Origin of the sequence: Escherichia sp. E1130 (assembly GCF_005781065.1) — a bacterium.
GTDB lineage: Bacteria > Pseudomonadota > Gammaproteobacteria > Enterobacterales > Enterobacteriaceae > Escherichia.
Genome location: NZ_VATL01000004.1, coordinates 1 through 57671, shown reverse-complemented (window position 1 = coordinate 57671; position 57671 = coordinate 1). Strand labels below are relative to the sequence as shown.

Annotated in this window: 55 protein-coding genes (1 of these 55 running past the window's edge); 37 read left to right on the top strand and 18 right to left on the bottom strand. The window is 52.2% G+C overall.

Features of this window, described 5'->3' with window-relative positions:
- From hrpB to fhuB, 6 genes are all read left to right on the top strand, one after another.
- On the top strand, nucleotides 1-305 hold the final stretch of the coding sequence (hrpB, locus tag FEK66_RS03095) for an ATP-dependent helicase HrpB (RefSeq protein WP_135493470.1). Its footprint begins 2125 nt before the window's first position; 305 of the gene's 2430 nt are visible here — the last part of the coding sequence; its start codon lies beyond the left edge, outside the window; its stop codon occupies nucleotides 303-305.
- A gap of 162 nt (nucleotides 306-467) precedes the next feature.
- Complete coding sequence (gene mrcB, locus FEK66_RS03090; protein ID WP_130257830.1) at nucleotides 468-2990, top strand: bifunctional glycosyl transferase/transpeptidase; 2523 nt, start codon at nucleotides 468-470, stop codon at nucleotides 2988-2990.
- 218 nt (nucleotides 2991-3208) lie between these two features.
- Nucleotides 3209-5452 (top strand): ferrichrome porin FhuA, encoded by a 2244-nt coding sequence (gene fhuA, locus FEK66_RS03085; protein WP_135406072.1) that lies wholly within the window; start codon nucleotides 3209-3211, stop codon nucleotides 5450-5452.
- A gap of 50 nt (nucleotides 5453-5502) precedes the next feature.
- Nucleotides 5503-6300 carry a Fe3+-hydroxamate ABC transporter ATP-binding protein FhuC gene (fhuC, locus tag FEK66_RS03080; RefSeq protein ID WP_096319580.1) on the top strand — a complete coding sequence of 266 codons (798 nt, stop codon included), beginning with the start codon at nucleotides 5503-5505 and terminating at the stop codon, nucleotides 6298-6300.
- Entirely contained in the window at nucleotides 6300-7190 is an 891-nt protein-coding gene (fhuD, locus tag FEK66_RS03075) for a Fe(3+)-hydroxamate ABC transporter substrate-binding protein FhuD (RefSeq protein WP_135493471.1), read from the top strand. The genes fhuC and fhuD overlap by 1 nt, the downstream gene beginning before the upstream one ends.
- Nucleotides 7187-9169 (top strand): Fe(3+)-hydroxamate ABC transporter permease FhuB, encoded by a 1983-nt coding sequence (fhuB, locus tag FEK66_RS03070; RefSeq protein ID WP_135493472.1) that lies wholly within the window; start codon nucleotides 7187-7189, stop codon nucleotides 9167-9169. Before fhuD ends, fhuB begins: the two co-directional genes overlap by 4 nt.
- A 137-nt stretch (nucleotides 9170-9306) precedes the next feature.
- On the opposite strand, the gene hemL is transcribed toward fhuB, so the two are convergent.
- Complete coding sequence (gene hemL, locus FEK66_RS03065; RefSeq protein ID WP_130205003.1) at nucleotides 9307-10587, bottom strand: glutamate-1-semialdehyde 2,1-aminomutase; 1281 nt, start codon at nucleotides 10585-10587, stop codon at nucleotides 9307-9309.
- A 161-nt stretch (nucleotides 10588-10748) separates the two neighbouring features.
- On the opposite strand from hemL, the gene FEK66_RS25860 reads away from it, so the two are divergent.
- The 4 genes from FEK66_RS25860 to erpA are packed head-to-tail and all read left to right on the top strand — an operon-like array spanning nucleotide 10749 to nucleotide 12655.
- Nucleotides 10749-10811 carry a hypothetical protein gene (locus FEK66_RS25860; protein WP_214251109.1) on the top strand — a complete coding sequence of 21 codons (63 nt, stop codon included), beginning with the start codon at nucleotides 10749-10751 and terminating at the stop codon, nucleotides 10809-10811.
- Nucleotides 10808-12229 (top strand): H(+)/Cl(-) exchange transporter ClcA, encoded by a 1422-nt coding sequence (gene clcA / locus FEK66_RS03060; protein WP_130205006.1) that lies wholly within the window; start codon nucleotides 10808-10810, stop codon nucleotides 12227-12229. Before FEK66_RS25860 ends, clcA begins: the two co-directional genes overlap by 4 nt.
- 23 nt (nucleotides 12230-12252) lie before the next feature.
- Nucleotides 12253-12318, top strand: coding sequence for a small protein YadW (gene yadW, locus FEK66_RS03055; protein WP_120795373.1), 66 nt, complete (start codon nucleotides 12253-12255; stop codon nucleotides 12316-12318).
- Complete coding sequence (erpA, locus tag FEK66_RS03050) at nucleotides 12311-12655, top strand: iron-sulfur cluster insertion protein ErpA (protein WP_001295564.1); 345 nt, start codon at nucleotides 12311-12313, stop codon at nucleotides 12653-12655. Before yadW ends, erpA begins: the two co-directional genes overlap by 8 nt.
- Before the next feature lie 46 nt (nucleotides 12656-12701).
- Here the strand turns inward: erpA and FEK66_RS03045 are convergent, their stop codons facing one another.
- From FEK66_RS03045 to mtnN, 3 genes are read right to left on the bottom strand one after another with little or no spacing between them, the layout of a single operon-like run.
- On the bottom strand, nucleotides 12702-13325 hold the full coding sequence (locus FEK66_RS03045) for a TRIC cation channel family protein (protein WP_064525034.1): 624 nt from the start codon (nucleotides 13323-13325) through the stop codon (nucleotides 12702-12704).
- A 37-nt stretch (nucleotides 13326-13362) separates the two neighbouring features.
- On the bottom strand, nucleotides 13363-14163 hold the full coding sequence (gene btuF / locus FEK66_RS03040; protein ID WP_135493474.1) for a vitamin B12 ABC transporter substrate-binding protein BtuF: 801 nt from the start codon (nucleotides 14161-14163) through the stop codon (nucleotides 13363-13365).
- Complete coding sequence (gene mtnN / locus FEK66_RS03035; RefSeq protein WP_064525028.1) at nucleotides 14156-14854, bottom strand: 5'-methylthioadenosine/S-adenosylhomocysteine nucleosidase; 699 nt, start codon at nucleotides 14852-14854, stop codon at nucleotides 14156-14158. Before mtnN ends, btuF begins: the two co-directional genes overlap by 8 nt.
- A gap of 83 nt (nucleotides 14855-14937) precedes the next feature.
- Between mtnN and dgt the strand changes: the two genes are divergently transcribed.
- The 3 genes from dgt to cdaR all read left to right on the top strand — a co-directional run bounded on the left by dgt (nucleotide 14938) and on the right by cdaR (nucleotide 19324).
- Nucleotides 14938-16455 carry a dGTPase gene (gene dgt / locus FEK66_RS03030; protein WP_130205010.1) on the top strand — a complete coding sequence of 506 codons (1518 nt, stop codon included), beginning with the start codon at nucleotides 14938-14940 and terminating at the stop codon, nucleotides 16453-16455.
- Nucleotides 16456-16584: 129 nt separating this feature from the next.
- Entirely contained in the window at nucleotides 16585-18012 is a 1428-nt protein-coding gene (gene degP / locus FEK66_RS03025; protein ID WP_130205012.1) for a serine endoprotease DegP, read from the top strand.
- 154 nt (nucleotides 18013-18166) lie between these two features.
- A complete protein-coding gene (gene cdaR, locus FEK66_RS03020) occupies nucleotides 18167-19324 on the top strand; it encodes a DNA-binding transcriptional regulator CdaR (protein ID WP_135493475.1) in 1158 nt (385 codons plus the stop codon).
- 88 nt (nucleotides 19325-19412) lie between these two features.
- Here the strand turns inward: cdaR and FEK66_RS03015 are convergent, their stop codons facing one another.
- From FEK66_RS03015 to map, 5 genes are all read right to left on the bottom strand, one after another.
- Nucleotides 19413-19799, bottom strand: a complete 387-nt coding sequence (locus FEK66_RS03015; RefSeq protein WP_000272188.1) for a DUF3461 family protein — start codon at nucleotides 19797-19799, stop codon at nucleotides 19413-19415.
- A 161-nt stretch (nucleotides 19800-19960) separates the two neighbouring features.
- Complete coding sequence (yaeI, locus tag FEK66_RS03005; protein ID WP_135493477.1) at nucleotides 19961-20773, bottom strand: phosphodiesterase YaeI; 813 nt, start codon at nucleotides 20771-20773, stop codon at nucleotides 19961-19963.
- A gap of 53 nt (nucleotides 20774-20826) precedes the next feature.
- Nucleotides 20827-21651 (bottom strand): 2,3,4,5-tetrahydropyridine-2,6-dicarboxylate N-succinyltransferase, encoded by an 825-nt coding sequence (dapD, locus tag FEK66_RS03000; RefSeq protein WP_001186656.1) that lies wholly within the window; start codon nucleotides 21649-21651, stop codon nucleotides 20827-20829.
- Nucleotides 21652-21681: 30 nt separating this feature from the next.
- A complete protein-coding gene (gene glnD, locus FEK66_RS02995) occupies nucleotides 21682-24354 on the bottom strand; it encodes a bifunctional uridylyltransferase/uridylyl-removing protein GlnD (protein WP_135493478.1) in 2673 nt (890 codons plus the stop codon).
- 179 nt (nucleotides 24355-24533) lie between these two features.
- Nucleotides 24534-25328 (bottom strand): type I methionyl aminopeptidase, encoded by a 795-nt coding sequence (gene map, locus FEK66_RS02990; RefSeq protein WP_001018190.1) that lies wholly within the window; start codon nucleotides 25326-25328, stop codon nucleotides 24534-24536.
- 367 nt (nucleotides 25329-25695) lie between these two features.
- Here map and rpsB point away from each other — a divergent pair, with 367 nt between their 5' ends.
- From rpsB to tilS, 20 genes are all read left to right on the top strand, one after another.
- Nucleotides 25696-26421 carry a 30S ribosomal protein S2 gene (rpsB, locus tag FEK66_RS02985; RefSeq protein WP_000246884.1) on the top strand — a complete coding sequence of 242 codons (726 nt, stop codon included), beginning with the start codon at nucleotides 25696-25698 and terminating at the stop codon, nucleotides 26419-26421.
- A gap of 258 nt (nucleotides 26422-26679) precedes the next feature.
- Complete coding sequence (gene tsf, locus FEK66_RS02980; RefSeq protein ID WP_000818112.1) at nucleotides 26680-27531, top strand: translation elongation factor Ts; 852 nt, start codon at nucleotides 26680-26682, stop codon at nucleotides 27529-27531.
- 146 nt (nucleotides 27532-27677) lie between these two features.
- On the top strand, nucleotides 27678-28403 hold the full coding sequence (pyrH, locus tag FEK66_RS02975) for a UMP kinase (protein WP_000224573.1): 726 nt from the start codon (nucleotides 27678-27680) through the stop codon (nucleotides 28401-28403).
- Between the two features lie 291 nt (nucleotides 28404-28694).
- Nucleotides 28695-29252, top strand: a complete 558-nt coding sequence (gene frr / locus FEK66_RS02970; protein ID WP_000622419.1) for a ribosome recycling factor — start codon at nucleotides 28695-28697, stop codon at nucleotides 29250-29252.
- 92 nt (nucleotides 29253-29344) lie between these two features.
- A complete protein-coding gene (gene ispC, locus FEK66_RS02965; protein ID WP_131161218.1) occupies nucleotides 29345-30541 on the top strand; it encodes a 1-deoxy-D-xylulose-5-phosphate reductoisomerase in 1197 nt (398 codons plus the stop codon).
- Between the two features lie 188 nt (nucleotides 30542-30729).
- Nucleotides 30730-31488 carry a (2E,6E)-farnesyl-diphosphate-specific ditrans,polycis-undecaprenyl-diphosphate synthase gene (ispU, locus tag FEK66_RS02960; RefSeq protein ID WP_112014149.1) on the top strand — a complete coding sequence of 253 codons (759 nt, stop codon included), beginning with the start codon at nucleotides 30730-30732 and terminating at the stop codon, nucleotides 31486-31488.
- Nucleotides 31489-31500: 12 nt separating this feature from the next.
- Nucleotides 31501-32358: a phosphatidate cytidylyltransferase gene (gene cdsA / locus FEK66_RS02955; RefSeq protein ID WP_138211409.1), complete on the top strand. Its 858-nt coding sequence runs from the start codon at nucleotides 31501-31503 to the stop codon at nucleotides 32356-32358.
- An 11-nt stretch (nucleotides 32359-32369) separates the two neighbouring features.
- On the top strand, nucleotides 32370-33722 hold the full coding sequence (rseP, locus tag FEK66_RS02950; RefSeq protein WP_130217326.1) for a sigma E protease regulator RseP: 1353 nt from the start codon (nucleotides 32370-32372) through the stop codon (nucleotides 33720-33722).
- 29 nt (nucleotides 33723-33751) lie between these two features.
- Nucleotides 33752-36184 (top strand): outer membrane protein assembly factor BamA, encoded by a 2433-nt coding sequence (bamA, locus tag FEK66_RS02945; protein WP_130205028.1) that lies wholly within the window; start codon nucleotides 33752-33754, stop codon nucleotides 36182-36184.
- A gap of 121 nt (nucleotides 36185-36305) precedes the next feature.
- Nucleotides 36306-36791 (top strand): molecular chaperone Skp, encoded by a 486-nt coding sequence (gene skp / locus FEK66_RS02940; RefSeq protein ID WP_000758958.1) that lies wholly within the window; start codon nucleotides 36306-36308, stop codon nucleotides 36789-36791.
- A 3-nt stretch (nucleotides 36792-36794) separates the two neighbouring features.
- A complete protein-coding gene (gene lpxD / locus FEK66_RS02935; protein ID WP_135493479.1) occupies nucleotides 36795-37820 on the top strand; it encodes a UDP-3-O-(3-hydroxymyristoyl)glucosamine N-acyltransferase in 1026 nt (341 codons plus the stop codon).
- A 104-nt stretch (nucleotides 37821-37924) separates the two neighbouring features.
- Complete coding sequence (gene fabZ / locus FEK66_RS02930; RefSeq protein WP_000210739.1) at nucleotides 37925-38380, top strand: 3-hydroxyacyl-ACP dehydratase FabZ; 456 nt, start codon at nucleotides 37925-37927, stop codon at nucleotides 38378-38380.
- A 3-nt stretch (nucleotides 38381-38383) separates the two neighbouring features.
- The gene (gene lpxA, locus FEK66_RS02925) at nucleotides 38384-39172 is read left to right on the top strand and encodes an acyl-ACP--UDP-N-acetylglucosamine O-acyltransferase (RefSeq protein ID WP_000565966.1); all 789 of its coding nucleotides are present in this window, start codon (nucleotides 38384-38386) and stop codon (nucleotides 39170-39172) included.
- Nucleotides 39172-40320, top strand: a complete 1149-nt coding sequence (gene lpxB / locus FEK66_RS02920) for a lipid-A-disaccharide synthase (protein ID WP_135493480.1) — start codon at nucleotides 39172-39174, stop codon at nucleotides 40318-40320. The genes lpxA and lpxB overlap by 1 nt, the downstream gene beginning before the upstream one ends.
- Nucleotides 40317-40913: a ribonuclease HII gene (rnhB, locus tag FEK66_RS02915; protein WP_130205032.1), complete on the top strand. Its 597-nt coding sequence runs from the start codon at nucleotides 40317-40319 to the stop codon at nucleotides 40911-40913. Before lpxB ends, rnhB begins: the two co-directional genes overlap by 4 nt.
- A 36-nt stretch (nucleotides 40914-40949) precedes the next feature.
- Nucleotides 40950-44432 carry a DNA polymerase III subunit alpha gene (dnaE, locus tag FEK66_RS02910; RefSeq protein ID WP_135493481.1) on the top strand — a complete coding sequence of 1161 codons (3483 nt, stop codon included), beginning with the start codon at nucleotides 40950-40952 and terminating at the stop codon, nucleotides 44430-44432.
- Between the two features lie 12 nt (nucleotides 44433-44444).
- Nucleotides 44445-45404: an acetyl-CoA carboxylase carboxyl transferase subunit alpha gene (gene accA / locus FEK66_RS02905; protein WP_000055746.1), complete on the top strand. Its 960-nt coding sequence runs from the start codon at nucleotides 44445-44447 to the stop codon at nucleotides 45402-45404.
- A gap of 222 nt (nucleotides 45405-45626) precedes the next feature.
- Nucleotides 45627-45881, top strand: coding sequence for a DUF4282 domain-containing protein (locus FEK66_RS02900; protein WP_130205036.1), 255 nt, complete (start codon nucleotides 45627-45629; stop codon nucleotides 45879-45881).
- A 164-nt stretch (nucleotides 45882-46045) separates the two neighbouring features.
- Nucleotides 46046-46435, top strand: coding sequence for a VOC family protein (locus tag FEK66_RS02895; RefSeq protein ID WP_130205038.1), 390 nt, complete (start codon nucleotides 46046-46048; stop codon nucleotides 46433-46435).
- Between the two features lie 64 nt (nucleotides 46436-46499).
- Nucleotides 46500-47798 (top strand): tRNA lysidine(34) synthetase TilS, encoded by a 1299-nt coding sequence (gene tilS / locus FEK66_RS02890; protein WP_135493482.1) that lies wholly within the window; start codon nucleotides 46500-46502, stop codon nucleotides 47796-47798.
- A 48-nt stretch (nucleotides 47799-47846) separates the two neighbouring features.
- Here the strand turns inward: tilS and rof are convergent, their stop codons facing one another.
- A complete protein-coding gene (rof, locus tag FEK66_RS02885) occupies nucleotides 47847-48107 on the bottom strand; it encodes a Rho-binding antiterminator (protein ID WP_000062312.1) in 261 nt (86 codons plus the stop codon).
- A complete protein-coding gene (locus tag FEK66_RS02880; RefSeq protein ID WP_000417058.1) occupies nucleotides 48094-48294 on the bottom strand; it encodes a YaeP family protein in 201 nt (66 codons plus the stop codon). The genes rof and FEK66_RS02880 overlap by 14 nt, the downstream gene beginning before the upstream one ends.
- 165 nt (nucleotides 48295-48459) lie before the next feature.
- Between FEK66_RS02880 and FEK66_RS02875 the strand changes: the two genes are divergently transcribed.
- From FEK66_RS02875 to nlpE, 3 genes are read left to right on the top strand one after another with little or no spacing between them, the layout of a single operon-like run.
- The gene (locus FEK66_RS02875; RefSeq protein ID WP_135493483.1) at nucleotides 48460-49005 is read left to right on the top strand and encodes a YaeQ family protein; all 546 of its coding nucleotides are present in this window, start codon (nucleotides 48460-48462) and stop codon (nucleotides 49003-49005) included.
- The gene (gene arfB / locus FEK66_RS02870) at nucleotides 49002-49424 is read left to right on the top strand and encodes an alternative ribosome rescue aminoacyl-tRNA hydrolase ArfB (RefSeq protein WP_130205042.1); all 423 of its coding nucleotides are present in this window, start codon (nucleotides 49002-49004) and stop codon (nucleotides 49422-49424) included. The genes FEK66_RS02875 and arfB overlap by 4 nt, the downstream gene beginning before the upstream one ends.
- A gap of 13 nt (nucleotides 49425-49437) precedes the next feature.
- On the top strand, nucleotides 49438-50148 hold the full coding sequence (nlpE, locus tag FEK66_RS02865; RefSeq protein WP_130205044.1) for an envelope stress response activation lipoprotein NlpE: 711 nt from the start codon (nucleotides 49438-49440) through the stop codon (nucleotides 50146-50148).
- 154 nt (nucleotides 50149-50302) lie between these two features.
- On the opposite strand, the gene FEK66_RS02860 is transcribed toward nlpE, so the two are convergent.
- From FEK66_RS02860 to metN, 7 genes are all read right to left on the bottom strand, one after another.
- The gene (locus tag FEK66_RS02860; RefSeq protein WP_135493484.1) at nucleotides 50303-51127 is read right to left on the bottom strand and encodes a YaeF family permuted papain-like enzyme; all 825 of its coding nucleotides are present in this window, start codon (nucleotides 51125-51127) and stop codon (nucleotides 50303-50305) included.
- A 51-nt stretch (nucleotides 51128-51178) separates the two neighbouring features.
- On the bottom strand, nucleotides 51179-52897 hold the full coding sequence (gene proS / locus FEK66_RS02855) for a proline--tRNA ligase (protein WP_001260707.1): 1719 nt from the start codon (nucleotides 52895-52897) through the stop codon (nucleotides 51179-51181).
- A gap of 110 nt (nucleotides 52898-53007) precedes the next feature.
- Nucleotides 53008-53715 (bottom strand): tRNA (N6-threonylcarbamoyladenosine(37)-N6)-methyltransferase TrmO, encoded by a 708-nt coding sequence (gene tsaA / locus FEK66_RS02850; RefSeq protein ID WP_130205048.1) that lies wholly within the window; start codon nucleotides 53713-53715, stop codon nucleotides 53008-53010.
- Nucleotides 53712-54116 carry an Rcs stress response system protein RcsF gene (gene rcsF, locus FEK66_RS02845; protein WP_001202329.1) on the bottom strand — a complete coding sequence of 135 codons (405 nt, stop codon included), beginning with the start codon at nucleotides 54114-54116 and terminating at the stop codon, nucleotides 53712-53714. Before rcsF ends, tsaA begins: the two co-directional genes overlap by 4 nt.
- Before the next feature lie 117 nt (nucleotides 54117-54233).
- Nucleotides 54234-55049 (bottom strand): methionine ABC transporter substrate-binding lipoprotein MetQ, encoded by an 816-nt coding sequence (gene metQ / locus FEK66_RS02840; protein ID WP_000874224.1) that lies wholly within the window; start codon nucleotides 55047-55049, stop codon nucleotides 54234-54236.
- 39 nt (nucleotides 55050-55088) lie between these two features.
- A complete protein-coding gene (locus FEK66_RS02835; RefSeq protein WP_001294600.1) occupies nucleotides 55089-55742 on the bottom strand; it encodes a methionine ABC transporter permease MetI in 654 nt (217 codons plus the stop codon).
- Nucleotides 55735-56766 (bottom strand): methionine ABC transporter ATP-binding protein MetN, encoded by a 1032-nt coding sequence (metN, locus tag FEK66_RS02830; protein ID WP_000593990.1) that lies wholly within the window; start codon nucleotides 56764-56766, stop codon nucleotides 55735-55737. Before metN ends, FEK66_RS02835 begins: the two co-directional genes overlap by 8 nt.
- 187 nt (nucleotides 56767-56953) lie before the next feature.
- On the opposite strand from metN, the gene gmhB reads away from it, so the two are divergent.
- Nucleotides 56954-57526 carry a D-glycero-beta-D-manno-heptose 1,7-bisphosphate 7-phosphatase gene (gmhB, locus tag FEK66_RS02825; RefSeq protein WP_130260765.1) on the top strand — a complete coding sequence of 191 codons (573 nt, stop codon included), beginning with the start codon at nucleotides 56954-56956 and terminating at the stop codon, nucleotides 57524-57526.
- Nucleotides 57527-57671 lie beyond the last annotated feature (145 nt).

Sequence of the window (57671 nt, the reverse complement as noted above, 5' to 3'; positions counted from 1 at the left end):
TGCCGACGGGAAGTCGGATCGCCATTCGTTATCATGAAGATAACCCGCCTGCGCTGGCAGTAAGAATGCAGGAGATGTTTGGCGAAGCCACCAATCCGACAATCGCCCAGGGGCGTGTGCCACTGGTGCTGGAGTTGCTTTCACCCGCCCAAAGGCCGCTGCAAATCACGCGTGATTTGGGGGCCTTCTGGAAAGGGGCGTATCGTGAGGTGCAAAAGGAGATGAAAGGGCGTTATCCCAAACACGTCTGGCCGGACGACCCGGCGAATACCGCACCAACGCGGCGGACGAAAAAGTATTCGTAAGGTTGGTAAACGGGCATAGGGGCAATGTGCGCGCTGATGCCCTCACCCCGGCCCTCTCCCACAGGGAGAGGGAGAAAAGCATTTTGAGAGATATCTTCTTCTGTATAGCAACAGAAGAACAGAAAATCGGGCTTTTGCGCCTGAATATTGCGGAGAAAAAGCATGGCCGGGAATGACCGCGAGCCAATTGGACGCAAAGGGAAACCGACGCGTCCAGTCAAACAAAAGGTAAGCCGTCGTCGTTACGAAGACGACGATGATTACGACGATTATGATGACTATGAGGACGAAGAACCGATGCCGCGCAAAGGAAAGGGCAAAGGAAAAGGGCGTAAGCCTCGTGGCAAACGCGGCTGGTTATGGCTGCTGCTAAAACTGGCTATCGTTTTTGCCGTGCTGATCGCCATTTACGGCGTTTATCTCGATCAAAAAATTCGTAGCCGTATTGATGGCAAGGTCTGGCAGTTGCCAGCGGCGGTCTATGGCCGAATGGTTAACCTTGAACCAGATATGACCATCAGCAAGAACGAGATGGTGAAACTGCTGGAGGCGACCCAGTATCGTCAGGTGTCGAAGATGACCCGTCCTGGCGAATTTACCGTGCAGGCCAACAGCATTGAAATGATCCGCCGTCCGTTTGATTTCCCGGACAGTAAAGAAGGGCAGGTGCGTGCGCGTCTGACTTTTGATGGTGATCATCTGGCGACCATCGTCAATATGGAGAACAACCGTCAGTTCGGTTTCTTCCGTCTTGATCCGCGCCTGATCACCATGATCTCCTCACCAAACGGTGAGCAGCGTCTGTTTGTGCCGCGCAGTGGTTTCCCGGACTTGCTGGTAGATACCTTGCTGGCGACAGAAGACCGTCATTTCTACGAGCATGATGGCATCAGCCTCTACTCCATTGGACGTGCGGTGCTGGCAAACCTGACCGCCGGACGCACGGTGCAGGGGGCGAGTACACTGACGCAACAGTTAGTGAAAAACCTGTTCCTCTCCAGCGAACGTTCTTACTGGCGTAAAGCGAACGAAGCCTATATGGCGTTGATCATGGATGCACGTTACAGCAAAGATCGCATTCTTGAACTGTATATGAACGAGGTGTATCTCGGTCAGAGCGGCGACAACGAAATTCGTGGCTTCCCGCTGGCGAGCCTGTACTACTTTGGTCGCCCGGTAGAAGAGTTGAGCCTTGACCAGCAGGCGCTGTTAGTTGGCATGGTGAAAGGCGCGTCGATCTACAACCCGTGGCGTAATCCGAAACTGGCGCTGGAGCGACGTAACCTGGTGCTGCGTTTGCTGCAACAACAGCAGATTATCGACGGCGAACTGTATGAAATGCTGAGTGCGCGACCGCTGGGCGTACAGCCACGCGGCGGAGTAATCTCTCCTCAGCCAGCCTTTATGCAGCTGGTGCGTCAGGAGTTGCAGGCGAAACTGGGCGATAAGGTGAAAGATCTCTCTGGTGTGAAGATCTTCACTACTTTTGACTCAGTGGCCCAGGATGCGGCAGAAAAAGCTGCCGTAGAAGGCATTCCTGCACTGAAGAAACAGCGTAAGTTGAGCGATCTGGAAACGGCGATTGTCGTCGTTGACCGCTTTAGTGGCGAAGTCCGTGCGATGGTTGGGGGGGCTGAACCGCAGTTCGCGGGCTATAACCGTGCGATGCAGGCGCGTCGTTCGATTGGTTCACTGGCAAAACCAGCGACTTACCTTACGGCGTTAAGTCAGCCGAAAATCTATCGCCTGAACACGTGGATTGCTGATGCGCCAATCGCGCTGCGTCAGCCGAACGGTCAGGTCTGGTCACCGCAGAACGATGATCGTCGCTATAGCGAAAGCGGCAGAGTGATGCTGGTGGATGCGTTGACCCGTTCGATGAACGTGCCGACGGTGAATCTGGGGATGGCGCTGGGACTGCCTGCGGTTACGGATACCTGGATCAAACTGGGCGTGCCGAAAGACCAGTTGAATCCAGTTCCGGCAATGTTGCTGGGAGCGCTGAACTTAACGCCAATCGAAGTGGCGCAGGCGTTCCAGACTATCGCCAGCGGCGGTAACCGCGCGCCGCTTTCTGCGCTGCGTTCGGTAATCGCGGAAGATGGTAAGGTGCTGTATCAGAGCTTCCCGCAGGCGGAACGCGCAGTTCCGGCGCAGGCGGCGTATCTGACGCTGTGGACCATGCAGCAAGTGGTGCAACGTGGTACAGGGCGTCAGCTTGGGGCGAAATATCCAAATCTGCATCTGGCAGGGAAAACGGGTACTACCAACAACAACGTTGATACCTGGTTTGCGGGCATTGACGGCAGCACGGTGACCATCACCTGGGTAGGCCGCGATAACAACCAGCCGACTAAGCTGTACGGTGCCAGCGGGGCGATGTCGATTTACCAGCGTTATCTGGCTAATCAGACACCAACGCCGCTGAATCTTGTACCGCCGGAAGATATCGTGGATATGGGCGTGGATTACGACGGTAACTTTGTTTGCAGCGGTGGTATGCGTACTTTGCCGGTCTGGACCAGCGATCCGCAATCGCTGTGCCAGCAGAGTGAGGTACAGCAGCAGCCGTCAGGCAATCCATTTGATCAGTCTTCACAGCCGCAACAGCAACCTGCTCAACAGCAGCAGAAAGACAGCGACGGCGTGGCAGGCTGGATCAAGGATATGTTTGGTAGTAATTAACGTCTAAGCGTGACATACCGGATGGCGAGTAGCCATCCGGTAAAATAACATCCCTCCAAAAGCATTAACCCTTTCTTTTCATCTGGTTATTTATTGACCCTTTGGTTGGATCTCTGATGGGTACTGCTTGCTATCGTCTCGCCGTTTCGAATATTATTTTATCTTTATAATAATCATTCTCGTTTACGTTATCATTCACTTTCATCAGAGATATACCAATGGCGCGTTCCAAAACTGCTCAGCCAAAACACTCGCTGCGTAAAATCGCAGTTGTAGTAGCCACAGCGGTTAGCGGCATGTCTGTTTATGCACAGGCAGCGGTTGAACCGAAAGAAGACACTATCACCGTTACCGCTGCACCTGCGCCGCAAGAAAGCGCATGGGGGCCGGCTGCAACTATTGCGGCGCGACAGTCCGCCACCGGCACCAAAACAGATACGCCGATTCAAAAAGTGCCACAGTCTATTTCTGTTGTGACCGCCGAAGAGATGGCGCTGCATCAGCCGAAGTCAGTTAAAGAGGCGCTTAGCTACACCCCTGGCGTTGCCGTGGGAACCCGTGGCGCATCCAACACTTACGATTACCTGATCATCCGTGGTTTTGCAGCTGACGGTCAAAGCCAGAACAACTATCTGAATGGCCTGAAGATGCAGGGCAACTTCTATAACGATGCGGTCATCGACCCGTATATGCTGGAGCGCGCTGAAATCATGCGTGGTCCGGTATCTGTGCTGTACGGAAAAAGCAGCCCTGGCGGCTTGCTGAATATGGTCAGCAAGCGCCCGACCACCGAACCGCTGAAAGAAATTCAGTTTAAAGCAGGGACTGATAGCCTGTTCCAGACCGGTTTTGATTTCAGCGATGCGCTGGATGATGATGGCGTTTACTCTTATCGTCTGACCGGACTTGCGCGCTCTGCCAATGCCCAGCAAAAGGGCGCGGAAGAGCAGCGTTATGCTATTGCTCCAGCGTTCACCTGGCGTCCGGACGATAAAACCAATTTCACCTTCCTTTCTTACTTCCAGAATGAACCGGAAACCGGTTATTACGGCTGGTTGCCGAAAGAAGGGACCGTCGATACGCTGCCAAACGGTAAGCGTCTGCCGACTGACTTTAACGAAGGGGCGAAGAACAACACCTATTCTCGTAATGAGAAGATGATTGGCTACAGCTTCGACCACGAATTTAACGACACCTTTACTGTGCGTCAGAACCTGCGCTTTGCTGAAAACAAAACCTCGCAAAACAGCGTTTATGGTTACGGCGTCTGCTCCGATCCGGCGAATGCTTACAGCCAGCAGTGTGCATCTTTAGCGCCAGCGGATAAAGGCCATTATCTGGCGCGTAAATACGTCGTTGATGATGAGAAGCTGCAAAACTTCTCTGTTGATACCCAGTTGCAAAGCAAATTCGCCACTGGCGATATCGACCACACCCTGCTGACCGGTGTCGACTTTATGCGTATGCGTAATGACATCAATGCCTGGTTTGGTTACGACGACTCCGTGCCACTGCTCGATCTGTACAATCCGGTGAATACAGATTTCGATTTCAATGCCAAAGATCCGGCAAACTCCGGCCCGTACCGCATTCTGAATAAGCAGAAGCAAACGGGTATTTACGTTCAGGATCAGGCGCAGTGGGATAAAGTGCTGGTCACCCTGGGCGGTCGTTACGACTGGGCGGATCAAGAATCTCTTAACCGCGTAGCGGGAACGACAGACAAGCGTGATGACAAACAGTTCACCTGGCGTGGTGGCGTTAACTACCTGTTTGATAACGGCGTAACACCGTACTTCAGCTATAGCGAATCGTTTGAACCTTCTTCACAGGTCGGGAAGGATGGTAATATTTTCGCACCGTCTAAAGGTAAGCAGTACGAAGTCGGCGTGAAATACGTACCGGAAGATCGCCCAATTGTGGTGACTGGCGCGCTGTATAATCTCACCAAAACCAACAACCTGATGGCGGATCCTGAGGGTTCCTTCTTCTCGGTTGAAGGTGGCGAGATCCGTGCGCGTGGCGTAGAGATCGAAGCAAAAGCGGCGCTGTCGGCGAGTGTTAACGTGGTCGGTTCTTATACCTATACCGACGCGGAATACACCACCGATACCACCTACAAAGGCAATACGCCTGCGCAGGTGCCAAAACACATGGCTTCTCTGTGGGCTGATTACACCTTCTTTGACGGTCCACTTTCAGGTCTGACGCTGGGTACTGGTGGTCGTTATACTGGCTCCAGCTACGGCGATCCGGCGAACTCCTTTAAAGTGGGAAGTTATACGGTCGTGGATGCGTTAGTGCGTTATGATCTGGCGCGAGTCGGTATGGCTGGCTCCAACGTAGCGCTGCATGTTAACAACCTGTTCGATCGTGAATACGTCGCCAGCTGCTTTAACACCTATGGCTGCTTCTGGGGCGCAGAACGTCAGGTCGTTGCAACCGCAACCTTCCGTTTCTAATTTTCTCTTTGGGGCACGGATTTCCGTGCCCGCTTCACAAGTTGGCTGTTATGCAGGAATACACGAATCATTCCGATACCACTTTTGCACTGCGTAATATCTCCTTTCGTGTGCCAGGGCGCACGCTTTTGCATCCGCTGTCGTTAACCTTTCCTGCCGGGAAAGTGACCGGTCTGATTGGTCACAACGGTTCTGGTAAATCCACTCTGCTCAAAATGCTTGGCCGTCATCAGCCACCGTCGGAAGGCGAAATCCTTCTTGATACCCAGCCGCTGGAAAGCTGGAGTAGCAAAGCATTCGCCCGCAAAGTGGCTTATTTGCCGCAGCAACTTCCTCCGGCAGAAGGGATGACCGTGCGTGAACTGGTGGCGATTGGTCGTTACCCGTGGCATGGTGCGCTGGGGCGCTTTGGCGCGGCAGATCGCGAAAAGGTCGAAGAGGCGATTTCGCTGGTTGGCTTAAAACCGCTGGCGCATCGGCTGGTCGATAGCCTCTCCGGCGGCGAACGTCAGCGGGCGTGGATCGCCATGCTGGTGGCGCAGGACAGCCGTTGCCTGCTGCTGGATGAACCGACCTCGGCGCTGGATATCGCCCACCAGGTTGACGTGCTGGCGCTGGTGCATCGTTTAAGTCAGGAACGTGGTCTGACGGTCATTGCTGTGCTGCACGATATCAATATGGCGGCGCGCTATTGTGATTATCTGGTCGCCCTGCGCGGTGGTGAAATGATTGCTCAGGGAACGCCTGCTGAAATTATGCGCGGCGAAACCCTCGAAATGATTTATGGCATCCCGATGGGGATTTTGCCGCATCCGGCGGGTGCTGCACCTGTGAGTTTTGTTTATTGATGAGCGGTTTACTTCTTATTTCGCGCCGCCGACTGTTAACGGCGATGGCGCTTTCTCCGTTGCTATGGCAGATGAATACCGCCCGTGCGGCGGCTATTGATCCACATCGCGTTGTGGCGCTGGAGTGGTTGCCGGTGGAATTACTGCTGGCGCTCGGCATCGTACCTTACGGTGTGGCAGACACCATTAACTATCGCCTGTGGGTCAGCGAACCGCCATTGCCAGATTCGGTGATTGACGTTGGTTTGCGTACAGAACCTAACCTTGAACTGCTGACCGAAATGAAACCGTCGTTTATGGTCTGGTCGGCGGGATATGGCCCTTCGCCAGAAATGCTGGCACGCATTGCGCCGGGACGCGGATTTAACTTCAGCGACGGCAAACAGCCGCTGGCGATGGCGCGTAAATCGCTGACGGAAATGGCGGATTTACTTAATCTACAAAGCGCAGCAGAAACGCATTTAGCGCAATATGAAGACTTTATCCGCAGCATGAAACCCCGCTTTGTGAAGCGTGGAGCGCGCCCGTTATTGCTGACGTCGCTTCTCGATCCGCGCCATATGCTGGTCTTCGGTCCAAACAGCCTGTTCCAGGAAATTCTCGATGAATACGGCATTGTGAATGCCTGGCAGGGAGAAACCAATTTCTGGGGCAGTACTACCGTCAGTATCGATCGTCTGGCGGCGTATAAAGATGTTGATGTGCTCTGTTTTGATCACGACAACAGCAAAGACATGGACGCGCTAATGGCAACCCCGCTGTGGCAGGCCATGCCGTTTGTCCGCGCCGGACGCATTCAGCGCGTACCCGCAGTCTGGTTTTATGGTGCGACGCTTTCGGCAATGCACTTTGTACGTATTCTGGATAACGCCATCGGAGGTAAAGCGTGAGTAAACGAATTGCGCTTTTCCCGGCGTTATTGCTGGCGCTGTTGGTGATTGTCGCTACGGCGCTGACCTGGATGAACTTTTCGCAGGCGCTGCCGCGTAGCCAGTGGGCGCAGGCTGCCTGGTCGCCGGATATCGATGTCATCGAGCAGATGATTTTTCACTACAGCTTGCTGCCGCGTCTGGCGATTTCGCTACTGGTGGGCGCGGGCCTGGGGCTGGTGGGCGTGCTGTTTCAGCAAGTGCTGCGTAACCCGCTGGCGGAACCGACGACGTTGGGCGTTGCTACAGGCGCGCAACTGGGGATTACCGTCACGACGCTCTGGGCGATCCCCGGCGCGATGGCGAGCCAGTTTGCTGCGCTGGCGGGCGCTTGTGTCGTTGGCTTAATCGTTTTTGGCGTCGCGTGGGGGAAACGGCTTTCGCCGGTAACGCTGATCCTCGCGGGGCTGGTGGTGAGCCTTTATTGCGGGGCAATTAATCAGCTACTGGTTATCTTCCATCACGACCAGCTGCAAAGCATGTTCCTGTGGAGCACCGGAACGCTGACGCAAACCGACTGGGGCGGCGTTGAGCGTTTATGGCCGCAGCTGCTGGGCGGCGTGATGCTGACGTTACTGCTACTTCGCCCGTTAACCCTGATGGGGCTTGATGATGGCGTGGCGCGCAATCTGGGGCTGGCCTTGTCGCTGGCGCGTCTGGCGGCACTGTCGCTGGCGATTGTCATCAGTGCGCTGCTGGTGAACGCGGTGGGGATTATCGGCTTTATCGGCTTGTTCGCGCCGCTGCTGGCAAAAATGCTGGGCGCGCGGCGTCTGCTGCCGCGACTGATGCTGGCGTCGCTGATTGGGGCGCTGATCCTCTGGCTTTCCGATCAAATCATCCTCTGGCTGACTCGCGTGTGGATGGAAGTTTCTACCGGTTCGGTCACTGCGTTGATCGGTGCGCCGCTGCTGCTGTGGCTGCTGCCGCGTTTACGCAGCATTAGTGCGCCAGATATGAAAGTGAACGATCGGGTGGCGACTGAACGTCAACACGTGCTGGCGTTTGCCCTCGCGGGCGGCGTGCTGCTGTTGATGGCTGTGGCGGTGGCGCTGTCGTTTGGTCGTGATGCGCACGGCTGGACGTGGGCGAGCGGGGCGTTGCTCGAGGATTTGATGCCCTGGCGCTGGCCGCGAATTATGGCGGCGTTGTTTGCGGGCGTCATGCTGGCGGTGGCGGGCTGTATTATTCAGCGGCTGACCGGAAACCCGATGGCAAGCCCAGAAGTGCTGGGGATTAGCTCTGGCGCGGCGTTTGGCGTGGTGTTGATGTTGTTTCTGGTACCGGGTAATGCCTTTGGCTGGCTGTTACCCGCGGGAAGTCTCGGCGCGGCGGTGACGCTGTTGATCATTATGATCGCCGCCGGACGCGGTGGATTTTCCCCACACCGCATGTTACTGGCGGGGATGGCGTTAAGCACCGCGTTCACCATGCTTTTGATGATGTTGCAGGCGAGCGGTGACCCGCGAATGGCGCAAGTGCTGACCTGGATTTCTGGTTCGACCTACAACGCGACCGATGCGCAGGTCTGGCGCACCGGAATTGTGATGGTGATTTTGCTGGCGATTACCCCGCTGTGCCGCCGCTGGCTGACCATTTTACCGCTGGGGGGTGATACCGCGCGGGCCGTGGGGATGGCGCTAACGCCGACGCGAATTGCACTGCTGATGCTAGCGGCTTGCCTGACGGCGACCGCGACAATGACCATTGGGCCGTTGAGTTTTGTCGGTTTAATGGCACCGCATATTGCGCGGATGATGGGCTTTCGACGGACGATGCCGCATATTGTGATTTCGGCGTTGGTGGGTGGGTTGCTGCTGGTGTTCGCTGACTGGTGTGGGCGGATGGCACTGTTTCCGTTCCAGATCCCGGCGGGGCTGCTGTCGACCTTTATCGGCGCGCCATACTTTATCTATTTGTTGAGAAAGCAGAGCCGTTAATTTGCCCATATAACGGCGCTGAACTGTAGGTCAGATAAGGTGCCGCATTCGACAAACAATGCCCGATGCGACGCTGACGCGTCTTATCGGGCCTACAAACGAAGGCGTTCACGCCGCATCCGGCAAACAATGTTGGATCACAACTTCGCAAACACCCGACGTGCAGCATCGATGGTGTTATTGATATCTTCCATGCTGTGCGCCACGGACATAAAGCCCGCTTCAAACGCTGACGGTGCCAGGTAAACACCTTCGTCCAGCATCATATGGAAGAAACGCTTAAAGCGTTCCACGTCACAGGACATCACATCCTGGTAGCATGTTACGGACTCGGCGTCGGTAAAGAAAATACCGAACATGCCGCCAACGTGGTTAACGACCAGCGGAATTCCCGCTTCTTCCGCCGCTTCCAGCAGACCTTCTGCCAGACGTGTTGTCAGCTCATCCAGTGTCTCGTGAACGCCCGGCTGCGCGACTTCATTCAGACAGGCGAAACCGGCGGCCATCGCAATCGGGTTACCGGAAAGCGTACCCGCCTGATACACCGGGCCAGTCGGAGCCAGCGCATCCATCACATCACGACGACCGCCGAAGGCACCTACCGGCATTCCGCCGCCGATGATTTTGCCCAGACAGGTGAGATCTGGCACCACGCCGTAATAATCCTGTGCGCCAGCTAGCGCCACGCGGAAGCCAGTCATTACTTCATCGATGATCAGCAACGCGCCAAATTCGTCGCACAGCGCGCGCAGACCTGGCAGGAACTCTGGCAGCGGTGGAACACAGTTCATATTGCCTGCCACCGGCTCGACGATAATACAGGCAATCTCTTGCGGGTACTGTTCGAACGCGGCGCGTACAGAGGCCAGATCGTTATAAGTACAAGTTAAGGTATGTTTAGCGAAATCCGCCGGAACGCCCGGTGAGTTTGGCTGCCCTAAAGTGAGCGCGCCAGAACCGGCTTTCACCAGCAGGCAGTCAGCGTGACCGTGGTAGCAACCTTCGAATTTAATGATCTTGTCACGGCCAGTAAAACCACGGGCCAGGCGGATGGCGCTCATTGTCGCTTCGGTGCCGGAGTTCACCATGCGCACCATATCCATCGTCGGCACCAGTTCGGTCACCAGTTGCGCCATTTTCACTTCCATTTCGGTCGGCGCACCAAAGCTCAGACCGCGCTCGGCGGCTTCAATCACTGCGTTACGGATCGCCGGATGATTATGGCCCAGCACCATCGGCCCCCAGGAACCGACATAATCGATATACGCTTTGCCATCAACATCATACAGATAAGCGCCGTCCGCTTTTTCGATAAACAGTGGAGTGCCGCCCACGCCAGTAAAGGCGCGAACAGGAGAGTTCACACCGCCAGGGATCAGCTCGCGCGCTGCGCTGTAAAGATTTTCAGACTTACTCATGGAGGGTTCCTGATTCGTAGAAAAAGTGAATGGCTGCTATTCTAGGTTATTCATAACAAGTTAAATACTCGTCAACAAGTTGCTTTTACTGCTGCAACTTTGACTTCGTAGAGTATAAAAGTTTTGTGCATTTGAAACATTACGCTTTGCAAAGGATTTTCATTGAATGTGCGAGTAAAATGCCGTCATCTTATTTGTATGACCAATATGTGATCATTGGATGAAAACTGATACTCCCTCTTATGAAATACCGCAGGCTGCGCGTCTGCGACGCAGACAACTCATTCGCCAGCTTCTTGAGCGTGATAAAACGCCATTAGCTATTTTGTTTATGGCGGCGGTCGTCGGTACCCTTGTCGGGCTGGCAGCGGTTGCTTTTGACAAAGGTGTCGCCTGGTTGCAGAACCAACGAATGGGCGCGCTGGTACATACTGCCGATAATTACCCACTTCTGTTAACCGTTGCTTTTCTCTGTTCGGCAGCGCTGGCGATGTTCGGTTATTTCTTGGTGCGCAAATACGCGCCGGAAGCGGGTGGTTCGGGTATCCCGGAAATTGAAGGGGCGCTGGAAGATCAACGTCCCGTTCGCTGGTGGCGTGTATTGCCAGTGAAATTCTTTGGTGGTCTGGGGACGCTGGGCGGCGGTATGGTCCTGGGGCGCGAAGGGCCAACCGTGCAGATTGGCGGTAATATTGGCCGGATGGTGCTTGATATTTTCCGCATGAAAGGTGACGAAGCTCGCCATACGTTACTGGCAACCGGTGCGGCGGCGGGTCTGGCGGCGGCTTTTAATGCGCCGCTGGCGGGTATTCTTTTTATTATTGAAGAGATGCGTCCGCAGTTTCGCTATACGCTAATTTCGATTAAAGCGGTATTTATTGGCGTCATTATGTCGACCATTATGTACCGGGTATTTAACCACGAAGTTGCACTTATTGATGTCGGTAAACTTTCTGACGCCCCGCTCAATACGCTTTGGCTTTATCTGATCCTCGGTATTATTTTTGGTATCTTCGGCCCTATTTTTAATAAATGGGTGCTGGGGATGCAGGATTTGCTGCATCGCGTGCACGGCGGCAATATTACCAAATGGGTACTGATGGGCGGTGCGATTGGCGGTTTGTGTGGGCTGCTGGGTTTTGTCGCTCCTGAAACCTCAGGCGGTGGTTTTAACCTGATTCCTATCGCCACGGCGGGGAACTTCAGCATGGGAATGCTGGTATTTATCTTTGTCGCGCGGGTCATCACCACCTTACTCTGTTTCTCTTCCGGCGCGCCGGGCGGTATTTTTGCCCCGATGCTGGCGCTGGGTACCGTGCTGGGAACCGCGTTCGGAATGGTTGCCGTTGAACTGTTTCCGCAATATCACCTTGAAGCAGGCACCTTTGCTATTGCCGGAATGGGCGCGTTACTGGCGGCATCCATTCGTGCGCCGTTAACGGGGATCATTCTGGTATTAGAGATGACAGATAACTATCAGCTCATTTTGCCAATGATTATTACCGGTCTTGGCGCAACACTATTAGCACAATTTACCGGCGGAAAACCGCTATACTCGGCGATTCTTGCGCGCACGTTGGCAAAACAGGAAGCGGAACAACTGGCGCGAGCCAAGGCCGCACCAGCCAGCGAGAATACTTGAACGAAATACCAGGGTATTAGATAATGGCGATTATTATTGGGTTAGAATTTGCCCAATTGCCGATGTCGTTTGGAGCAAAATATGAGTGATGACGTAGCACTGCCGCTGGAGTTTACCGACGCAGCAGCCAACAAAGTTAAAAGCCTGATCGCTGACGAAGATAACCCGAATCTGAAATTACGCGTGTATATCACCGGTGGCGGTTGCAGCGGCTTCCAGTATGGTTTCACCTTTGATGATCAGGTGAACGAAGGCGATATGACCATCGAAAAACAGGGCGTTGGCCTGGTCGTTGACCCAATGAGCCTGCAATATCTGGTTGGTGGTTCCGTTGATTATACTGAAGGACTGGAAGGTTCGCGTTTCATCGTGACCAACCCGAACGCGAAAAGCACCTGTGGTTGCGGTTCTTCCTTCAGCATCTAATCTGCTGTTAATGTGCCGGATAAACTATCCGGCACATCTGCTCTCTTTAACGCCCATTCTCATCCAGCGCAAACGTCGGCAGTTTAAGATGCCAACGGATAGCTGCCAGTCGAATCAATAGCGTTACCACCATCCCCATCATACTGGCCGTTTCTAACGGGACGGAAAACGTATAATAAGCCGTAGCGTGGACAATACCGCCGATAATACAGGCTGTAGCGTAGATTTCTGTACGTAAAATCATGGGGATTTCGCGCGCCAGTACATCGCGAATGATCCCGCCGCCGACGCCCGTAATAACGCCCATACATACCGCAATCAATGGACCCGCATCCGCATTAAAGGCTTTGTTGACGCCAATGCCAACAAAGACTGCCAACCCAACAGCATCCAGCACCGGCAGCATCCATTTCGGCAAGCGTCTTGGCTGGCGTACCAGGACGATCGTCAGCATGCTGGTTACCATTGCAACGACCAGATCGGTGGGATCTTTCACCCAAAATACCGGACCGTGATCCAGCGCCATGTCGCGAATGGTTCCACCGCCTACCGCGGTAACCACGCCTAATACCAGGACGCCAAAAGGGTCCATACGCAATTTTCCGGCAAGTAAAACGCCGGAGATGGCAAATACCGCTGTGCCGACTATATCCAGCCAATAGACGAGCATTGTTCAATCCCCACTGAGCACCTGAAAAGGTCAGGCGCTAATCCACTTGTGAAAGCGCATTACAGAGTTGTTGTGCAGCGAGGATAATACGTGGGCTTGCACGTTCAAACCAGTCACTTGTGAGAGGAATAATGGGAATTTTGAGCTGTTCACCCCAGTATTGCTCGATTTTAGGAGTTTGGTCCGATCCGCCAGTGATGACAATTGCCTGTGGCGCGCGTGCTAATACCTGTTCGCGGCTAACCTGCGGCCAGGGAACATGGCTGTTTTTAAAGATGTTTTCTCCACCGCAAACTTCCAGTACCTGGTTCTGAATCGACTCTTTTCCGCTGGTGAACGGCGGATTAATGCCGAATTGTAAGAAAACACGTTTTTTAGGCTTATCGGCGAATTTAGCTTTGAGTTGCGCATACTGTTCCAGCAAGGTTTGCGCGGCTTTCTCGGCCTTGTCAGGTTGCGGGCTCCACGGGGCCAGTTGACGTAACGCATCGGCAATTTGTTCAATGCTTGTCGCATCGACCCACATCACTTTTATTCCCAGCGAAGCAAGCTGGTCAACTTGCCGCTCGGCGTTACCCCCGCGCCAGGCTATGACCAGATCGGGTTTTAGCGCCACAATACGTTCCAGATTCATCCCTTGCCAGGTGGAAACCTGCTCTATTTTTTGTGCTTCTGGCGGATAGTCGGAATAACTGCTGACCGCTACCGGCGTGATCCCGGCGGCAAATGCGAGTTCGGTGTTAGCGGGGGAAAGTGTGATGACACGCGGCGCGGCGTTGAGCCACAGTGGCGCAAGAAAAGACAGGGCGACCAGCGCCCTGAAGAGTGACTTAGCCATGAGCCAGTTTCTGCACCAGTGACTCAACCATCAGGCTGGACTGTTTGGCAGCAACGGCCAGGAACTCGTCGAAGCTAAGGTGAGACTGTTGATCGGCGACGTCAGAGATGGCGCGCACCACCACAAACGGGACGTTAAAATTGTGGCAAACGTGAGCGATAGCCGTCGCTTCCATTTCTACTGCAATGGCCTGCGGGAAATTGTGGCGGATTTTCGCCAGACCAACAGAGCCGTTGATGAAAGCGTCGCCGCTAACAATCAGGCCACGTACAGCGTTAAGATTCAGTTCGGCAATGCAGGACTCGGCGGCAGCGATCAGTTTATCGTCAGCTTTGAAGCCTGCAGGGCAGCCAGGCAGTTGACCGTATTCATAGCCAAACGCCGTGACATCCGCGTCGTGATAACGTGCTTCGTCCGAGACAACGATATCGCCCACTTTCAGCGTTGGCGCCAGGCCACCCGCGGAACCGGTGTTAATAATCACATCAGGCTTGCAGTGTTCCAGCAGCAGAGTTGCACCCAGCGCCGCTGCGACTTTACCAATGCCTGATTTCAGAAGCGCAACCTCGGTTCCGTTCAGTTGGCCGGTATAGATTTCGCAACCGCCCAGGCTGATAGTTTGACGGTTTTCGATTTTGTCACGCAGCAGCGTAACTTCTTCTTCCATTGCACCAATGATGCCGATTTTCATAGATTTACTCGCGATAAGCTCGATTTGAAGGCATAGTTTATCATGCGCTTGAGGGGAAGCGTATTTCTCACGCGGGAGAGGACATGGCACAGATTGATTTCCGAAATAAAATAAACTGGCATCGTCGTTATCGTTCACCGCAGGGCGTTAAAACTGAACATGAGATCCTGCGGATCTTCGAGAGCGATCGCGGGCGTATTATCAACTCCCCAGCGATTCGCCGTCTGCAACAAAAGACCCAGGTCTTCCCACTTGAGCGCAATGCTGCCGTGCGCACGCGTCTTACCCATTCTATGGAAGTTCAGCAGGTGGGGCGTTATATCGCTAAAGAGATTTTAAGCCGCCTGAAAGAGCTTAAATTGCTGGAGGCTTACGGTCTGGACGAGTTGACCGGGCCGTTTGAAAGCATTGTCGAAATGTCGTGTCTGATGCATGACATAGGAAATCCGCCGTTTGGTCATTTTGGCGAGGCAGCTATTAATGACTGGTTCCGTCAGCGTTTGTACCCGGCGGATGCCGAAAGCCAGCCATTAACCGACGATCGCTGTAGCGTGGCGGCGTTGCGATTGAGGGAAGGGGAGGAGTCACTTAACGACCTGCGGCGAAAAATTCGTCAGGACTTATGTCATTTTGAAGGTAACGCACAGGGTATTCGTCTGGTGCATACATTGATGCGGATGAATCTTACCTGGGCTCAGGTCGGCGGTATTTTAAAATATACCCGTCCGGCGTGGTGGCGCGGCGAAACGCCCGAGACTCACGATTATTTAATGAAAAAGCCGGGCTACTACCTTTCTGAAGAATTCTATATTGCGCGTTTACGTAAAGAACTTAATTTAGCACTTTACAGTCGCTTCCCATTAACGTGGATTATGGAAGCTGCCGACGATATATCTTATTGTGTGGCTGACCTTGAAGATGCGGTAGAAAAAAGAATATTTACCGTTGAACAGCTTTATCATCATCTGCATGAAGCGTGGGGCCAGCATGAGAACGGTTCTCTGTTTGCGCAGGTGGTAGAAAATGCCTGGGAAAAGTCGCGCTCAAATAGCTTAAGTCGTAGCACGGAAGATCAGTTTTTTATGTATTTACGCGTAAATACCTTAAATAAACTGGTGCCGTATGCGGCACAACGATTTATTGATAACTTACCTGCAATTTTTGCCGGAACCTTTAATCATGCACTGTTAGAGGATGCCAGCGAATGTAGCCAGTTGCTGAAGTTATATAAAAATGTCGCTGTAAAACATGTGTTTAGCCATCCAGATGTCGAGCAGCTTGAATTGCAGGGCTACCGGGTGATTAGCGGTTTATTAGAGATATATCGACCGTTGTTAAACATGTCGTTATCAGACTTTACCGAACTTGTTGAAAAAGAACGTGTGAAACGTTTCCCTATTGAAACGCGTTTATTCCATAAGCTCTCAACGCGTCATCGGTTGGCCTATGTTGAGGCTGTCAGTAAATTATCGTCAGATTCACCTGAGTTTCCGCTATGGGAATATTATTACCGCTGCCGGCTGTTACAGGATTATATCAGCGGTATGACAGACCTTTATGCGTGGGATGAATACCGCCGTCTGATGGCCGTAGAACAATAACCAGGCTTTTGTAAAGACGGACAATAAATTTTTACTTTTTGCAGAAACTTTAGTTCGGAACTTCGCGCTATAAAACGAATCTGAAGAACACAGCAATTTTGCGTTATCTGTTAATCGAGACTGAAATACATGAAAAAAACCACATTAGCACTGAGTGCACTGGCTCTGAGTTTAGGTTTGGCGTTATCTCCGCTCTCTGCAACGGCGGCTGAGACTTCTTCAGCAACGACAGCCCAGCAGATGCCAAGCCTTGCACCGATGCTCGAAAAGGTGATGCCTTCAGTGGTCAGCATTAACGTAGAAGGTAGCACAACCGTTAATACGCCGCGTATGCCGCGTAATTTCCAGCAGTTCTTCGGTGATGATTCCCCGTTCTGCCAGGAAGGTTCTCCGTTCCAGAGCTCCCCGTTCTGTCAGGGTGGTGGACAAGGTGGTAACGGCGGTGGCCAGCAACAAAAATTCATGGCGCTGGGGTCTGGCGTCATCATTGATGCCGATAAAGGCTATGTCGTGACTAACAACCACGTTGTCGATAATGCGACGGTCATTAAAGTTCAACTGAGCGATGGCCGTAAGTTCGACGCGAAGATGGTCGGCAAAGATCCGCGCTCTGATATCGCGCTGATCCAGATCCAGAACCCGAAAAACCTGACCGCGATTAAGATGGCGGATTCCGATGCGTTGCGCGTGGGTGATTACACCGTCGCTATCGGTAACCCGTTTGGTCTGGGCGAGACGGTAACTTCCGGTATCGTCTCTGCACTGGGGCGTAGCGGTCTGAACGCCGAAAACTACGAAAACTTCATCCAGACGGACGCAGCAATCAACCGGGGTAACTCCGGTGGTGCGCTGGTTAACCTGAACGGTGAACTGATCGGTATCAACACCGCGATCCTTGCACCGGATGGCGGTAACATCGGTATCGGTTTTGCTATCCCGAGCAACATGGTGAAAAACCTGACCTCGCAGATGGTGGAATACGGCCAGGTGAAACGCGGTGAGTTGGGCATTATGGGGACCGAGCTGAACTCTGAGCTGGCGAAAGCAATGAAAGTTGACGCTCAGCGTGGCGCTTTCGTAAGCCAGGTTCTGCCGAACTCTTCTGCTGCAAAAGCGGGTATTAAAGCGGGTGATGTGATCACCTCACTGAACGGTAAGCCGATCAGCAGCTTTGCCGCGCTGCGTGCTCAGGTGGGTACTATGCCGGTGGGCAGCAAACTGACCCTGGGCTTGCTGCGCGATGGTAAGCAGGTCAACGTGAATCTGGAACTGCAGCAGAGCAGCCAGAATCAGGTTGATTCCAGCTCTATCTTCAACGGCATTGAAGGCGCTGAAATGAGCAACAAAGGCAAAGATCAGGGCGTGGTCGTGAACAACGTGAAAACCGGTACTCCGGCTGCGCAGATTGGCCTGAAAAAAGGTGATGTGATTATTGGCGCGAACCAGCAGACAGTGAAAAACATCGCTGAACTGCGTAAAGTTCTCGACAGCAAGCCGTCAGTGCTGGCGCTGAACATTCAGCGCGGCGATAGCACCATCTACCTGTTAATGCAGTAATCTCCCTCAACCCCTTCCTGCAAACGGGAAGGGGTTCTCTTTTCAATTTGTGACCCCCTCCACAACTCCATATTTCTCTGTCGTCCTTTGTGCATTTGCACAATGCTGTGCGTTGCGTACTTCCTTATGCTAAACCGTGCATAACGGAGGGCTTATGGCTGGCTGGCATCTTGATACCAAAATGGCGCAGGATATCGTGGCGCGTACCATGCGCATCATCGATACCAATATCAACGTAATGGATGCTCGCGGGCGAATTATCGGCAGCGGCGATCGTGAGCGTATTGGTGAATTGCACGAAGGTGCATTACTGGTACTGTCGCAAGGGCGGGTGGTCGATATCGATGATGCGGTAGCGCGCCATCTGCACGGTGTACGTCAGGGGATTAACCTGCCGTTACGGCTGGAAGGCGAGATTGTCGGCGTTATCGGCCTGACCGGTGAACCGGAGCATTTGCGCAAATATGGTGAACTGGTCTGTATGACGGCGGAGATGATGCTGGAACAGTCGCGGTTGATGCACCTGCTGGCGCAGGATAGCCGACTGCGTGAAGAGTTAGTCATGCATCTGATTCAGGCTGAAGAAAATACGCCAGCGTTAACCGAATGGGCGCAACGACTGGGTATCGATCTCAATCAACCCCGCGTGGTGGCCATTGTCGAGGTCGATAGCGGCCAGCTTGGCGTGGACAGCGCGATGGCGGAACTACAGCAACTGCAAAATGCACTCACCACGCCGGAACGCAACAATCTGGTGGCGATAGTCTCGCTAACCGAAATGGTGGTGCTGAAACCGGCATTGAATACGTTTGGGCGCTGGGATGCTGAGGACCATCGTAAGCGAGTAGAGCAACTTATTACTCGTATGAAGGAGTACGGTCAGTTGCGTTTTCGCGTGTCACTGGGCAATTATTTTACCGGCGCTGGCAGTATTGCGCGTTCTTATCGTACGGCGAAAACAACGATGGTAGTGGGTAAACAGCGGATGCCAGAAAGTCGCTGCTATTTTTATCAGGATCTGATGCTGCCAGTATTACTCGACAGTTTACGTGGCGACTGGCAAGCCAACGAACTGGCGCGTCCTCTGGCACGGCTAAAAGCGATGGATAATAATGGCTTGCTGCGGCGGACGCTGGCAGCGTGGTTTCGCCATAATGTGCAGCCGCTGGCAACGTCAAAGGCGCTGTTTATCCATCGCAATACTCTGGAGTATAGGCTTAATCGTATATCGGAACTGACCGGGCTGGATTTGGGCAATTTTGATGACAGGTTGCTGCTGTATGTTGCGTTGCAACTGGATGAAAAGCGGTAGGTTACGCGTTAAGGTCGAGGCGGCGCTGGCTTGTTCCCCTCACCCCGAAGGGAAGAGGGGATTGCCCGAGCTAACTGTCTGTTCGGGATTATTTACGCGTCAGTTTTTCCAGATCGGCTTCAATCTCGCTGATCTTATTGGTTACTACTGACTCCAGGTGACGTAAGTCGTCGAGGATCTTACGTTTAAGATCAACTTCGCTGCGGTCACGCTGGCAGATTTGATCAAGCTCATCAATGATATAACGCAGATTCGGGCTGATCTCCTGCACTTCTTTATAACCCTGACCCACACCATCGGCGACGACCGTTTTGCGCTGGCGCGGATATTTAAACTTCACGCTCTTAGCGAAAAACTCGCCTTTGTCTTTCTGAAAATAGATTTTCAGAATATCGTTGTTGGCTTCCTGCCGGAGGCTGTAACGATCAATTTCTTCAGGATTGGTAATACCCAGACTTTTCAGATTGTCGTACATAGCGTTACCTCAAAATGAGTCAGTAAATTGTGCTTATCTTAGCATTTGGCCTGGCCCGCCCGGCTCGACTGTGATCGCAGAAAGCCTTTTTCTTCCAGACTTCTATCATGGCGTAAAATTAAAAAAATTACCTGCTTTATTCTGGCGATATCATTCATGTTCTACTCCAGTTCCAGCATTGTCACTTCCGGACGGCAGTTCAGACGCAAGCCATACAAACTTCCCACACCTCGAGTCGTGTAGATGTGTCGTTCGCCAAAAGCGTTTAACCCTGCGACATAGCGTTTATCTTTAACTGGCGCAAAAGGTTCGCCAACTAATGGCACGTGTAACTGACCGCCGTGAGTGTGACCACAAAGCATCAGATCCCACTTTTCATTACGCATGACTTCTTTGCTGTCGGGATTATGCGCCAACACCAGTCGTGGCAGATTGGCTTCGCTGGCGGGAGGCGGTTTGCATTGTCCGGCCCATAAATCACCAGTGCCTACCAGTTCGAATTGCCTGTTCGGCGTGGCGATCACGGTTGCCTGGTTAACCAACACCGTGATGCCCGCCGATTGCAACGCCTCGCCAATTAAGCGATTTTTCTCTGTACCAACAGGGCGATCGTGGTTGCCGAAGCAGGCAAACGTCGGCGCACATTCGGCAAGGGGGGAGAGTACGTCAGCAAACGCCGGAAAATTCAGCGGCATATCAAATAATACGTAATCGCCGCCCAGCAATATCAAATCGGGCTTTTGTGCTACGCCAAGAGCAATCGCGTCAGAAATCAGGCTTAGAGGAACAAAACGAGAGTAATGGAGATCTGCCAGAAAAAGGATTTTGAAAGGTGGAACGTTGTCTTTAAAAAAGGCGAGGCGGTGACGGATTAATTCAAGCCAGCCAGGTTCCCAGTAATGCATATAACCGAAACCTGAGCCCGCGGCTAACGTCGCGGCGGCAGCCTGCAAAAATCGTCGGCGTGAAATCATCGCTCATCCCTGCAAAAAAATCGGGCAGCGTCGTGCTGCCCGTGTGCATACTTTTAGTCGATGGTACGCAGCAGTTCGTTAATACCAACTTTACCGCGAGTTTTCGCGTCAACTTTCTTAACGATAACCGCACAGTAGAGGCTGTATTTGCCATCTTTCGACGGCAGGTTGCCGGATACCACCACAGAACCTGCCGGTACGCGACCGTAATGGATTTCGCCGGTTTCACGGTCGTAAATACGGGTGCTCTGACCGATGTATACGCCCATGGAAATGACGGAACCTTCTTCGACAATCACGCCCTCAACGACTTCAGAACGTGCGCCGATGAAGCAGTTATCTTCAATAATGGTCGGGTTAGCCTGCAACGGCTCCAGTACACCGCCGATGCCTACACCGCCAGACAGGTGGACGTTTTTACCAATCTGCGCACAGGAACCGACAGTGGCCCAGGTATCAACCATCGTACCTTCATCAACGTATGCGCCGATGTTGACGTAAGATGGCATCAGCACGGTATTACGGGCGATAAATGCGCCCTGACGCACTGCCGCTGGTGGCACTACGCGGAAGCCTTCTTTCTGGAAACGCGCTTCATCGTAGTTAGCGAATTTCATCGGCACTTTATCGAAGTAGCGGCTTTCTGCCCCTTCGATCACCTGATTATCATTAATACGGAAAGAGAGCAGCACCGCTTTTTTCAACCACTGATGCGTCACCCACTGACCGTCAATTTTTTCCGCTACACGCAGTGCGCCGGAATCCAGCAGGGCGATCACCTGATTTACCGCTTCGCGGGTAACGGTGTCTGCATTGGCTGGCGTGATCTCGGCACGGCGTTCAAAAGCGGTTTCAATAATGTTCTGTAACTGCTGCATTGTTAAACTCTTTTCATATCAGTAAACACATCACCCTTTATCGTTTGGATTGAGGGCCTCTGTCAACCGCTGATGCACTTCCTGCTGCAACTCGTTATTAAGTGCGCGCCGATCAGCGGTGGCGATTATGAATAAATCTTCTACTCGCTCGCCAATGGTTGTAATTCGAGCGCCATGAAGCGAAATTCCCAGATCGGCAAAAATTTTCCCAACTCGGGCCAGTAGTCCAGGTTGGTCGAGAGCGATAAGCTCAAGGAATGATTTTCGGTCGGTATGGGTAGGCAAAAACGTCACTTCGGTTTCAACAGTAAAGTGACGTAGTTTTGCCGGTTGACGACGCGGCTGTGGTGGCTGCCAGCTACTTTGCGTCAGTACCTGCTCAAGTCCAAAACGAATGACTTCATGGCGATCAGCGGACAGCGGGCTGCCATCCGGTTCCAGTACGATGAAGGTATCCATTGCCATACCGTCGCGAGTGGTGAAAATTTGTGCGTCGTGAACGCTTAAATTGCGGCGGTCTAATTCGGCACAGACGGCAGCAAACAGATAGGGGCGGTCCGGACTCCAGATAAATATCTCCGTTCCGCCGCGTGTGGCTTGCGGACTAAGCAATACCAGCGGCTTGCTTAAATCATGCTGCAATAAATGGCGCGCATGCCAGGCCAGTTGATTTGGGCTATGGCGGACAAAATAGTTGGCGCGACAACGTGACCAAATCTGGTGTAACGCCTCTTCGTCGATGTTATCCATACGCAGCAGCGCCAGCGCCTGAAACTGATGATGGCGAACTCGTTCGCGCATATCCGGCGTGTTTTGCATCCCGCGTCGTAGCTGTTTTTCGGTGGCGAAATAGAGTTCGCGCAGCAGGCTTTGCTTCCAGCTATTCCACAGCGTTTCGTTGGTGGCGCAAATATCGGCCACTGTCAGGCATACCAGATAGCGCAGCCGGGTTTCCGTTTGCACTTCTTCGGCAAACTGCTTGATGACTTCCGGGTCCTGAATATCGCGGCGTTGGGCGGTGACCGACATCAGCAAGTGCTGGCGAACCAGCCAGGCTACCAGTTGCGTTTCGCGCGAGTTCAGCCCGTGGAGCTCGGCAAAATGCACTACGTCTTGTGCGCCGAGTATAGAGTGGTCGCCGCCGCGCCCTTTGGCGATATCGTGAAACAGTGCGGCGATAAAGATAAGCTCAGGTGACGGCAATCGCGGCCAGACATCCACACACAACGGATGGCGCTGGCGCGTTTCTTCACTGGCAAAACTCTCCAGTTTCAACATCACGCGAATAGTATGTTCATCCACCGTGTAGGCGTGGAACAGGTCAAACTGCATCTGCCCGACGATATGCGACCATTGCGGCATATAGGCACCGAGCACGCTATGGCGATGCATCGGTAACAGTCCACGACGCACCGAACCAGGGTGACGCAGAATGCTCAAAAATAGCTTTCGCGCTTGCGGAATATTGCACAGCGGTTGTTGCAGATGGCGACGGGCATGACGTAACTGGCGCAGTGTGGTGGAGTAAATGCCGGTGATCGCACTGTTGCGCACCATCGTATAGAACATGCGTAATATCGCTTCTGGTTGGCGCATAAACAGCGTTTCATCGCGCAGATCGATAAGCGTGCCGCGTAGCTGAAATTCATCGTCTATTGGACGTGGTTTTTCGTCGGCAGGGAGGGCGAGGATAGCCTCGTCGAACAGTTGCAATAGCATATGGTTAAGTTCGCTAACGCGGCGCGTAACGCGAAAATAATCCTTCATCATCTGTTCGACAGGCTCGTTACCTTCGCCACCGTAATTCAGACGCTGGGCAACGCTAAGCTGGCGATCAAATAACTGGCGATTATCGTAACGGTTGACCACCAAATGCAGGGCGAAGCGAATTCGCCAGAGAATATGCAAACACTCATTTAGCTCTGCACGTTCCGCAGACGTTAAGAAGCCAAATCCGACCATTTCATCGAGTGATGTTGCGCCAAAATGACGGCGGGCCACCCATTGCAGAGTGTGGATATCGCGCAAGCCGCCGGGGCTACTTTTGATATCTGGTTCAAGATTGTAGCTGGTGCCGTGATAACGCTGGTGGCGCTGGTTTTGTTCTTCAACTTTCGCCGCGTAAAACTTATCGGACGGCCAGAATCCTTCGCTGAAAATATGCTTTTGCAGTTCGAGAAATAGCGCTACATCGCCAATTAACAAGCGGGATTCGATCAGGTTGGTTGCGACGGTTAAATCTGATAATCCTTCCAGTAAGCACTCTTCAAGCGTGCGCACGCTATGACCGACTTCCAGCTTCACATCCCAGAGCAGCGTTAACAGCTCGCCCACTTTTTGTGCCTGATCGTCCGGAAGTTTTTTACGGCTTAAGATCAGTAAATCGACGTCTGAAAGCGGATGCAGCTCGCCACGACCATAGCCACCGACGGCGACCAGCGCCAGATCGGCGATCTGGCTGAATCCTGCTTCAATCCATAACCGTTGCAAGAGCTGGTCGATAAATTCAGTGCGGGCTTCAATCAATTGTTCAGCGGAGATCCCACTATCAAAGGCATCACCCAGCCAACGCTGGAAAATATCAATATGGGCTTTTATCCCACAGACAGTTAATTCATCACGGGGCCAGGCGCATGGATTTTGCGGTTGACCGGGCAGGGTGGGGAGAGCGGTATTTGCGTACTGTTCTGGAAGGGTATTCATCGTGCGCCACCCATAAGATTACATTATCACATTAAAAAAGCCGGCATTCGCCGGCTTCAGATTGTTGACAAAGTGCGCTTTGTTCATGCCGGATGCGGCGAGAACGCCTTATCCAGCCTACAACTCCTTGCAAATGGAGAAGGTAGGACGCATCAGGCATTTTTGCGTTTGTCTTCCTCTTATTCGTCGTGCGAGATTATCGCCGGGATGGTGTCATCCTTGCGTAACGTCAGAATTTCGCAGCCGTTATCAGTCACCACAATAGTATGCTCGTATTGTGCAGACAAGCTGCGATCTTTGGTTTTTACCGTCCAGCCATCTTTCATGGTGCGGATCTCTTTTTTACCCGCGTTGACCATTGGCTCGATAGTGAATGTCATCCCTGGTTTCAGCACGACGTTGGTTTCAGGGGAGTCATAGTGCAGCACCTGCGGTTCTTCATGGAAGCCGCGACCAATACCGTGCCCGCAATATTCACGAACGACAGAGAAGCCTTCTGCTTCGACAAATTTCTGAATCGCTGCACCGATTTCGCGCAGATTGATGCCTGGTTTCACCATACGCAGCGCCAGGTACAGGCTCTCTTGTGTGATGCGGCACAGGCGTTCGCCCATGATGGTTGGCTTACCGACGATAAACATTTTCGAGGTATCGCCGTGGAAACCATCCTTAATAACGGTGACATCGATGTTAACGATGTCGCCATCTTTCAGCAGCTTGGCATCGTCCGGAATACCGTGGCACACCACTTCATTAATAGAGATGCAAACAGATTTCGGATAACCATGATAGCCGAGGCAGGCAGAAACCGCGTGTTGTTCATTAACAATGTAATCATTACAGATGCGATCCAGCTCGCCGGTGCTGACGCCCGGTTTAACATACGGTTCGATCATCTCCAGCACTTCGGCAGCCAGGCGGCCAGCGACGCGCATTTTTTCGATATCTTCAGGGGTCTTGATTGAGATAGCCATTAATTCTGTCCATCAGCGTCGGTGATACCGACAATATATATGTAAGTGCTGTCAATGGTATCACACCCGGGCAAATTGAGAATCATTCTGAATTTCGCCAAACGTGCCACTGAACGTTTTCTATAATAGAAAATTCATCGTCTGGTGCTGTACACAGCGCCAACAATTATTGGTGTCCGCAACGTATTTGTGGTATAAAGCGCGCCGGACTTCCGATCCATTTCGTATACACAGACTGGACGGAAGCGACAATCTCACTTTGTGTAACAACACACACGTATCGGCACATATTCCGGGGTGCCCTTTGGGGTCGGTAATATGGGATACGTGGAGGCATAACCCCAACTTTTATATAGAGGTTTTAATCATGGCAACTGTTTCCATGCGCGACATGCTCAAGGCTGGTGTTCACTTCGGTCACCAGACCCGTTACTGGAACCCGAAAATGAAGCCGTTCATCTTCGGTGCGCGTAACAAAGTTCACATCATCAACCTTGAGAAAACTGTACCGATGTTCAACGAAGCTCTGGCTGAACTGAACAAGATTGCTTCTCGCAAAGGTAAAATCCTTTTCGTTGGTACTAAACGCGCTGCAAGCGAAGCGGTGAAAGACGCTGCTCTGAGCTGCGACCAGTTCTTCGTGAACCATCGCTGGCTGGGCGGTATGCTGACTAACTGGAAAACCGTTCGTCAGTCCATCAAACGTCTGAAAGACCTGGAAACTCAGTCTCAGGACGGTACTTTCGAAAAGCTGACCAAGAAAGAAGCGCTGATGCGCACTCGTGAGCTGGAGAAACTGGAAAACAGCCTGGGCGGTATCAAAGACATGGGCGGTCTGCCGGACGCTCTGTTTGTAATCGATGCTGACCACGAACACATTGCTATCAAAGAGGCAAACAACCTGGGTATTCCGGTATTTGCTATCGTTGATACCAACTCTGATCCGGACGGAGTTGACTTCGTTATCCCGGGTAACGACGACGCAATCCGTGCTGTGACCCTGTACCTGGGCGCTGTTGCTGCAACCGTACGTGAAGGCCGTTCTCAGGATCTGGCTTCCCAGGCGGAAGAAAGCTTCGTAGAAGCTGAGTAATAAGGCTTGATAACTCCCCCAAAATAGTTCGAGTTGCAGAAAGGCGGCAAGCTCGAGAATTCCCGGGAGCTTACATCAGTAAGTGACCGGGATGAGCGAGCGAAGACAACGCATCTACGGCGCGAAATATGAAGGGGGGAGAGCCCTTATAGACCAGGTAGTACACGTTTGGTTAGGGGGCCTGCATATGGCCCCCTTTTTCACTTTTATATCTGTGCGGTTTAACGCCGGGCAGATCACATCTCCGAGGATTTTAGAATGGCTGAAATTACCGCATCCCTGGTAAAAGAGCTGCGTGAGCGTACTGGCGCAGGCATGATGGATTGCAAAAAAGCACTGACTGAAGCTAACGGCGACATCGAGCTGGCAATCGAAAACATGCGTAAGTCCGGTGCTATTAAAGCAGCGAAAAAAGCAGGCAACGTTGCTGCTGACGGCGTGATCAAAACCAAAATCGACGGCAACTACGGCATCATTCTGGAAGTTAACTGCCAGACTGACTTCGTAGCGAAAGACGCTGGTTTCCAGGCGTTCGCAGACAAAGTTCTGGACGCAGCTGTAGCTGGCAAAATCACTGACGTTGAAGTTCTGAAAGCACAGTTCGAAGAAGAACGTGTTGCGCTGGTAGCGAAAATTGGTGAAAACATCAACATTCGCCGCGTTGCTGCGCTGGAAGGCGATGTTCTGGGTTCTTATCAGCACGGTGCGCGTATTGGCGTTCTGGTTGCTGCTAAAGGCGCTGACGAAGAGCTGGTTAAACACATCGCTATGCACGTTGCTGCAAGCAAACCAGAATTCATCAAACCAGAAGACGTATCCGCTGAAGTGGTAGAGAAAGAATACCAGGTACAGCTGGACATCGCGATGCAGTCTGGTAAGCCGAAAGAAATCGCAGAGAAAATGGTTGAAGGCCGCATGAAGAAATTCACCGGCGAAGTTTCTCTGACCGGTCAGCCGTTCGTTATGGAACCGGCAAAAACTGTTGGTCAGCTGCTGAAAGAGCATAACGCTGAAGTGACTGGCTTCATCCGCTTCGAAGTAGGTGAAGGCATCGAGAAAGTTGAGACTGACTTTGCAGCAGAAGTTGCTGCGATGTCCAAGCAGTCTTAATTATCGAAAAGGAGCCGCCTGAGGGCGGCTTCTTTTTGCGCCCATCTTGTAAATTCAGCTAACCCTTATGGGGCTGCGCTGAAAAGCGACGTACAATGTCGCTAGTATTAATTCATTTCAATCGTTGACAGTCTCAGGAAAGAAACATGGCTACCAATGCAAAACCCGTCTATAAACGCATTCTGCTTAAGTTGAGTGGCGAAGCTCTGCAGGGCACGGAAGGCTTCGGTATTGATGCAAGCATACTGGATCGCATGGCTCAGGAAATCAAAGAGCTGGTTGAACTGGGTATTCAGGTTGGTGTGGTGATTGGTGGGGGTAACCTGTTCCGTGGCGCTGGTCTGGCGAAAGCGGGTATGAACCGCGTTGTGGGCGACCACATGGGGATGCTGGCTACCGTAATGAACGGCCTGGCAATGCGTGATGCACTGCACCGCGCCTATGTGAACGCTCGTCTGATGTCCGCTATTCCGTTGAATGGCGTGTGCGACAGTTACAGCTGGGCAGAAGCAATCAGCCTGTTGCGTAACAACCGTGTGGTGATCCTCTCCGCCGGTACGGGTAATCCATTCTTCACCACTGACTCCGCAGCTTGCCTGCGCGGTATCGAAATTGAAGCCGATGTGGTGCTGAAAGCGACCAAAGTTGATGGTGTGTTTACCGCTGATCCAGCGAAAGATCCAACTGCAACTATGTATGAGCAGCTGACTTACAGCGAAGTGCTGGAAAAAGAGCTGAAAGTCATGGACCTGGCGGCCTTTACGCTGGCTCGTGACCACAAATTACCGATTCGTGTTTTCAACATGAACAAACCGGGTGCACTGCGCCGTGTGGTAATGGGTGAAAAAGAAGGAACATTAATCACGGAATAATTCCCGTGATGGATAAATAAGGGTAAGATTCCGCATAAGTATCGCGGGGGCGTAAGTCTGGTTATAAGGCGTTATTGTTGCAGGCAGTCTGGTCACGGCCAGCGCGCAGCAACCGGAGCGTACATAAGTACGTGAGGATGGCGAGCACTGCCCGGGGCCAAAATGGCAAATAAAATAGCCTAATAATCCAGACAATTACCCGTAATATGTTTAATCAGGGCTATACTTAGCACACTTCCACTGTGTGTGACTGTCTGGTCTGACTGAGACAAGTTTTCAAGGATTCGTAACGTGATTAGCGATATCAGAAAAGATGCTGAAGTACGCATGGACAAATGCGTTGAAGCGTTCAAAACCCAAATCAGCAAAATACGCACGGGTCGTGCTTCTCCCAGCCTGCTGGATGGCATTGTCGTGGAATATTACGGCACGCCAACGCCGCTGCGTCAGCTGGCAAGCGTAACGGTAGAAGATTCCCGTACTCTGAAAATCAACGTGTTTGACCGTTCAATGTCTCCGGCCGTTGAAAAAGCGATTATGGCGTCCGATCTCGGCCTGAACCCGAACTCTGCGGGTAGCGACATTCGTGTTCCGCTGCCGCCGCTGACGGAAGAGCGTCGTAAAGATCTGACCAAAATCGTTCGTGGCGAAGCTGAACAGGCGCGTGTTGCAGTACGTAACGTGCGTCGTGATGCGAACGACAAAGTGAAAGCACTGTTGAAAGAAAAAGAGATCAGCGAAGACGACGATCGCCGTTCTCAGGACGATGTACAGAAACTGACTGATGCTGCAATCAAGAAAATTGAAGCGGCGCTGGCAGACAAAGAAGCAGAACTGATGCAGTTCTGATTTCTTGAACGACAAAAAACGCCGCTCAGTAGATCCTTGCGGATCGGCTGGCGGCGTTTTGCTTTTTATTCTGTCTCAACTCTGGATGTTTCATGAAGCAACTCACCATTCTGGGCTCGACCGGCTCGATTGGTTGCAGCACGCTGGACGTGGTGCGCCATAATCCCGAACACTTCCGCGTAGTTGCGCTGGTGGCAGGCAAAAATGTCACTCGCATGGTAGAACAGTGCCTGGAGTTCTCTCCCCGCTATGCCGTTATGGACGATGAAGCGAGTGCGAAACTTCTTAAAACGATGCTACAGCAACAGGGTAGCCGCACCGAAGTCTTAAGCGGGCAACAAGCTGCCTGCGATATGGCGGCGCTTGAAGATGTTGATCAGGTGATGGCGGCGATTGTGGGCGCTGCTGGCCTGTTACCTACCCTTGCCGCGATCCGCGCCGGTAAAACCATCCTGCTGGCAAACAAAGAATCACTGGTCACCTGCGGACGTCTGTTTATGGACGCAGTAAAGCAGAGTAAAGCACAGTTATTACCGGTCGATAGCGAACACAACGCCATTTTTCAGAGTTTACCGCAACCTATTCAGCATAATCTGGGATACGCTGACCTTGAGCAAAATGGCGTGGTGTCCATTTTACTTACCGGGTCTGGTGGCCCTTTCCGTGAGACGCCCTTGCGCGATTTGGCAACAATGACGCCCGATCAAGCATGCCGTCATCCGAACTGGTCGATGGGACGTAAAATTTCTGTCGATTCGGCTACCATGATGAACAAAGGTCTGGAATACATTGAAGCTCGCTGGTTGTTTAACGCCAGCGCCAGCCAGATGGAAGTGCTGATTCACCCGCAGTCAGTGATTCACTCGATGGTGCGTTATCAGGACGGCAGCGTTCTGGCGCAACTGGGCGAACCCGACATGCGTACGCCAATTGCCCACACCATGGCATGGCCGAATCGCGTGAACTCTGGCGTGAAGCCGCTCGATTTTTGCAAACTAAGTGCGTTGACATTTGCCGCACCAGATTATGAGCGTTATCCATGCCTGAAACTGGCGATGAAGGCGTTCGAACAGGGCCAGGCAGCGACGACCGCATTGAATGCTGCAAACGAAATCACTGTTGCAGCCTTTCTTGCGCAACAAATCCGCTTTACGGATATCGCCGCGTTGAATTTATCCGTGCTGGAAAAAATGGATATGCGCGAACCACAATGTGTGGACGATGTGTTGTCTGTTGATGCCAATGCGCGTGAGGTCGCCAGAAAAGAGGTGATGCGTCTCGCAAGCTGAGGATAATCCGGCTACAGAGAGTCGTGCTATTTGTTAGCGTAGGGCTTCAGTGATATAGTCTGCGCCATCTGATCGTCAGTAGTTGGCTTTGTAAGGTCAGATATGCCGTGGTTTTACACGGCTTTTTTTTGTATAGGCTTCAGTATTCCTGAGTACCGTAAACCCTATCAGGGAATAAAAAACGCGTGATGTTGTCTGCTACTCAACCACTTAGCGAAAAATTGCCAGCACATGGCTGTCGCCATGTTGCGATCATTATGGACGGCAATGGTCGCTGGGCAAAAAAGCAAGGGAAGATTCGTGCCTTTGGGCATAAAGCCGGGGCAAAATCCGTCCGCCGTGCTGTCTCTTTTGCGGCCAACAACGGTATTGAGGCGTTAACGCTGTATGCCTTTAGTAGTGAAAACTGGAACCGACCAGCGCAGGAAGTCAGTGCGTTAATGGAACTGTTTGTGTGGGCGCTTGATAGCGAAGTAAAAAGCCTGCACCGACATAACGTGCGTCTGCGTATTATTGGCGATACCAGTCGCTTTAACTCGCGTTTGCAAGAACGTATTCGTAAATCTGAAGCGTTAACTGCCGGGAATACCGGTCTGACGCTAAATATTGCGGCGAACTACGGTGGACGTTGGGATATTGCCCAGGGAGTCAGGCAACTGGCTGAAAAGGTGCAGCAAGGAAACCTGCAACCGGATCAGATAGATGAAGAGATGCTTAACCAGCATGTCTGTATGCATGAACTGGCCCCTGTAGATTTAGTAATTAGGACTGGGGGGGAGCATCGCATTAGTAACTTTTTGCTTTGGCAAATTGCCTATGCCGAACTTTACTTTACAGATGTTCTTTGGCCCGATTTCGATGAACAAGACTTTGAAGGGGCGTTAAATGCCTTTGCTAATCGTGAGCGTCGTTTCGGCGGCACCGAGCCCGGTGATGAAACAGCCTGATGGGGGTCGCTTTTGCTGAAGTATCGCCTGATATCTGCTTTTGTTTTAATACCCGTAGTCATCGCGGCGCTGTTTTTGTTGCCGCCGGTGGGGTTCGCCATTGTTACGCTGGTAGTTTGTATGCTGGCGGCGTGGGAATGGGGACAGCTTAGCGGTTTTACCACTCGCTCGCAGCGGGTATGGCTGGCGGTGCTGTGCGGGTTATTGCTGGCGCTGATGCTTTTTCTATTGCCGGAATATCATCGGAATATTCATCAACCACTGGTTGAAGTCTCACTTTGGGCTTCGCTTGGTTGGTGGGGTGTTGCGTTATTATTGGTGCTATTTTACCCCGGTTCGGCGGCAATCTGGCGCAACTCTAAAACGTTACGCATTATTTTCGGTGTATTAACCATTGTGCCTTTCTTTTGGGGCATGCTGACGTTACGTGCTTGGCACTATGACGAGAATCATTACAGTGGCGCGATATGGCTGCTCTATGTCATGATCCTGGTCTGGGGAGCTGACTCAGGGGCATATATGTTTGGCAAATTATTTGGCAAACATAAGCTGGCGCCGAAGGTTTCTCCGGGTAAAACCTGGCAAGGTTTTATTGGCGGACTCGTGACCGCAGCAGTAATCTCATGGGGTTATGGTATGTGGGCGAATCTCGACGTCGCACCCGTCACCTTACTCATTTGCTCCATTGTCGCAGCGTTAGCTTCTGTGCTCGGCGACTTAACTGAGAGCATGTTTAAGCGCGAAGCAGGAATTAAGGACAGCGGTCATTTAATTCCAGGACACGGTGGTATTTTAGATCGTATTGATAGCCTGACGGCTGCGGTGCCGGTCTTTGCTTGCCTGTTGTTGCTGGTATTCAGGACGCTTTAACGGAAGGTATTATGCTGAGTTTTCTCTGGGATTTGGCTTCGTTCATTGTTGCACTGGGGGTGCTTATCACCGTGCATGAATTTGGTCATTTCTGGGTTGCCCGGCGCTGTGGTGTTCGCGTTGAGCGTTTCTCAATAGGTTTTGGTAAGGCGCTCTGGCGCCGCACTGACAAACTCGGCACCGAATATGTCATCGCCCTGATCCCCCTGGGCGGTTATGTCAAAATGCTGGATGAACGCGCAGAACCGGTTGTTCCGGAACTTCGCCACCATGCCTTCAACAATAAAACTGTTGGCCAGCGTGCAGCGATAATCGCCGCAGGTCCGGTTGCAAACTTCATTTTTGCTATCTTTGCTTACTGGCTGGTTTTTATCATTGGTGTTCCCGGCGTTCGTCCGGTTGTTGGTGAAATATCAGCCAACTCGATTGCCGCACAAGCACAAATTGTACCTGGCACGGAACTAAAAGCTGTAGATGGTATCGAAACGCCTGATTGGGATGCCGTGCGCTTACAACTGGTTGACAAAATCGGCGACGAAAGCACCACCCTTACGGTGGCACCTTTTGGCAGCGATCAACGACGAGATGTAAAGCTTGATTTGCGAAACTGGGCGTTTGAGCCTGATAAGGAAGATCCGGTATCTTCTTTGGGAATTCGCCCTCGTGGTCCGCAAATTGAACCTGTACTGGAAAATGTGTCACCAAACTCAGCGGCAAGTAAGGCGGGTTTGCAAGCAGGCGACAGGATCGTTAAAGTCGATGGTCAGCCATTAACGCAATGGCTGACGTTTGTGATGCTTGTCCGGGATAACCCGGATAAACCATTAGCGTTAGATATCGAAAGACAGGGGAGTCCCTTGTCTTTGACATTAATCCCGGAGAGCAAACCGGGTAAGGGTAAAGCGATTGGTTTTGCCGGCATTGAGCCGAAAGTCATTCCTTTGCCAGATGAGTATAAAGTTGTACGCCAGTATGGACCGTTCAACGCCATCGTTGAGGCCACGGACAAAACGTGGCAATTGATGAAGCTGACGGTCAGTATGCTGGGAAAATTGATCACCGGTGATGTGAAACTGAACAACCTCAGTGGGCCGATCTCTATCGCCAAGGGGGCTGGGATGACAGCGGAACTCGGGGTTGTTTATTACCTGCCGTTCCTTGCGCTTATTAGCGTGAACTTAGGGATAATTAACCTGTTTCCGTTGCCCGTACTTGACGGGGGGCATCTGCTGTTCCTTGCGATCGAAAAGATCAAGGGCGGACCGGTATCCGAGCGGGTTCAAGACTTTTGTTATCGCATTGGCTCGATTCTGCTGGTGCTGTTAATGGGGCTTGCACTTTTCAATGATTTCTCTCGGTTATGAGAGTTAGTTAGGAAGAACGCATAATAACGATGGCGATGAAAAAGTTGCTCATAGCGTCGCTGCTGTTTAGCAGCGCCACCGTATACGGTGCTGAAGGGTTCGTAGTGAAAGACATTCATTTCGAAGGCCTTCAGCGTGTCGCCGTTGGTGCGGCCCTCCTCAGTATGCCGGTGCGCACAGGCGACACGGTTAATGATGAAGATATCAGTAATACCATTCGCGCTCTGTTTGCTACCGGCAACTTTGAGGATGTTCGCGTCCTTCGTGATGGTGATACCCTTCTGGTTCAGGTAAAAGAACGTCCGACCATTGCCAGCATCACTTTCTCCGGTAACAAATCGGTGAAAGATGACATGCTGAAGCAAAACCTCGAGGCTTCTGGCGTGCGAGTGGGGGAATCCCTCGATCGCACCACCATTGCCGATATCGAGAAAGGTTTGGAAGACTTCTACTACAGCGTCGGTAAATACAGCGCCAGCGTAAAAGCTGTCGTGACCCCACTGCCGCGTAACCGTGTTGACCTAAAACTGGTGTTCCAGGAAGGTGTGTCAGCTGAAATCCAGCAAATCAACATTGTTGGTAACCATGCTTTCACCACCGACGAACTGATCTCTCATTTCCAGCTGCGTGACGAAGTGCCGTGGTGGAACGTGGTAGGCGATCGTAAATACCAGAAACAGAAACTGGCGGGCGACCTTGAAACCCTGCGCAGCTACTATCTGGATCGCGGTTATGCCCGTTTCAACATCGACTCTACTCAGGTCAGTCTGACTCCAGATAAAAAAGGTATCTACGTCACGGTAAACATCACCGAAGGCGATCAGTACAAACTCTCTGGCGTTGAAGTGAGCGGTAACCTTGCCGGGCACTCTGCGGAAATCGAACAGTTGACTAAGATCGAGCCGGGTGAGCTGTATAACGGCACCAAAGTGACCAAAATGGAAGATGACATTAAAAAACTTCTCGGTCGCTACGGTTATGCCTATCCGCGCGTGCAGTCGATGCCTGAAATCAACGACGCCGACAAAACTGTTAAATTACGTGTGAACGTTGATGCGGGTAACCGTTTCTACGTACGTAAGATCCGTTTTGAAGGTAACGACACCTCGAAAGATGCCGTCCTGCGCCGCGAAATGCGCCAGATGGAAGGTGCCTGGTTAGGCAGCGATCTGGTCGATCAGGGTAAAGAACGTCTGAATCGTCTGGGCTTCTTTGAAACGGTTGATACCGATACCCAACGTGTTCCGGGTAGCCCGGACCAGGTTGACGTGGTCTACAAGGTAAAAGAGCGCAACACCGGTAGCTTCAACTTTGGTATCGGTTACGGTACTGAAAGTGGTGTGAGCTTCCAGGCTGGCGTGCAGCAGGATAACTGGTTAGGTACCGGTTATGCTGTTGGTATCAACGGGACCAAAAACGATTACCAGACCTATGCTGAATTGTCGGTAACCAACCCGTACTTCACTGTAGATGGTGTAAGCCTTGGCGGTCGTGTCTTCTATAATGACTTCCAGGCAGATGACGCTGACCTGTCCGACTATACCAACAAGAGTTATGGTACAGACGTGACGTTGGGCTTCCCGATCAACGAATATAACTCGCTACGTGCGGGTTTGGGTTATGTCCATAACTCCCTGTCCAACATGCAGCCGCAGGTTGCGATGTGGCGTTATCTCTACTCTATGGGTGAGCATCCAAACACCTCTGATCAGGATAACAGCTTCAAAACGGACGACTTCACGTTTAACTATGGTTGGACCTATAACAAGCTCGACCGTGGTTACTTCCCGACGGATGGTTCCCGTGTCAACCTGACCGGTAAAGTGACCATTCCGGGATCGGATAACGAATACTATAAAGTGACGTTAGACACGGCGACCTATGTGCCGATCGACGACGATCACAAATGGGTTGTTCTGGGTCGTACTCGTTGGGGCTACGGTGATGGTTTAGGCGGCAAAGAAATGCCGTTCTATGAAAACTTCTATGCAGGTGGTTCCAGCACCGTGCGTGGCTTCCAGTCCAATACCATCGGTCCGAAAGCGGTTTACTTCCCGCATCAGGCCAGTGATTATAATCCGGACTACGATTATGAATGTGCAACTCAGGACGGTGCAACCGACCTGTGTAAATCGGATGATGCAATCGGGGGGAACGCTATGGCGGTTGCCAGCCTGGAACTCATCACTCCGACGCCGTTCATTAGCGATAAGTATGCCAACTCGGTCCGTACCTCCTTCTTCTGGGATATGGGTACCGTTTGGGATACTAACTGGGATTCAAGTCAGTACTCTGGATATCCGGACTATAGTGATCCAAGCAATATCCGTATGTCTGCGGGTATCGCATTACAATGGATGTCCCCATTGGGGCCGTTGGTGTTCTCCTACGCCCAGCCGTTCAAAAAGTACGATGGAGACAAGGCTGAACAGTTCCAGTTTAACATTGGTAAAACCTGGTAAGTGTTCTCCACAAAGGAATGTAGTGGTAGTGTAGCGATGACTTTAGGCGATCTCGATAAGATCGCCGGGCCACGCAAAGAACTGCACCTTCCGGTGCAAATGGGATGGTAAGGAGTTTATTGTGAAAAAGTGGTTATTAGCGGCAGGTCTCGGTTTAGCACTGGCAACTTCTGCTCAGGCGGCTGACAAAATTGCGATCGTCAATATGGGCAGCCTGTTTCAGCAGGTAGCACAGAAAACCGGTGTTTCTAACACGCTGGAAAATGAGTTCAAAGGCCGTGCCAGCGAACTGCAGCGTATGGAAACTGATCTGCAAGCTAAAATGAAAAAGCTGCAGTCCATGAAAGCCGGCAGCGATCGCACTAAGCTGGAAAAAGACGTGATGGCTCAGCGCCAGACTTTTGCTCAGAAAGCGCAGGCTTTTGAGCAGGATCGTGCACGTCGTTCCAACGAAGAACGCGGTAAACTGGTTACTCGTATCCAGACTGCTGTGAAATCCGTTGCCAGCAGCCAGAGCATCGATCTGGTTGTTGACGCAAACGCCGTTGCTTACAACAGCAGCGATGTAAAAGACATCACTGCTGACGTACTGAAACAGGTTAAATAAGTAATGCCTTCAATTCGACTGGCTGATTTAGCGCAGCAGTTGGATGCAGAACTACACGGTGATGGCAATATCGTCATCACCGGCGTTGCGTCCATGCAATCTGCACAAACAGGTCACATCACGTTCATGGTTAACCCTAAATACCGTGAACATTTAGGCTTGTGCCAGGCGTCCGCGGTTGTCATGACTCAGGACGATCTCCCTTTCGCGAAAAGTGCCGCGCTGGTAGTGAAGAATCCCTACCTGACTTACGCGCGCATGGCGCAAATTTTAGATACCACGCCACAGCCCGCGCAAAACATTGCACCGAGTGCAGTGATCGACGCGACGGCGAAGCTGGGTAACAACGTATCAATTGGCGCTAACGCGGTGATTGAGTCCGGCGTTGAACTGGGCGATAACGTGGTTATCGGCGCCGGTTGCTTCGTTGGTAAAAACAGCAAAATCGGTGCAGGTTCGCGTCTTTGGGCGAACGTGACGATTTACCATGAGATCCAGATTGGTCAGAATTGCCTGATCCAATCCGGAACTGTGGTAGGCGCTGACGGCTTTGGCTATGCCAACGATCGTGGTAACTGGGTGAAGATCCCGCAGATTGGTCGCGTAATTATTGGCGATCGCGTGGAGATCGGCGCATGTACCACCATCGATCGCGGTGCGCTGGACGACACCGTTATTGGCAATGGCGTGATCATTGATAACCAGTGCCAGATTGCACATAACGTCGTGATTGGCGACAATACGGCGGTTGCCGGTGGCGTCATTATGGCGGGCAGCCTGAAAATTGGTCGTTACTGCATGATCGGCGGTGCCAGCGTAATCAACGGGCATATGGAAATATGCGATAAAGTGACGGTTACGGGCATGGGTATGGTGATGCGTCCCATCACTGAACCAGGCGTCTATTCCTCAGGCATTCCGCTGCAACCCAACAAAGTCTGGCGCAAAACCGCTGCACTGGTGATGAACATTGATGACATGAGCAAGCGTCTGAAGTCGCTTGAGCGCAAGGTTAATCAACAAGACTAACGTTCCATCTTTTGTTCGCCAAACTTTACGGCCTGTCTCATTCTTACGATTGCGGCAGGCCGTGTTATTATTGTCGTTTCTTATATTTTGACAGGAAGAGTATCTTGACTACTAACACTCATACTCTGCAGATTGAAGAGATTTTAGAACTTCTGCCGCACCGTTTCCCGTTCTTACTGGTGGATCGCGTGCTGGATTTTGAAGAAGGTCGTTTTCTGCGCGCAGTAAAAAATGTCTCTGTCAATGAGCCATTCTTCCAGGGCCATTTCCCTGGAAAACCGATTTTCCCGGGTGTGCTGATTCTGGAAGCTATGGCACAGGCAACAGGTATTCTGGCGTTTAAAAGCGTAGGAAAACTGGAACCGGGTGAGCTGTACTACTTCGCCGGTATTGACGAAGCGCGCTTCAAGCGCCCGGTCGTGCCAGGCGATCAAATGATCATGGAAGTCACTTTCGAAAAAACGCGCCGCGGCCTGACCCGTTTTAAAGGGGTTGCTCTGGTCGACGGTAAAGTAGTTTGCGAAGCAACGATGATGTGTGCTCGTAGCCGGGAGGCCTGATACGTGATTGATAAATCCGCCTTTGTGCATCCAACTGCCATTGTGGAAGAGGGCGCGTCGATTGGCGCTAACGCCCACATTGGTCCTTTTTGTATCGTTGGACCCCATGTCGAAATTGGTGAGGGTACCGTACTGAAATCTCACGTTGTCGTGAATGGTCATACTAAAATTGGCCGCGACAATGAGATTTATCAGTTCGCCTCCATCGGTGAAGTTAACCAGGATCTGAAATATGCTGGCGAACCGACCCGCGTGGAAATCGGCGATCGTAACCGCATTCGCGAAAGCGTCACCATTCATCGTGGCACGGTCCAGGGCGGTGGATTGACGAAGGTGGGCAGCGACAACTTACTGATGATCAACGCGCACATTGCGCACGATTGTACGGTAGGTAACCGCTGCATTCTCGCCAACAACGCAACGCTGGCGGGTCACGTATCGGTAGACGACTTCGCGATTATCGGCGGCATGACCGCAGTCCATCAGTTCTGCATCATTGGTGCGCACGTGATGGTAGGCGGTTGCTCTGGTGTGGCGCAGGACGTCCCTCCTTATGTCATTGCGCAGGGTAACCATGCAACACCGTTCGGTGTCAATATCGAAGGGCTGAAGCGCCGCGGATTCAGCCGTGAGGCGATTACCGCTATCCGCAATGCGTATAAGCTGATTTATCGCAGCGGTAAAACGCTCGATGAAGTGAAACCGGAAATTGCTGAACTGGCGGAAACATATCCGGAAGTGAAAGCGTTTACCGATTTCTTTGCACGCTCAACGCGCGGTCTGATTCGTTAATGACTGAACAGCGTCCATTAACGATTGCCCTGGTCGCCGGAGAAACCTCCGGCGATATCCTGGGGGCCGGTTTAATCCGTGCTCTGAAAGAACGTGTGCCCAATGCCCGCTTTGTTGGTGTTGCCGGGCCACGAATGCAAGCCGAAGGTTGCGAAGCCTGGTACGAAATGGAAGAGCTGGCGGTGATGGGCATTGTTGAAGTGCTCGGGCGTCTGCGTCGCTTACTGCATATTCGTGCCGATCTGACAAAGCGTTTTGGCGAACTGAAGCCAGATGTTTTTGTCGGTATTGATGCGCCTGACTTCAATATTACCCTTGAAGGTAACCTTAAAAAGCAGGGTATCAAAACCATTCATTATGTCAGTCCGTCCGTCTGGGCGTGGCGACAGAAACGCGTTTTCAAAATAGGCAGAGCCACCGATCTGGTGCTCGCATTTCTGCCTTTCGAAAAAGCGTTTTATGACAAATATAACGTGCCGTGCCGTTTTATCGGTCACACCATGGCTGATGCCATGCCGTTAGATCCAGATAAAAACGCCGCGCGTGATGTGCTGGGGATCCCTCACGATGCCCACTGTCTGGCGCTGTTGCCGGGAAGTCGTGGCGCGGAAGTTGAGATGCTTAGCGCCGATTTCCTGAAAACTGCCCAGCTTTTGCGCCAGACGTACCCTGAGCTGGAGATCGTGGTGCCGCTGGTAAATGCCAAACGCCGTGAGCAGTTTGAACGCATCAAAGCTGAAGTCGCGCCAGACCTGTCGGTTCATATGCTGGATGGAATGGGCCGTGAGGCGATGGTCGCCAGCGATGCGGCGCTATTGGCATCGGGTACGGCTGCACTGGAGTGCATGCTGGCGAAATGCCCGATGGTGGTGGGGTATCGCATGAAGCCTTTCACCTTCTGGTTGGCGAAGCGGCTGGTGAAAACCGATTATGTCTCGCTGCCAAACCTGCTGGCGGGCAGAGAGTTAGTTAAAGAATTATTGCAGGAAGAGTGTGAGCCGCAAAAACTGGCTGAGTCGCTGTTACCGCTGTTGGCGAACGGGAAAACCAGCCACGCGATGCACGACACCTTCCGCGAGTTGCATCAGCAGATCCGCTGCAATGCCGATGAGCAGGCGGCACAAGCCGTTCTGGAGTTAGCACAATGATCGAATTTGTCTATCCGCACACGAATCTGGTTGCAGGTGTGGATGAAGTTGGGCGCGGGCCGTTGGTTGGCGCGGTCGTTACCGCTGCCGTGATCCTCGATCCGGCGCGCCCGATTGTCGGGTTGAATGATTCCAAAAAGCTAAGTGAAAAACGTCGTCTTGCGCTCTGTGAAGAGATCAAAGAGAAAGCGTTAAGCTGGAGCCTGGGCCGTGCGGAACCTCATGAAATCGACGAACTGAATATTTTACACGCGACCATGCTGGCGATGCAGCGTGCCGTCGCTGGGCTGCATATTGCGCCGGAATATGTGTTGGTTGATGGTAACCGCTGCCCGAAATTACCGATGCCGTCGATGGCTGTAGTTAAAGGCGATAGCCGCGTACCGGAAATCAGTGCTGCGTCTATCCTGGCGAAAGTGACGCGCGACGCTGAAATGGCGGCGCTGGACATCGTTTATCCACAATATGGCTTTGCCCAACACAAAGGGTATCCAACCGCTTTTCATCTGGAAAAACTGGCTGAATATGGCGCGACTGAACATCATCGTCGCAGCTTTGGGCCTGTCAAACGCGCACTGGGACTTGCGTCCTGATTCTTGTGTCGAGATTAAGTAAACCGGAATCTGAAGATGTCTGAACCACGTTTCGTACACCTGCGGGTGCACAGCGACTACTCGATGATCGATGGCCTGGCCAAAACCGCGCCGCTGGTAAAAAAGGCGGCGGCGTTGGGTATGCCTGCGCTGGCGATCACCGATTTCACCAACCTTTGCGGTCTGGTGAAGTTCTACGGAGCGGGACATGGCGCAGGGATTAAGCCCATCGTCGGGGCGGATTTTAATGTCCAGTGCGACTTATTGGGTGATGAGTTAACCCACCTGACGGTGCTGGCGGCGAACAATACCGGCTATCAGAATTTGACGTTGCTGATCTCAAAAGCGTATCAGCGCGGGTACGGTGCCGCCGGACCGATCATCGATCGCGACTGGCTTATCGAATTAAACGAAGGGTTGATCCTTCTTTCCGGCGGGCGCATGGGCGACGTCGGACGCAGTCTTTTGCGTGGTAACAGCGCACTGGTGGACGAGTGTGTCGCGTTTTATGAAGAACACTTCCCGGATCGCTATTTTCTCGAACTGATTCGCACCGGCAGACCGGACGAAGAAAGCTATTTGCACGCGGCGGTGGAACTGGCGGAAGCGCGCGGTTTGCCCGTCGTGGCGACCAACGACGTGCGCTTTATCGACAGCAGCGACTTTGACGCACACGAAATCCGCGTCGCGATTCATGACGGTTTTACCCTCGACGATCCCAAACGCCCACGTAGCTATTCGCCGCAGCAATATATGCGTAGCGAAGAGGAGATGTGCGAGCTGTTTGCCGACATCCCCGAAGCCCTTGCCAACACCGTTGAGATCGCCAAACGTTGTAACGTGACTGTGCGTCTTGGTGAATACTTCCTGCCGCAGTTCCCGACCGGGGACATGAGTACTGAAGATTATCTGGTCAAGCGTGCAAAAGAGGGGCTGGAAGAGCGTCTGGCATTTTTATTCCCTGATGAAGAAGAACGTGTTAAGCGCCGCCCGGAATATGACGAGCGTCTGGAGACTGAACTTCAGGTTATCAACCAGATGGGCTTCCCGGGCTACTTCCTCATCGTTATGGAATTTATCCAGTGGTCGAAAGATAACGGCGTACCGGTAGGGCCAGGCCGTGGCTCCGGTGCAGGGTCACTGGTGGCCTACGCGCTGAAAATCACCGACCTCGATCCGCTGGAATTTGACCTGCTGTTCGAACGTTTCCTTAACCCGGAACGTGTCTCCATGCCTGACTTTGACGTTGACTTCTGTATGGAGAAACGCGATCAGGTGATCGAACACGTGGCAGACATGTACGGTCGTGATGCGGTATCGCAGATCATCACCTTCGGTACGATGGCGGCGAAAGCGGTGATCCGCGACGTAGGCCGCGTGCTGGGGCATCCGTACGGCTTTGTCGACCGTATCTCGAAACTGATCCCGCCCGATCCGGGGATGACGCTGGCAAAAGCGTTTGAAGCTGAGCCACAGCTGCCGGAAATCTACGAAGCGGATGAAGAAGTTAAGGCGCTGATCGACATGGCGCGCAAACTGGAAGGGGTCACCCGTAACGCCGGTAAGCACGCCGGTGGGGTGGTTATCGCGCCGACAAAAATTACTGATTTTGCGCCACTTTATTGCGATGAAGAGGGCAAACATCCGGTCACCCAGTTTGATAAAAGCGACGTTGAATACGCCGGGCTGGTGAAGTTCGACTTCCTCGGTTTGCGTACGCTCACCATCATCAACTGGGCGCTGGAGATGATCAACAAGCGGCGAGCGAAGAATGGCGAGCCGCCGCTGGATATCGCCGCGATCCCGCTGGATGATAAGAAAAGCTTCGACATGCTGCAACGCTCGGAAACCACGGCGGTATTCCAGCTTGAATCGCGCGGCATGAAAGACCTGATCAAGCGTCTGCAACCTGACTGCTTCGAAGATATGATCGCACTGGTGGCACTGTTCCGCCCCGGCCCGTTGCAATCAGGGATGGTGGATAACTTTATCGACCGTAAACATGGTCGCGAAGAGATTTCCTACCCGGACGTGCAGTGGCAGCATGAAAGCCTGAAACCGGTACTGGAGCCAACCTACGGCATCATCCTGTATCAGGAACAGGTCATGCAGATTGCCCAGGTGCTTTCTGGTTATACCCTCGGTGGCGCGGATATGCTGCGTCGTGCGATGGGTAAGAAAAAGCCGGAAGAGATGGCTAAGCAGCGTTCTGTATTTGCTGAAGGTGCAGAAAAGAACGGGATCAACGCCGAACTGGCGATGAAAATCTTCGATCTGGTGGAAAAATTCGCCGGTTACGGATTTAACAAATCGCACTCTGCGGCCTATGCTTTGGTGTCATATCAAACGTTATGGCTGAAAGCGCACTATCCGGCGGAGTTTATGGCGGCGGTAATGACCGCCGATATGGATAATACCGAGAAGGTGGTGGGCCTGGTGGATGAGTGCTGGCGGATGGGGCTGAAAATCCTGCCACCAGATATAAACTCCGGTCTTTACCATTTCCACGTCAACGACGACGGCGAAATCGTGTATGGTATTGGCGCGATCAAAGGGGTAGGTGAAGGTCCGATTGAGGCCATCATCGAAGCCCGAAATAAAGGCGGCTATTTCCGCGAACTGTTTGATCTCTGCGCTCGTACCGACACCAAAAAGTTAAACCGGCGAGTGCTGGAAAAACTGATCATGTCCGGGGCGTTTGACCGTCTGGGGCCACACCGCGCGGCGCTGATGAACTCGCTGGGCGATGCGTTAAAAGCGGCAGATCAACACGCGAAAGCGGAAGCCATCGGTCAGGCCGATATGTTCGGCGTGCTGGCCGAAGAGCCGGAACAAATTGAACAATCCTACGCCAGCTGCCAGCCTTGGCCGGAGCAGGTGGTGTTAGATGGGGAACGTGAAACGTTGGGGCTGTACCTGACGGGCCACCCCATCAATCAGTATTTAAAAGAGATTGAGCGTTATGTCGGAGGCGTAAGGCTGAAAGACATGCACCCGACAGAACGTGGTAAAGTCACCACGGCTGCGGGGCTCGTTGTTGCCGCGCGGGTTATGGTCACCAAGCGCGGCAATCGTATCGGTATCTGCACGCTGGATGACCGTTCCGGGCGCCTGGAAGTGATGTTGTTTACAGACGCCCTGGATAAATACCAGCAATTGCTGGAAAAAGACCGCATACTTATCGTCAGCGGACAGGTCAGCTTTGATGACTTCAGCGGTGGGCTTAAAATGACCGCTCGCGAAGTGATGGATATTGACGAAGCCCGGGAAAAATATGCTCGCGGGCTTGCTATCTCGCTGACGGACAGGCAAATTGATGACCAGCTTTTAAACCGACTCCGTCAGTCTCTGGAACCCCACCGCTCTGGGACAATTCCAGTACATCTCTACTATCAGAGGGCGGATGCACGCGCGCGGTTGCGTTTTGGCGCGACGTGGCGTGTCTCTCCGAGCGATCGTTTGTTAAACGATCTCCGTGGCCTCATTGGTTCGGAGCAGGTGGAACTGGAGTTTGACTAATACAGGAATACTATGAGTCTGAATTTCCTTGATTTTGAACAGCCGATTGCAGAGCTGGAAGCGAAAATCGATTCTCTGACTGCGGTTAGCCGTCAGGACGAGAAACTGGATATTAACATCGATGAAGAAGTGCATCGTCTGCGTGAAAAAAGCGTAGAACTGACACGTAAAATCTTCGCCGATCTCGGCGCATGGCAGATTGCCCAACTGGCACGCCATCCACAGCGCCCTTATACCCTGGATTACGTTCGCCTGGCATTTGATGAATTTGACGAACTGGCTGGTGATCGTGCGTATGCAGATGACAAAGCTATCGTCGGTGGTATCGCACGTCTTGACGGTCGTCCGGTGATGATCATTGGTCATCAGAAAGGTCGTGAAACCAAAGAAAAAATTCGCCGTAACTTTGGTATGCCAGCACCAGAAGGTTACCGCAAAGCTCTGCGTCTGATGCAAATGGCTGAACGCTTTAAGATGCCAATCATCACCTTTATCGACACTCCTGGAGCTTATCCGGGCGTGGGCGCAGAAGAACGCGGTCAGTCTGAAGCCATCGCGCGCAACCTGCGTGAAATGTCTCGCCTTAGTGTACCGACTATTTGTACCGTTATCGGTGAAGGTGGTTCTGGCGGCGCGCTGGCGATTGGCGTGGGCGATAAAGTGAATATGCTGCAATACAGCACCTATTCCGTTATCTCGCCGGAAGGTTGTGCGTCCATTCTGTGGAAGAGCGCCGACAAAGCGCCGCTGGCGGCTGAGGCGATGGGTATCATCGCTCCGCGCCTGAAAGAACTGAAACTGATCGACTCCATCATCCCGGAACCGCTGGGCGGCGCTCACCGTAACCCGGAAGCGATGGCGGCGTCTTTGAAAGCGCAACTGCTGGCGGATCTGGCCGATCTCGACGTGTTAAGCACTGAAGATTTAAAAAATCGTCGTTATCAGCGCCTGATGAGCTACGGCTACGCGTAATCAGCAAATATTCTGAAAAGGGTCACTTCGGTGGCCTTTTTTTCTATGTAGTTTATTTAGTCATATTATAAATACATTTAGATAATCTTACTTTCGTTTTCCCCTGCCATAAAATTCTTGAACTCATGTTGATAACTCCGATTTCGGAGGCATATACCAATATACACAGTGGTCAAAAATAATATAAATTTATCAATCTCATAGAATTTTTAAGGATAAAATATGAAAGCAATTTTAGGATTTGATCATCTTCTTATGCCGCGTGTTCTGGTGTTTTTTTACTGGCTGGCTATGGTGCTGACACTGATAGGCGGTGTCTTCTCCATATTTAGCGGAAACATTATCTTAGGGTTAGCTTATACCGTCATTGGTCTTATAAGCTGTCGTATGACTTTCGAATTAATTATGATAGCGTTTAAGAATAACGAATATTTGCGCCGCATTGCCGAGAGTGTTAGCAAGAATAGCGCAGAGTAATCTCCCGCAAAGCGCTTCACCAAACCGCATCTCAACCGCTATTACAGGCGTTTGAGATGTTGTTTTAAAGTCAGTGTAAATGTCTGATTCATCTTTCCTGTAATTTGTGCGTATTATCAATATATAGCGATGCACGTGCGTATCATATCAATGCAGGAGATTCTATGTTGGGGTTAAAACAGGTTCACCATATTGCGATTATTGCGACGGATTATGCGGTGAGCAAAGCTTTTTACTGCGACATTCTCGGCTTCACGTTGCAAAGCGAAGTCTATCGTGAAGCGCGAGATTCGTGGAAAGGGGATTTGGCACTTAACGGGCAGTACGTGATTGAGCTTTTCTCATTTCCGTTTCCGCCGCAACGACCCAGTCGACCGGAAGCCTGCGGCCTGCGCCATCTGGCTTTTAGCGTTGATGATATCGATACGGCAGTGGCGCACCTGGAAAGCAATAACGTGAAATGTGAAGCGATACGTGTCGATCCATACACGCAAAAACGCTTCACGTTCTTTAACGACCCTGACGGACTGCCGCTGGAACTGTATGAGCAGTAAGGCTTGTCATTACTGCATTTGCCCGGTAACGTGCCGGGCATCGCTACTGTAAAATCGCGCTATCATGACACTCACACTGAATACACAACTTCTCACCTCACGCCAGATTCTGGCGGCCTTTAGCGGCGGGCTTGACTCTACCGTTCTGCTGCATCAACTGGTGCAGTGGCGGGCGGAAAATCCGGGCGTCGCTTTGCGCGCTATCCATGTGCATCATGGGTTAAGTGCCAATGCTGATGCCTGGGTGAAACATTGTGAAAATATCTGCCAGCAGTGGCAGGTGCCGCTGGTGGTTGAGCGTGTGCAGCTTGCGCAAGAGGGGTTAGGCATTGAGGCCCAGGCGCGGCAGGCGCGTTATCAGGCATTTGCCCGCACCTTGTTACCTGGCGAAGTGCTGGTCACAGCGCAACATCTTGACGATCAATGTGAAACCTTTCTGCTGGCGCTAAAACGCGGAAGCGGCCCCGCCGGGCTTTCGGCTATGGGGGAAGTCTCGGAGTTTGCCGGAACGCGGCTTATCCGTCCGTTGCTCGCCCGTACGCGGGGAGAACTGGCGCAGTGGGCATTGGCGCATGGTTTACGCTGGATTGAAGACGAAAGTAATCAGGACGATTCCTACGATCGTAACTTCCTGCGCCTGCGCGTGGTGCCGTTATTGCAGCAGCGTTGGCCACATTTTGCCGAAGCGACGGCCCGAAGTGCCGCACTTTGCGCCGAACAAGAGAGCCTGCTGGATGAACTGCTGGCGGATGATTTAGCGCACTGCCAAACGCCGCAAAGGACGCTGCAGATTGCGCCAATGCTGGCGATGAGTGATGCCCGTCGCGCCGCGATTATCCGCCGCTGGCTGGCAGGGCTGAATGCCCCAATGCCTTCCCGCGACGCGCTGGTGCGGATCTGGCAGGAAGTGGCGCTGGCGCGGGAAGATGCTTCCCCCTGTTTACGTTTTGGCGCGTTTGAAATCCGCCGCTATCAGTCGCAATTGTGGTGGATTAAATCCGTCGCCGGGCAAAGCGAAACCATTGTGCCGTGGCAGACGTGGCTACAACCGCTGGAATTACCGGCGGGGCTGGGAAGTGTACAGCTTACTGCGGGAGGCGATATTCGCCCTCCGCGTGCAGACGAAGCGGTCAGCGTGCGTTTCAAAGCGCCAGGATTGCTGCATATTGTCGGGCGCAACGGCGGACGTAAGCTGAAGAAAATCTGGCAAGAGCTGGGCGTGCCGCCGTGGCTACGTGACACCACGCCACTGCTGTTTTATGGCGAAACGCTGATTGCGGCGGCAGGGGTATTTGTGACGCAAGAAGGTGTGGTTGAAGGTGAGAAGGGCGTAAGTTTTATCTGGCAGAAAACACTTAGTTAAGTGAAAGCCGGATAAGACGCTTCAAACGTCGCATCCGGCGAAAGTCAATCAGGACTCGCTCACCACCACCGTACCGATTTCCGGGTGGCTAAAGCTGGTAATTTTATCCAGACGTAGCTCGCGGGTTTCGCCAGCGGCCTCGACGACCAGATACTCCACATTTTTGCGGGAGACTAAATCGCTGGCCTTCGCCTGCAATTTTTCGCCATCTTTCAGCTCAAGTGTCAGCATTAAATGATGCTGGCAGGCGAGCTCAAGATTATCGTAATCATCACAATTGATTGGTTGATACGTATCATTCATTGACATAATCGCTCACCAGTAAGTTTGCCGCAGCGTATGCTGCTTTTTCCCTGACAGCCTCAGAAAGGGCGTCGTCGGCAGCCATTTCATTCAGCACTTTCAAAACGCAGCCCAGCGCGTCCGGAACGTATCCTAAGTCTCCGCTGGCGATTTCCGCGTACCGCTTGCGTATTAACTCACAATATTTTTCCACATGCCCTCCTGTCAGCACTCTGACTTAACCGTGGATGCAAGTCTAAGCCTACGAAGATAAACTCTGTTTCGCAAGGTGACTATACCACACTCATTTCTGCAATATCAGCGCCGCAACTGCACGTATTCCGTTACAATGGCCTCCTGATTCGAAAGGAGTTTTCTTATGGCGCTTAAAGCGACAATTTATAAAGCGACGGTTAATGTGGCCGATCTCGACCGCAACCAGTTTCTCGATGCCTCTCTGACGCTGGCGCGCCATCCTTCAGAAACCCAGGAGCGCATGATGCTGCGCCTGCTGGCGTGGCTGAAATATGCTGATGAACGTCTGCAATTTACCCGAGGTTTGTGTGCCGATGATGAGCCGGAAGCGTGGCTGCGTAACGATCACCTGGGCATTGATTTGTGGATTGAACTGGGGCTGCCGGATGATCGACGGATTAAGAAAGCCTGCACCCAGGCCGCAGAAGTGGCGCTGTTTGCCTATAATAGTCGGGCGGCGCAAATCTGGTGGCAGCAAAATCAGAGCAAATGTGCGCAGTTTGCTAATCTTTCCGTCTGGTATCTGGACGACGAGCAGCTGGCGAAAGTGAGTGCCTTTGCCGATCGTACCATGACGCTGCAGGCAACGATTCAGGATGGCGTGATCTGGTTATCGGATGATAAGAATAATCTGGAAGTGAACTTAACCGCCTGGCAACAACCTTCATGATTGTGATTTCCCGACATGTTGCTATCCCCGATGACGAGCTTGAGATCACTGCTATTCGTGCACAGGGCGCGGGTGGGCAGCATGTCAATAAGACCTCAACGGCCATTCATCTGCGTTTTGACATTCGGGCGTCCAGCCTGCCAGAGTATTACAAAGAGCGCCTGCTCGCCGCCAGCCATCATTTAATCAGCAGCGATGGCGTGATTGTCATTAAGGCGCAGGAATACCGTAGTCAGGAGCTTAACCGCGAAGCGGCGCTGGCCCGGTTGGTGGCAGTGATTAAAGAATTAACAACAGAACAAAAAGCCCGACGACCCACGCGGCCCACCCGCGCATCAAAAGAGCGCAGGCTGGCATCGAAGGCACAAAAATCAAGCGTGAAGGCGATGCGCGGCAAAGTGCGCAGCGGTCGGGAGTAAAAAGAAGGAATGGATGGTGAGAAAAGCGATAGTGACAGCGATGGCTGTAATCAGCCTCTTTACTCTGATGGGATGTAACAATCGGGCCGAAGTCGATACGCTTTCTCCGGCGCAGGCTGCCGAACTGAAACCGATGCCGCAAAGTTGGCGCGGCGTGCTGCCGTGTGCCGATTGCGAAGGGATCGAAACCTCTCTGTTCCTCGAAAAAGATGGAACCTGGGTGATGAACGAACGCTATCTTGGCGCTCGTGAAGAGCCTTCATCCTTTGCCTCTTACGGTACATGGGCGCGAACTGCCGACAAGCTGGTATTAACCGACAGTAAAGGCGAAAAGTCATATTATCGGGCGAAAGGGGATGCGCTGGAGATGCTCGATCGCGAAGGCAATCCGATTGAATCGCAGTTCAACTACACGCTGGAACCGGCAAAATCGAGCATGCCAATGACGCCGATGACCCTGCGTGGCATGTATTTCTATATGGCAGACGCAGCAACTTTTACTGATTGCGCGACCGGAAAACGTTTTATGGTGGCGAATAACGCAGAGCTGGAGCGTGGCTATCTGGCGGCTCGTGGTAACAGTGAAAAACCGGTGTTATTGTCAGTTGAAGGTCACTTTACGCTGGAGGTTAATCCGGATACCGGTGCGCCGACCAAATTATTAGCGCCCGATACGGCGGGTAAATTTTACCCGAACAAGGATTGCAGTAGTTTGGGGCTGTAACCCGTCTTGAGACAGAAACAAACGAAAAAATGCCTGATGCTCTGCGCTTATCAGGCCTACAGCATATAATGCAATATTTTGAATTGGCACGATTTGTTGGCCGGATAAGGCGTTCACGCCGCATCCGGCATTTTGCACACGAGGCTGGCTTTTATCACTTGGTCAGCCCAACAAAGCGACCCGCCTTGATATAAATCCCAGGCTTCAGGTGCCCAACATACTGTAACTGCGTTTCTGGCTTAAACGCAGAGACATCACCAGTACGCATATGCATCAGATCGGCAGGGCTAATCCAACCTGACTGCGCCAGCGTAAGCGGATGCCCGGATTTGGCAAATGCATCAGTGACAAATTCCGAACAAAACCACGACTTTTTGCCTCCTTCGCCCACACTGCTTAACTGTGCTTTTGCCAGGCCGCTGACGCACTGTTGGCGAAAATCCTCGGAAAAAGGATTTAGTGAGCACATCTGGCGGGTCACCATAAATGGAATGAACTCGACAATGCCGCGATAGTTATACCCGCTATCTTTGATTTTATTGGCGAACGCGGTGATTTCTGTAGCTTGTTGCGGGGTAAGGTCCGGGACTCGTAAAACGAAAAGCTTATCACTGTGCTTCATCGCTTTTTTAAGGGAAACAATCTGGACGCCAGCGCCTGTCGCTTCTGCAACGTTATTATCACCCAGATAGATTGCAACGTGACTCACAGAGGAAGTGCTGAAAACGCGGATCCCAAATGAGGTTACCCCCAGGCTTGAGGAGAAAAGCAAATCGCCGGGTTTGAGATCTGGTTCCGTTATTTCTTTTATTGATTGTTCGGTGAAAGAGCTTTGATGCTGGAATTTAACTGCCCATGTTTTTGCCTCGGCATCTACCGCTGTGGCAGAGGAGTCTGGCTGGCTGATATCAACGGTACAGGCCGAAAGTAAAAGAAAGCAGGGGAGAAGCAGGCGGTAGTGCGCCTTTGGTTTATCCATTTTATACAATCCATGTAAAAAAGGGCCCTGAAATCAGGACCCTTTCTGGCATCAGCCTTTAATCTGTTTCACCAGATAATCGACGATGTCACCAGTCTTAATTAACTGTTTCTCGCCGTTACGACGATATTTATATTCGATATCGTCGTTGTCGAGGTTACGGTCGCCCAGCACAATAGTGTGCGGAATACCGATCAGTTCCATATCAGCAAACATCACGCCTGGACGCTCTTTGCGGTCATCCAGCAGCACTTCGATACCTTGCGCGCGCAGCTCGCTGTACAGTTTCTCGGCCAGTTCCTGTACGCGGAAGGATTTGTGCATGTTCATCGGCAGAATCGCCACCTGGAACGGCGCAATCGCGTCAGGCCATACGATGCCGCGTTCGTCATAGTTTTGCTCAATCGCCGCAGCTACTACACGCGTTACCCCGATACCGTAGCAACCCATTGTCAGGATTTGGTTACGGCCATCTTCACCCTGTACGGAGGCTTTCAGTGCTTCGGAGTACTTGGTACCCAGCTGGAAGATGTGACCGACTTCGATACCACGTTTGATCAGCAGCGTACCCTGACCATCCGGGCTTGGATCGCCCGCCACCACGTTGCGGATATCCGCAATTTCCGGGGTAGCGACATCGCGATCCCAGTTGATACCGAAGTAGTGTTTACCATCGATGTTAGCACCAGCAGCGAAATCACTCATCGCCGCAACGGTGCGGTCAATCACTACCGGAATCGGCATGTTTACCGGACCCAGTGAACCCGGGCCGGCTTTAACCACGGCACGAATTTCTTCTTCAGTCGCAAAAGTCAGCGGGCTTGCAACCTGCGGCAGTTTTTCTGCTTTAACTTCGTTCAGCTCGTGATCACCGCGCACCAGCAGCGCAACCAGCGGGAAGCTACTGCCTTCAACCGCTTTAACCAGCAGAGTCTTAACCGTTTTCTCAATCGGCAGATTGAACTGTTCAACCAGTTCCGCGATGGTTTTCGCGTTCGGCGTATCAACCAGCGTCATCTCTTGGGTAGCAGCAGCGCGCGGTTCTTTCGGCGCGATAGCTTCTGCCAGTTCAATGTTCGCTGCATAGTCAGAGGTGTCGGAGAAGACCACATCGTCTTCACCGCTCTGCGCCAGCACCTGGAATTCGTGAGAGGCGCTACCGCCGATAGAACCGGTGTCGGCCTGTACGGCGCGGAAATCCAGCCCCATGCGGCTGAAGATTTTGCTGTAGGCCGCATACATTGCATCGTAGGTTTCCTGTAGGGATTCCTGAGAAGTATGGAAAGAGTAAGCATCTTTCATCAGGAATTCGCGGGAACGCATGACGCCGAAACGCGGACGCACTTCATCGCGGAACTTGGTCTGGATCTGATAGAAGTTCAGCGGCAGCTGTTTGTAAGAGCTAAGCTCGTTACGAATCAGGTCAGTGATAACTTCTTCATGAGTTGGGCCGAGTACGAACGGACGCTCGCCACGGTCAACAAAACGCAGCAGTTCCGGACCGTACTGTTCCCAACGACCACTCTCTTGCCACAAATCGGCTGGCTGAACCACCGGCATCGACACCTCGATCGCACCGGCGTTGTTCATCTCTTCACGCACGATGTTTTCGACTTTTTTCAGAACGCGCACGCCGGTCGGCAGCCAGGTATATAACCCGGAGGCCAGCTTGCGGATCATCCCGGCGCGCAGCATCAGCTGATGGCTGATCACCTCGGCGTCGGCAGGTGTCTCCTTGAGAGTGGAGAGCAGGTATTGGCTAGTACGCATGTTGTTACGGTTCCAGTTGGAAGGTAGAACAGGCTCAAGGCGAGCCTGGGACAAAAAAAGTGATTTAGTTTACCAGTGCAAAAGAAATGTCAAAAGAGAAGGGCGTGAATTTAACGCGGTTCCAGCGCAAAGACTTCAAAACCTGCGTCGGTGACGCGCCAGCGAACGTTAAAATCATGCAGCCAGACGGCATAGGTTTTGCCCGTTTCCTCACCTTTACGATAGGCCGGGCGCGGGTCCTGCGCCAGTACTTCGCGGATAAACAGCGTTAACTGCGGATAACGCTTCTCCAGTGTCAAAAGCTGCTTTTCGACCTCTGCGGTAAAGCTCACCGCCATTTCTGCCGCTGGCGCATTTTGCGCATAGCTGGCGCTGGCATCGGGAAGCGATTCGGCAAAGGGGAGATACGGTTTGATATCCACCACTGGCGTCCCATCGACCAGATCCAGACTGCCAAGCTTCAGAATCACGCTGTCTTTATGGCAAACAACCTCTTTCAGCTCTACCAGCGACATACCAATCGGATTAGGACGGAAAGTAGAGCGTGTGGCGAAAACGCCCATTCTGGCATTACCACCAAGACGAGGCGGACGCACAGTTGGGCGCCAGCCGCCTTCCATCGTTTGATGAAAGACGAAAAGGATCCATAAATGGCTGAACGCTTCCAGGCCGCGCACGGCGTCGGCCTGGTTGTAGGGAGCAATGAGATGCAGTTCGCCGTTGGCGCTTTTTACCAGACCTGGCTGGCGCGGAACGGCGAATTTTTCTTTATAGGGCGAGCGAATAACGCCTATTTGCTCGAACTGGAAACTGCTCATTTCGCCGTAATGTTAAGCGCAGAACCGATACATACAGCCTGACGATAGCAGCCTGGCGTACCGCTGGTGACTTCGCAGCTATGCAGTAATACCGCATTGGCTTTCATTTTAGAGGCGTTGATTTGCATCCGCTTACGCGCGGTTGGAATGCTTGGCGGAGAGTCCTGATTAGAGGCCTGGCAAGAGTCGCCACTGACTTCACCGAGATCGCGGAACGGTTTGCCGACTAATTCTTCTGCATTGGTATAAATTCGGACCGGTGTGGCGCGCGGCGCTTTCGGTTTTGCTGGCTCCGCTTTCGGCTGGGGTGCAGTGCTTTGAACGGGTTCGACAGGGGATCTGCTTAACATGGAACAGCCGCTTAGCATGAGTGCTACTAAACAGATCGGTAAAGCACGCATAGTATTTCCTCAATGTATGATCAAAACGTCAATATTGAATCAGGAGCTTGTAAAAATGACAAGACGGGCAAGCGCCCGTCCTGAATGATATTACAAATTGTGGAAACAGCCTAAAAATTACCAGCCTTTAACAGCGCCGCCGTTAAACACTTTGTTTGCTGCTTCGTAAACTTCGTCAGACTGATAAGCCTGGACGAATTTCTTCACGTTCTCGGCGTCTTTGTTATCTTCACGCGTTACGATCAGGTTTACGTACGGGGAGTCTTTATCTTCGACAAAGATACCGTCTTTCGCTGGAGTCAGGCCAATCTGGCTGGCATAGGTGGTATTGATAACTGCCAGAGCGATTTGCGCGTCGTCCAGAGAGCGAGGCAGCTGCGGTGCTTCCAGCTCAACAATTTTCAGATTTTTTGGGTTCTCAACAACATCAAGAACGGTCGGCAGCAGGCCAACGCCATCTTTCAGTTTGATCAAGCCCACTTTTTGCAGCAGCAGCAGTGAACGACCAAGGTTAGTTGGATCGTTTGGCACGGCAACCTGCGAACCATCCTGCAGTTCATCCAGTGATTTGATTTTCTTGGAGTAACCAGCAATCGGATATACAAAAGTGTTGCCTACTGCGACCAGTTTGTAGCCACGATCTTTCAGTTGCTGATCAAGGTACGGTTTATGCTGGAAGGCGTTGGCGTCGATATCGCCTTTGCTCAATGCTTCGTTTGGCAGAACATAGTCGTTGAAGGTTACCAGCTCAACGTCCAGGCCATATTTGTCTTTCGCAACTTTCTGCGCGACTTCTGCAACCTGTTGTTCGGCACCGACAATCACGCCAACTTTAATGTGGTTCGGATCTTTTTCATCCTGGCCGCAGCCTACCAGTGCCAGTGATCCAATCAGGGCTCCCACTGCCGCAAAGGTTTTGAATTTGAACGCCATACCTTATTCCTTCTTCAATTATTTATGTTGTGTTGAACGTTACTTGCGAGTGACAGCCCGGACGATGCGGTCGCCTGCGAACTGAATTAAATAAACCAGAATGACCAGCAATACCAGTACCGTGTTCATCACCGTCGCGTTGTAGCCGATGTAGCCATATTGATAGCCAATCTGACCCAACCCACCGGCACCGACTGCACCACCCATCGCGGAATAACCGACCAGGGTAATCAGGGTAATAGTTGCCGCATTTACCAGACCTGGCAACGCTTCCGGTAACAGCACTTTACGGACGATCTGCATTGGCGTGGCACCCATTGCGCGGGAAGCTTCAATTAACCCGGTTGGGATCTCCAGCAGGGCGTTCTCGACCATACGGGCAATAAACGGTGCTGCACCAACGGTTAACGGAACAATCGCTGCCTGCAAACCAATCGATGTACCGACAATAACGCGGGTAAATGGAATCATCCATACCAGCAAGATAATGAACGGGATGGAACGGAAAATGTTCACAATCGCAGAAACGGTACGATACAGCTTCGCGTTAGCAATAATTTGCCCCGGACGCGTGACATAAAGCAGAACGCCAACCGGCAGACCAATCACAAACCCAAAAAAACCGGATACGAAGGTCATTGCCAGCGTTTCCCATACGCCACGAACCAGCAGCCACATCATCGGCTCAGACATAACCCAGTACCTCTACTTTTACATGGTGTTCCTGCAGCCAGGCAATGGCGGCTTGCGTATCTTGTTGTGTGCCGTGCATTTCAGTCAGCATGATGCCGAACTTAACGCCACCGGCGTAATCCATCTGCGCGCTAATAATGTTGTTATTAACGTTGAAACGACGCGCGGTTTCGGAGAGCAGTGGGGCATCGACCGACTGACCGGTAAACTCCAGACGCAGCATAGGCACGCAGTCAGTGAACGGCTCCGCTTGCAGACGTTCCTGGTAATCTTCCGGGATATCCAGATGCAGAGTCGACTGAATAAATTTTTGCGCCAGCGGCGTTTTCGGATGCGAGAACACTTCACTTACCTTGTCCTGCTCGATCAGTTCGCCATTGCTGATGACCGCCACGCAATCACAAATGCGCTTCACAACGTCCATTTCGTGGGTGATCAACAGAATCGTCAAACCCAGACGGCGGTTGATATCTTTCAGCAGTTCGAGGATAGAACGTGTCGTTGCCGGGTCCAGCGCGCTGGTGGCTTCATCACACAGCAATACTTTGGGATTGCTGGCTAATGCACGGGCAATCGCCACACGCTGTTTCTGCCCACCGGAAAGGTTCGACGGATAGCTATCATGCTTATCACCAAGACCAACCAATGACAGCAATTCCGTCACGCGACGTTTGATCTCGTCTTTCGGCGTATTGTCCAGCTCCAGCGGCAGAGCCACGTTGCCAAAAACAGTACGCGAAGAGAGCAGGTTAAAATGCTGGAAAATCATACCAATCTGGCGGCGAGCTTTAGTCAACTCAGATTCTGACAGCGTGGTCAGTTCCTGACCATCGACCAGCACGCTACCCTCGGTTGGGCGCTCCAGCAGGTTTACACAACGTATAAGCGTACTCTTACCCGCGCCTGAGGCACCGATAACGCCATAAATTTGTCCAGCTGGCACATGCAGGCTGACGTTGTTCAACGCCTGGATGGTGCGGGTGCCCTGGTGGAACACTTTGGTGATATTCGAAAGTTTTATCATTGATTATTTATTATCGTCATTAAGTTAGTCGTGGCATTTCGAATGCCTGGAACGGGCATCGCCGTCAATGAAATGGATGTTAAGGCATCCAGACGTCTAAATCAATCAGGTTTATGCGAAGAGCACTTTCTTGCTGGTCGAAACATGCGATACTAGCGTCACATGCCTTATTAAGGAGCTATAAAAGGTGGCGAAGAGCGTACCCGCAATTTTTCTTGACCGTGATGGCACCATTAATGTCGATCACGGCTATGTCCATGAGATCGACAACTTTGAATTTATCGACGGTGTTATTGACGCCATGCGCGAGCTAAAAAAAATGGGCTTCGCGCTGGTGGTAGTAACCAACCAGTCTGGCATTGCTCGCGGTAAATTTACTGAAGCACAGTTTGAAACGCTGACCGAGTGGATGGACTGGTCGCTGGCGGACCGCGATGTTGATCTGGATGGCATCTATTATTGCCCGCATCATCCGCAGGGTAGTGTTGAAGAGTTTCGCCAGGTCTGCGACTGCCGCAAACCACATCCGGGGATGCTTTTGTCGGCACGCGATTATTTGCATATTGATATGGCCGCTTCTTATATGGTGGGCGATAAATTAGAAGATATGCAGGCAGCGGCTGCGGCGAACGTGGGAACAAAAGTGCTGGTGCGTACGGGTAAACCTATTACCCCTGAAGCAGAAACGGCGGCGGATTGGGTGTTAAATAGCCTGGCAGACCTGCCGCAAGCGATAAAAAAGCAGCAAAAATCGGCGTAATGACTAAAAGATGAGCGGTTGAAATAAAAATGCATTTTTCCGCTTGTCTTCCTGAGCCGACTCCCTATAATGCGCCTCCATCGACACGGCGGATGTGAATCACTTCACACAAACAGCCGGTTCGATTGAAGAGAAAAATCCTGAA

What these genes read in the sequence shown, in the direction of transcription:
- mrcB (WP_130257830.1), top strand. Translation starts at nt 468, where the DNA reads ATGGCCGGGAATGACCGCGAGCCAATTGGACGCAAAGGGAAACCGACG.
- fhuA (WP_135406072.1), top strand. Translation starts at nt 3,209, where the DNA reads ATGGCGCGTTCCAAAACTGCTCAGCCAAAACACTCGCTGCGTAAAATC.
- fhuC (WP_096319580.1), top strand. Translation starts at nt 5,503, where the DNA reads ATGCAGGAATACACGAATCATTCCGATACCACTTTTGCACTGCGTAAT.
- fhuD (WP_135493471.1), top strand. Translation starts at nt 6,300, where the DNA reads ATGAGCGGTTTACTTCTTATTTCGCGCCGCCGACTGTTAACGGCGATG.
- hemL (WP_130205003.1), bottom strand. Translation starts at nt 10,587, where the DNA reads ATGAGTAAGTCTGAAAATCTTTACAGCGCAGCGCGCGAGCTGATCCCT.
- clcA (WP_130205006.1), top strand. Translation starts at nt 10,808, where the DNA reads ATGAAAACTGATACTCCCTCTTATGAAATACCGCAGGCTGCGCGTCTG.
- erpA (WP_001295564.1), top strand. Translation starts at nt 12,311, where the DNA reads ATGAGTGATGACGTAGCACTGCCGCTGGAGTTTACCGACGCAGCAGCC.
- FEK66_RS03045 (WP_064525034.1), bottom strand. Translation starts at nt 13,325, where the DNA reads ATGCTCGTCTATTGGCTGGATATAGTCGGCACAGCGGTATTTGCCATC.
- btuF (WP_135493474.1), bottom strand. Translation starts at nt 14,163, where the DNA reads ATGGCTAAGTCACTCTTCAGGGCGCTGGTCGCCCTGTCTTTTCTTGCG.
- mtnN (WP_064525028.1), bottom strand. Translation starts at nt 14,854, where the DNA reads ATGAAAATCGGCATCATTGGTGCAATGGAAGAAGAAGTTACGCTGCTG.
- dgt (WP_130205010.1), top strand. Translation starts at nt 14,938, where the DNA reads ATGGCACAGATTGATTTCCGAAATAAAATAAACTGGCATCGTCGTTAT.
- degP (WP_130205012.1), top strand. Translation starts at nt 16,585, where the DNA reads ATGAAAAAAACCACATTAGCACTGAGTGCACTGGCTCTGAGTTTAGGT.
- cdaR (WP_135493475.1), top strand. Translation starts at nt 18,167, where the DNA reads ATGGCTGGCTGGCATCTTGATACCAAAATGGCGCAGGATATCGTGGCG.
- FEK66_RS03015 (WP_000272188.1), bottom strand. Translation starts at nt 19,799, where the DNA reads ATGTACGACAATCTGAAAAGTCTGGGTATTACCAATCCTGAAGAAATT.
- yaeI (WP_135493477.1), bottom strand. Translation starts at nt 20,773, where the DNA reads ATGATTTCACGCCGACGATTTTTGCAGGCTGCCGCCGCGACGTTAGCC.
- dapD (WP_001186656.1), bottom strand. Translation starts at nt 21,651, where the DNA reads ATGCAGCAGTTACAGAACATTATTGAAACCGCTTTTGAACGCCGTGCC.
- glnD (WP_135493478.1), bottom strand. Translation starts at nt 24,354, where the DNA reads ATGAATACCCTTCCAGAACAGTACGCAAATACCGCTCTCCCCACCCTG.
- map (WP_001018190.1), bottom strand. Translation starts at nt 25,328, where the DNA reads ATGGCTATCTCAATCAAGACCCCTGAAGATATCGAAAAAATGCGCGTC.
- rpsB (WP_000246884.1), top strand. Translation starts at nt 25,696, where the DNA reads ATGGCAACTGTTTCCATGCGCGACATGCTCAAGGCTGGTGTTCACTTC.
- tsf (WP_000818112.1), top strand. Translation starts at nt 26,680, where the DNA reads ATGGCTGAAATTACCGCATCCCTGGTAAAAGAGCTGCGTGAGCGTACT.
- pyrH (WP_000224573.1), top strand. Translation starts at nt 27,678, where the DNA reads ATGGCTACCAATGCAAAACCCGTCTATAAACGCATTCTGCTTAAGTTG.
- ispC (WP_131161218.1), top strand. Translation starts at nt 29,345, where the DNA reads ATGAAGCAACTCACCATTCTGGGCTCGACCGGCTCGATTGGTTGCAGC.
- ispU (WP_112014149.1), top strand. Translation starts at nt 30,730, where the DNA reads ATGTTGTCTGCTACTCAACCACTTAGCGAAAAATTGCCAGCACATGGC.
- rseP (WP_130217326.1), top strand. Translation starts at nt 32,370, where the DNA reads ATGCTGAGTTTTCTCTGGGATTTGGCTTCGTTCATTGTTGCACTGGGG.
- bamA (WP_130205028.1), top strand. Translation starts at nt 33,752, where the DNA reads ATGGCGATGAAAAAGTTGCTCATAGCGTCGCTGCTGTTTAGCAGCGCC.
- lpxD (WP_135493479.1), top strand. Translation starts at nt 36,795, where the DNA reads ATGCCTTCAATTCGACTGGCTGATTTAGCGCAGCAGTTGGATGCAGAA.
- lpxB (WP_135493480.1), top strand. Translation starts at nt 39,172, where the DNA reads ATGACTGAACAGCGTCCATTAACGATTGCCCTGGTCGCCGGAGAAACC.
- rnhB (WP_130205032.1), top strand. Translation starts at nt 40,317, where the DNA reads ATGATCGAATTTGTCTATCCGCACACGAATCTGGTTGCAGGTGTGGAT.
- dnaE (WP_135493481.1), top strand. Translation starts at nt 40,950, where the DNA reads ATGTCTGAACCACGTTTCGTACACCTGCGGGTGCACAGCGACTACTCG.
- accA (WP_000055746.1), top strand. Translation starts at nt 44,445, where the DNA reads ATGAGTCTGAATTTCCTTGATTTTGAACAGCCGATTGCAGAGCTGGAA.
- FEK66_RS02900 (WP_130205036.1), top strand. Translation starts at nt 45,627, where the DNA reads ATGAAAGCAATTTTAGGATTTGATCATCTTCTTATGCCGCGTGTTCTG.
- FEK66_RS02895 (WP_130205038.1), top strand. Translation starts at nt 46,046, where the DNA reads ATGTTGGGGTTAAAACAGGTTCACCATATTGCGATTATTGCGACGGAT.
- tilS (WP_135493482.1), top strand. Translation starts at nt 46,500, where the DNA reads ATGACACTCACACTGAATACACAACTTCTCACCTCACGCCAGATTCTG.
- rof (WP_000062312.1), bottom strand. Translation starts at nt 48,107, where the DNA reads ATGTCAATGAATGATACGTATCAACCAATCAATTGTGATGATTACGAT.
- FEK66_RS02875 (WP_135493483.1), top strand. Translation starts at nt 48,460, where the DNA reads ATGGCGCTTAAAGCGACAATTTATAAAGCGACGGTTAATGTGGCCGAT.
- arfB (WP_130205042.1), top strand. Translation starts at nt 49,002, where the DNA reads ATGATTGTGATTTCCCGACATGTTGCTATCCCCGATGACGAGCTTGAG.
- nlpE (WP_130205044.1), top strand. Translation starts at nt 49,438, where the DNA reads ATGGTGAGAAAAGCGATAGTGACAGCGATGGCTGTAATCAGCCTCTTT.
- FEK66_RS02860 (WP_135493484.1), bottom strand. Translation starts at nt 51,127, where the DNA reads ATGGATAAACCAAAGGCGCACTACCGCCTGCTTCTCCCCTGCTTTCTT.
- proS (WP_001260707.1), bottom strand. Translation starts at nt 52,897, where the DNA reads ATGCGTACTAGCCAATACCTGCTCTCCACTCTCAAGGAGACACCTGCC.
- tsaA (WP_130205048.1), bottom strand. Translation starts at nt 53,715, where the DNA reads ATGAGCAGTTTCCAGTTCGAGCAAATAGGCGTTATTCGCTCGCCCTAT.
- rcsF (WP_001202329.1), bottom strand. Translation starts at nt 54,116, where the DNA reads ATGCGTGCTTTACCGATCTGTTTAGTAGCACTCATGCTAAGCGGCTGT.
- metQ (WP_000874224.1), bottom strand. Translation starts at nt 55,049, where the DNA reads ATGGCGTTCAAATTCAAAACCTTTGCGGCAGTGGGAGCCCTGATTGGA.
- FEK66_RS02835 (WP_001294600.1), bottom strand. Translation starts at nt 55,742, where the DNA reads ATGTCTGAGCCGATGATGTGGCTGCTGGTTCGTGGCGTATGGGAAACG.
- metN (WP_000593990.1), bottom strand. Translation starts at nt 56,766, where the DNA reads ATGATAAAACTTTCGAATATCACCAAAGTGTTCCACCAGGGCACCCGC.